The 55,728-nt window shown below is 67.2% G+C and carries 54 protein-coding genes and 1 tRNA gene (2 of these 55 cut by a window edge); 20 read left to right on the top strand and 35 right to left on the bottom strand.

Annotated features, from left to right (window positions below; genetic code table 11):
* Positions 1-3,530 carry the 5' portion of an ATP-dependent RNA helicase HrpA gene (gene hrpA, locus AC5P56_RS04660; protein WP_088475712.1) on the bottom strand. 553 nt of this gene lie to the left of the window's left edge, so the window shows 3,530 of its 4,083 coding nt (coding positions 1-3,530); it begins with the start codon at positions 3,528-3,530; its stop codon lies off the left edge, out of view.
* 86 nt (positions 3,531-3,616) lie between these two features.
* Between hrpA and AC5P56_RS04655 the strand changes: the two genes are divergently transcribed.
* The 6 genes from AC5P56_RS04655 to AC5P56_RS04630 all read left to right on the top strand — a co-directional run bounded on the left by AC5P56_RS04655 (position 3,617) and on the right by AC5P56_RS04630 (position 10,616).
* Positions 3,617-4,165, top strand: a complete 549-nt coding sequence (locus tag AC5P56_RS04655; RefSeq protein WP_126411278.1) for a Dps family protein — start codon at positions 3,617-3,619, stop codon at positions 4,163-4,165.
* A 572-nt stretch (positions 4,166-4,737) separates the two neighbouring features.
* Positions 4,738-6,543, top strand: coding sequence for a DNA helicase RecQ (recQ, locus tag AC5P56_RS04650; protein ID WP_032958973.1), 1,806 nt, complete (start codon positions 4,738-4,740; stop codon positions 6,541-6,543).
* A 204-nt stretch (positions 6,544-6,747) separates the two neighbouring features.
* A complete protein-coding gene (locus AC5P56_RS04645) occupies positions 6,748-7,128 on the top strand; it encodes a CopL family metal-binding regulatory protein (protein ID WP_014648107.1) in 381 nt (126 codons plus the stop codon).
* A 75-nt stretch (positions 7,129-7,203) separates the two neighbouring features.
* Positions 7,204-9,015, top strand: coding sequence for a copper resistance system multicopper oxidase (locus AC5P56_RS04640; RefSeq protein ID WP_134809202.1), 1,812 nt, complete (start codon positions 7,204-7,206; stop codon positions 9,013-9,015).
* Positions 9,012-10,022, top strand: coding sequence for a copper resistance protein B (locus AC5P56_RS04635; RefSeq protein WP_495231477.1), 1,011 nt, complete (start codon positions 9,012-9,014; stop codon positions 10,020-10,022). The genes AC5P56_RS04640 and AC5P56_RS04635 overlap by 4 nt, the downstream gene beginning before the upstream one ends.
* An 81-nt stretch (positions 10,023-10,103) precedes the next feature.
* On the top strand, positions 10,104-10,616 hold the full coding sequence (locus AC5P56_RS04630) for a GNAT family N-acetyltransferase (protein WP_111206107.1): 513 nt from the start codon (positions 10,104-10,106) through the stop codon (positions 10,614-10,616).
* 78 nt (positions 10,617-10,694) lie between these two features.
* Here the strand turns inward: AC5P56_RS04630 and AC5P56_RS04625 are convergent, their stop codons facing one another.
* On the bottom strand, positions 10,695-11,000 hold the full coding sequence (locus AC5P56_RS04625; RefSeq protein ID WP_111206108.1) for a TFIIB-type zinc ribbon-containing protein: 306 nt from the start codon (positions 10,998-11,000) through the stop codon (positions 10,695-10,697).
* Between the two features lie 149 nt (positions 11,001-11,149).
* Between AC5P56_RS04625 and AC5P56_RS04620 the strand changes: the two genes are divergently transcribed.
* On the top strand, positions 11,150-11,917 hold the full coding sequence (locus AC5P56_RS04620) for a CPBP family glutamic-type intramembrane protease (protein WP_262224798.1): 768 nt from the start codon (positions 11,150-11,152) through the stop codon (positions 11,915-11,917).
* Between the two features lie 92 nt (positions 11,918-12,009).
* Positions 12,010-12,432, top strand: coding sequence for a response regulator (locus AC5P56_RS04615; protein WP_014648113.1), 423 nt, complete (start codon positions 12,010-12,012; stop codon positions 12,430-12,432).
* Positions 12,433-12,440: 8 nt separating this feature from the next.
* Here the strand turns inward: AC5P56_RS04615 and AC5P56_RS04610 are convergent, their stop codons facing one another.
* The 7 genes from AC5P56_RS04610 to AC5P56_RS04580 form a co-directional block, all read right to left on the bottom strand.
* Positions 12,441-13,379 (bottom strand): alpha/beta hydrolase, encoded by a 939-nt coding sequence (locus tag AC5P56_RS04610; RefSeq protein WP_049440328.1) that lies wholly within the window; start codon positions 13,377-13,379, stop codon positions 12,441-12,443.
* An 84-nt stretch (positions 13,380-13,463) separates the two neighbouring features.
* Positions 13,464-14,327, bottom strand: coding sequence for an alpha/beta hydrolase (locus AC5P56_RS04605; protein WP_049440330.1), 864 nt, complete (start codon positions 14,325-14,327; stop codon positions 13,464-13,466).
* 49 nt (positions 14,328-14,376) lie between these two features.
* Positions 14,377-14,841: a lysis system spanin subunit gene (locus AC5P56_RS04600; RefSeq protein WP_014648116.1), complete on the bottom strand. Its 465-nt coding sequence runs from the start codon at positions 14,839-14,841 to the stop codon at positions 14,377-14,379.
* A 3-nt stretch (positions 14,842-14,844) separates the two neighbouring features.
* On the bottom strand, positions 14,845-15,381 hold the full coding sequence (locus tag AC5P56_RS04595) for a glycoside hydrolase family protein (RefSeq protein WP_014648117.1): 537 nt from the start codon (positions 15,379-15,381) through the stop codon (positions 14,845-14,847).
* Positions 15,378-15,575 (bottom strand): hypothetical protein, encoded by a 198-nt coding sequence (locus AC5P56_RS04590; RefSeq protein WP_014038210.1) that lies wholly within the window; start codon positions 15,573-15,575, stop codon positions 15,378-15,380. Before AC5P56_RS04590 ends, AC5P56_RS04595 begins: the two co-directional genes overlap by 4 nt.
* Positions 15,576-15,700: 125 nt before the next feature.
* Entirely contained in the window at positions 15,701-16,129 is a 429-nt protein-coding gene (locus tag AC5P56_RS04585) for a hypothetical protein (RefSeq protein WP_014038211.1), read from the bottom strand.
* Complete coding sequence (locus tag AC5P56_RS04580) at positions 16,119-16,379, bottom strand: helix-turn-helix domain-containing protein (protein WP_032958958.1); 261 nt, start codon at positions 16,377-16,379, stop codon at positions 16,119-16,121. Before AC5P56_RS04580 ends, AC5P56_RS04585 begins: the two co-directional genes overlap by 11 nt.
* An 85-nt stretch (positions 16,380-16,464) precedes the next feature.
* Between AC5P56_RS04580 and AC5P56_RS04575 the strand changes: the two genes are divergently transcribed.
* Positions 16,465-16,971, top strand: coding sequence for a hypothetical protein (locus tag AC5P56_RS04575; RefSeq protein WP_041863715.1), 507 nt, complete (start codon positions 16,465-16,467; stop codon positions 16,969-16,971).
* A gap of 88 nt (positions 16,972-17,059) precedes the next feature.
* Positions 17,060-17,293, top strand: a complete 234-nt coding sequence (locus AC5P56_RS04570) for a hypothetical protein (RefSeq protein ID WP_032958956.1) — start codon at positions 17,060-17,062, stop codon at positions 17,291-17,293.
* Between the two features lie 288 nt (positions 17,294-17,581).
* On the opposite strand, the gene AC5P56_RS04565 is transcribed toward AC5P56_RS04570, so the two are convergent.
* Positions 17,582-17,657 (bottom strand) — tRNA-Lys (locus AC5P56_RS04565).
* 179 nt (positions 17,658-17,836) lie between these two features.
* Here AC5P56_RS04565 and AC5P56_RS04560 point away from each other — a divergent pair.
* Entirely contained in the window at positions 17,837-18,793 is a 957-nt protein-coding gene (locus AC5P56_RS04560; protein ID WP_049440334.1) for a DUF2268 domain-containing putative Zn-dependent protease, read from the top strand.
* Positions 18,794-18,910: 117 nt separating this feature from the next.
* Here the strand turns inward: AC5P56_RS04560 and queC are convergent, their stop codons facing one another.
* The 18 genes from queC to aspS all read right to left on the bottom strand — a co-directional run bounded on the left by queC (position 18,911) and on the right by aspS (position 34,914).
* Positions 18,911-19,576, bottom strand: a complete 666-nt coding sequence (queC, locus tag AC5P56_RS04555; RefSeq protein WP_032958954.1) for a 7-cyano-7-deazaguanine synthase QueC — start codon at positions 19,574-19,576, stop codon at positions 18,911-18,913.
* Positions 19,577-19,654: 78 nt separating this feature from the next.
* The gene (gene queE / locus AC5P56_RS04550; RefSeq protein ID WP_046432157.1) at positions 19,655-20,356 is read right to left on the bottom strand and encodes a 7-carboxy-7-deazaguanine synthase QueE; all 702 of its coding nucleotides are present in this window, start codon (positions 20,354-20,356) and stop codon (positions 19,655-19,657) included.
* Positions 20,357-20,554: 198 nt separating this feature from the next.
* Complete coding sequence (gene ybgF / locus AC5P56_RS04545; protein ID WP_111206112.1) at positions 20,555-21,373, bottom strand: tol-pal system protein YbgF; 819 nt, start codon at positions 21,371-21,373, stop codon at positions 20,555-20,557.
* A 3-nt stretch (positions 21,374-21,376) separates the two neighbouring features.
* Positions 21,377-21,895, bottom strand: coding sequence for a peptidoglycan-associated lipoprotein Pal (gene pal / locus AC5P56_RS04540; protein ID WP_014648158.1), 519 nt, complete (start codon positions 21,893-21,895; stop codon positions 21,377-21,379).
* A gap of 64 nt (positions 21,896-21,959) precedes the next feature.
* Positions 21,960-23,279 (bottom strand): Tol-Pal system beta propeller repeat protein TolB, encoded by a 1,320-nt coding sequence (gene tolB, locus AC5P56_RS04535; protein WP_014038220.1) that lies wholly within the window; start codon positions 23,277-23,279, stop codon positions 21,960-21,962.
* Between the two features lie 285 nt (positions 23,280-23,564).
* The gene (gene tolA / locus AC5P56_RS04530) at positions 23,565-24,620 is read right to left on the bottom strand and encodes a cell envelope integrity protein TolA (protein ID WP_014648159.1); all 1,056 of its coding nucleotides are present in this window, start codon (positions 24,618-24,620) and stop codon (positions 23,565-23,567) included.
* On the bottom strand, positions 24,610-25,038 hold the full coding sequence (gene tolR, locus AC5P56_RS04525) for a protein TolR (protein ID WP_006438804.1): 429 nt from the start codon (positions 25,036-25,038) through the stop codon (positions 24,610-24,612). The genes tolA and tolR overlap by 11 nt, the downstream gene beginning before the upstream one ends.
* 24 nt (positions 25,039-25,062) lie before the next feature.
* The gene (tolQ, locus tag AC5P56_RS04520) at positions 25,063-25,842 is read right to left on the bottom strand and encodes a protein TolQ (RefSeq protein WP_005410752.1); all 780 of its coding nucleotides are present in this window, start codon (positions 25,840-25,842) and stop codon (positions 25,063-25,065) included.
* 10 nt (positions 25,843-25,852) lie between these two features.
* Positions 25,853-26,284 carry a tol-pal system-associated acyl-CoA thioesterase gene (gene ybgC, locus AC5P56_RS04515; protein ID WP_014648160.1) on the bottom strand — a complete coding sequence of 144 codons (432 nt, stop codon included), beginning with the start codon at positions 26,282-26,284 and terminating at the stop codon, positions 25,853-25,855.
* Positions 26,274-27,314 (bottom strand): Holliday junction branch migration DNA helicase RuvB, encoded by a 1,041-nt coding sequence (gene ruvB, locus AC5P56_RS04510; protein ID WP_014648161.1) that lies wholly within the window; start codon positions 27,312-27,314, stop codon positions 26,274-26,276. The genes ybgC and ruvB overlap by 11 nt, the downstream gene beginning before the upstream one ends.
* A 136-nt stretch (positions 27,315-27,450) precedes the next feature.
* A complete protein-coding gene (locus tag AC5P56_RS04505) occupies positions 27,451-29,370 on the bottom strand; it encodes a potassium transporter Kup (protein ID WP_014648162.1) in 1,920 nt (639 codons plus the stop codon).
* Positions 29,371-29,419: 49 nt separating this feature from the next.
* Positions 29,420-30,013 (bottom strand): Holliday junction branch migration protein RuvA, encoded by a 594-nt coding sequence (gene ruvA, locus AC5P56_RS04500; protein WP_014648163.1) that lies wholly within the window; start codon positions 30,011-30,013, stop codon positions 29,420-29,422.
* 13 nt (positions 30,014-30,026) lie between these two features.
* Complete coding sequence (gene ruvC, locus AC5P56_RS04495; RefSeq protein WP_014648164.1) at positions 30,027-30,548, bottom strand: crossover junction endodeoxyribonuclease RuvC; 522 nt, start codon at positions 30,546-30,548, stop codon at positions 30,027-30,029.
* 105 nt (positions 30,549-30,653) lie between these two features.
* On the bottom strand, positions 30,654-31,385 hold the full coding sequence (locus tag AC5P56_RS04490) for a YebC/PmpR family DNA-binding transcriptional regulator (protein WP_014648165.1): 732 nt from the start codon (positions 31,383-31,385) through the stop codon (positions 30,654-30,656).
* 176 nt (positions 31,386-31,561) lie between these two features.
* The gene (locus AC5P56_RS04485; protein WP_032958946.1) at positions 31,562-32,194 is read right to left on the bottom strand and encodes an esterase/lipase family protein; all 633 of its coding nucleotides are present in this window, start codon (positions 32,192-32,194) and stop codon (positions 31,562-31,564) included.
* Positions 32,195-32,269: 75 nt separating this feature from the next.
* On the bottom strand, positions 32,270-32,791 hold the full coding sequence (locus tag AC5P56_RS04480; RefSeq protein ID WP_014648167.1) for a GNAT family N-acetyltransferase: 522 nt from the start codon (positions 32,789-32,791) through the stop codon (positions 32,270-32,272).
* Between the two features lie 31 nt (positions 32,792-32,822).
* Positions 32,823-33,146: a hypothetical protein gene (locus tag AC5P56_RS04475; RefSeq protein ID WP_014648168.1), complete on the bottom strand. Its 324-nt coding sequence runs from the start codon at positions 33,144-33,146 to the stop codon at positions 32,823-32,825.
* 16 nt (positions 33,147-33,162) lie between these two features.
* The gene (gene aspS, locus AC5P56_RS04470; RefSeq protein WP_111206115.1) at positions 33,163-34,914 is read right to left on the bottom strand and encodes an aspartate--tRNA ligase; all 1,752 of its coding nucleotides are present in this window, start codon (positions 34,912-34,914) and stop codon (positions 33,163-33,165) included.
* 158 nt (positions 34,915-35,072) lie between these two features.
* Between aspS and AC5P56_RS04465 the strand changes: the two genes are divergently transcribed.
* Positions 35,073-35,807 (top strand): DUF3011 domain-containing protein, encoded by a 735-nt coding sequence (locus AC5P56_RS04465; protein WP_032958942.1) that lies wholly within the window; start codon positions 35,073-35,075, stop codon positions 35,805-35,807.
* 99 nt (positions 35,808-35,906) lie between these two features.
* On the opposite strand, the gene AC5P56_RS04460 is transcribed toward AC5P56_RS04465, so the two are convergent.
* The 3 genes from AC5P56_RS04460 to blaL2 all read right to left on the bottom strand — a co-directional run bounded on the left by AC5P56_RS04460 (position 35,907) and on the right by blaL2 (position 38,816).
* A complete protein-coding gene (locus AC5P56_RS04460) occupies positions 35,907-36,548 on the bottom strand; it encodes a hypothetical protein (RefSeq protein WP_014648171.1) in 642 nt (213 codons plus the stop codon).
* A 53-nt stretch (positions 36,549-36,601) separates the two neighbouring features.
* On the bottom strand, positions 36,602-37,816 hold the full coding sequence (locus AC5P56_RS04455) for a cation:proton antiporter (protein ID WP_032958940.1): 1,215 nt from the start codon (positions 37,814-37,816) through the stop codon (positions 36,602-36,604).
* An 85-nt stretch (positions 37,817-37,901) separates the two neighbouring features.
* On the bottom strand, positions 37,902-38,816 hold the full coding sequence (gene blaL2, locus AC5P56_RS04450; protein ID WP_049440342.1) for a L2 family extended-spectrum class A beta-lactamase: 915 nt from the start codon (positions 38,814-38,816) through the stop codon (positions 37,902-37,904).
* A 175-nt stretch (positions 38,817-38,991) separates the two neighbouring features.
* Between blaL2 and ampR the strand changes: the two genes are divergently transcribed.
* Entirely contained in the window at positions 38,992-39,858 is an 867-nt protein-coding gene (gene ampR, locus AC5P56_RS04445; RefSeq protein WP_046432167.1) for a LysR family transcriptional regulator AmpR, read from the top strand.
* A 79-nt stretch (positions 39,859-39,937) separates the two neighbouring features.
* On the opposite strand, the gene AC5P56_RS04440 is transcribed toward ampR, so the two are convergent.
* Positions 39,938-41,803, bottom strand: a complete 1,866-nt coding sequence (locus AC5P56_RS04440; protein ID WP_014648175.1) for an ABC-F family ATP-binding cassette domain-containing protein — start codon at positions 41,801-41,803, stop codon at positions 39,938-39,940.
* A 334-nt stretch (positions 41,804-42,137) separates the two neighbouring features.
* Here AC5P56_RS04440 and AC5P56_RS04435 point away from each other — a divergent pair, with 334 nt between their 5' ends.
* The 4 genes from AC5P56_RS04435 (at position 42,138) to ybaL (ending at position 47,896) form a co-directional block, all read left to right on the top strand.
* On the top strand, positions 42,138-44,525 hold the full coding sequence (locus AC5P56_RS04435; RefSeq protein WP_014648176.1) for a TonB-dependent receptor plug domain-containing protein: 2,388 nt from the start codon (positions 42,138-42,140) through the stop codon (positions 44,523-44,525).
* A 279-nt stretch (positions 44,526-44,804) separates the two neighbouring features.
* The gene (locus tag AC5P56_RS04430) at positions 44,805-45,113 is read left to right on the top strand and encodes a hypothetical protein (RefSeq protein ID WP_005418535.1); all 309 of its coding nucleotides are present in this window, start codon (positions 44,805-44,807) and stop codon (positions 45,111-45,113) included.
* An 82-nt stretch (positions 45,114-45,195) separates the two neighbouring features.
* On the top strand, positions 45,196-46,005 hold the full coding sequence (locus tag AC5P56_RS04425) for an XVIPCD domain-containing protein (RefSeq protein WP_053092054.1): 810 nt from the start codon (positions 45,196-45,198) through the stop codon (positions 46,003-46,005).
* A gap of 193 nt (positions 46,006-46,198) precedes the next feature.
* On the top strand, positions 46,199-47,896 hold the full coding sequence (gene ybaL, locus AC5P56_RS04420; protein WP_041863753.1) for a YbaL family putative K(+) efflux transporter: 1,698 nt from the start codon (positions 46,199-46,201) through the stop codon (positions 47,894-47,896).
* 423 nt (positions 47,897-48,319) lie between these two features.
* On the opposite strand, the gene AC5P56_RS04415 is transcribed toward ybaL, so the two are convergent.
* On the bottom strand, positions 48,320-49,606 hold the full coding sequence (locus AC5P56_RS04415; RefSeq protein WP_049440347.1) for an O-acetylhomoserine aminocarboxypropyltransferase/cysteine synthase family protein: 1,287 nt from the start codon (positions 49,604-49,606) through the stop codon (positions 48,320-48,322).
* A gap of 179 nt (positions 49,607-49,785) precedes the next feature.
* Here AC5P56_RS04415 and AC5P56_RS04410 point away from each other — a divergent pair, with 179 nt between their 5' ends.
* The 3 genes from AC5P56_RS04410 to AC5P56_RS04400 all read left to right on the top strand — a co-directional run bounded on the left by AC5P56_RS04410 (position 49,786) and on the right by AC5P56_RS04400 (position 52,750).
* On the top strand, positions 49,786-50,523 hold the full coding sequence (locus AC5P56_RS04410; RefSeq protein ID WP_014648178.1) for a winged helix-turn-helix domain-containing protein: 738 nt from the start codon (positions 49,786-49,788) through the stop codon (positions 50,521-50,523).
* Positions 50,520-51,809, top strand: a complete 1,290-nt coding sequence (locus tag AC5P56_RS04405; protein ID WP_197621705.1) for an ATP-binding protein — start codon at positions 50,520-50,522, stop codon at positions 51,807-51,809. Before AC5P56_RS04410 ends, AC5P56_RS04405 begins: the two co-directional genes overlap by 4 nt.
* A gap of 140 nt (positions 51,810-51,949) precedes the next feature.
* Entirely contained in the window at positions 51,950-52,750 is an 801-nt protein-coding gene (locus AC5P56_RS04400) for a MipA/OmpV family protein (RefSeq protein ID WP_046432175.1), read from the top strand.
* Between the two features lie 39 nt (positions 52,751-52,789).
* On the opposite strand, the gene AC5P56_RS04395 is transcribed toward AC5P56_RS04400, so the two are convergent.
* Positions 52,790-53,335, bottom strand: coding sequence for a hypothetical protein (locus AC5P56_RS04395; protein WP_495231476.1), 546 nt, complete (start codon positions 53,333-53,335; stop codon positions 52,790-52,792).
* Positions 53,336-53,428: 93 nt separating this feature from the next.
* A protein-coding gene (gene clpB, locus AC5P56_RS04390) for an ATP-dependent chaperone ClpB (RefSeq protein WP_111205396.1) crosses the window boundary here: on the bottom strand, positions 53,429-55,728 show its 3' portion. It continues 286 nt past the right edge of the window; only the last 2,300 of its 2,586 coding nucleotides appear in the window; its start codon lies off the right edge, out of view; its stop codon occupies positions 53,429-53,431.

Below are 55,728 nucleotides of genomic sequence, written 5' to 3'. Positions count from 1 at the left end.
GCATCCACCAGGTCTCCACGCAGGCGTTCCTGCGATTCGATCGCGGCATACAGCAGGCCGGTCTTGGCACCCACCGGCAGCTGCTTGCGCGCCTGCTTGACCTTCTCGGCCAGGGCAATCTCCAGCAGCCGGCGCACACCCAGCGGGTGGGCCTCCTGCGCCTGCTGGCGATCGGCGAAGATGCGCAGCGCCACGCTGTCGCCCTCGTCCAGCAGCGCCGGATAGGCCGGAACGCCGGCTTCACCGGGCACCTGCAGCGGAATCGGCGCGGCCGGGAACGTGCGCAGGCCATCGGCCGCCATCTCGCGCCCCGCCCGTGCAGCGAAGGCATCGCCGGCACGGCCGCCGAATTTCGCGCGCAACGCATCCAGATCCCGCGAGGTCGCCAGCACCTTGCCGTGCTCGTCGCGCAGGCGCAGGTTCATGTGCAGGTGCGGTTCGATCGAAGCGGGTTCGAAATCGAGCGCCGTCACCGTCGCGCCGGTGGCACGTGACAAAAAGCGCGCCAGTTCGCCAGTGATGGCATCGGCGCTGGGCTGCGGGAATGCCTCGAAGAACGCACGACCGAAGTCCGGCGCCGGCACGTAGTTGCGGCGCATCGCCTTGGGCAGGCTGCGGATGAGTGCCGAGGCCTTGTCGGCGACGAAGCCAGGCGCCAGCCAGCCCAGCTGCACCGGGTCCAGCGCGTTGAGCAGGTGCAGCGGCACGTCCAGGGTCACGCCGTCATCATCGGCACCCGGCTCGAAGCGGTAGTGCAGTGGCAGGCGCGCCTGGCCCAGTGGCAGGTACTTCGGGTAGCGCTCCTGTTCGCTGCCCTCACCCGGCAACAGGTCGACCAGTGACCAGTGCAGGGTCTTGCGCTGTTCCGGCGCCAGCCCCTTCCACCAGGTATCCAGCCCTGCGGCCGAATGGATCTGCGGCGGCACCCGGTCCAGGTACCAGCGCGCCTGCCAGTCCTCGTCGGCCACGATGCCGGCGCGGCGCAGCTTCGCTTCCTCCTCGCGGGCGACCTCCAGCACTTTCTGGTTGTCGGCCACGAAGCTGGCGCGGGTGTTGATCTCGCCGGTCACCAGCGCCTGGCGCACGAAGATGTCGTGCGCCTCGCCCGGTGCGATGCGGCCGTAGTGCACCGGCTTCTTCGGTGCCAGCACCAGGCCGAACAGGCTGATCTGCTCGGAGGCCAGCACCTGGCCCTGCGCGCGCGACCAGTGCGGGTCGAAGTGCTTGCGCAGCAGCAGGTGCGGCAGTTCGGCGATGACCCAGTCCGGCTCGATCGCGGCCAGGGTCATGCCCCAGACCTTCTGCGTGTCCAGCAGGTTGGCCACCAGCAACCACGGCGGCGGGCGCTTGGACAGCGCCGAACCGGGGAACGGCAGGAAACGGCGCTGGCGTGGCGCCTGGAAATCGCCCTTCTCGGTGCGGTGCCCGATCTGCGTCGGCAGGCCCGCCACCAACGCCCGGTGCAGGGTCTGGTAGGCAGCCGCGCGCACGCGTTCGCTGAAGCCGCCGCCCGCCGGTGCCTGCTCCTTCTGTGCACGTACGGCCACCGGCGTCGGCGCCGCTTCGGCCTTGCCTTCGCGGGCCAGGCGTGCAGCGCGGTGCAGCTGGCCACGGGTGGCCTTCACTGCGGCGGCATCATCACGCGCTGCCGCCGGCGCACTGCTGCCGGCCAGCAACGGCGCCATCGACGCCTCGTTGGCCTCTTCCTTCCAGCCCAGTTCCTCGCACAGCAGCCGCAGCTGGCGGTGCAGCTCGCGCCACTCGCGCATGCGCAGGAAGCCGAGGAAATGACGGCCGCACCAGTCGCGCAGCTTGGACTGGGTCAGGTCTTCATGGGCCTGCCGGTAGGCATCCCACAGGCGCAGCACGCCAACGAACTCGGAACGACCATCGGCGAACTGCGCATGCGCGCTGTCGGCGGCACCGCGTGCTTCGGGCGGACGTTCGCGCGGGTCCTGGATGCCCAGGAACGAGGCGATCACCAGCATCGGCCGCAGGCAGCCGGCGGCCTGCGCGGCGACCAGCATGCGCGCCAGCTTCACGTCCACCGGCAGGCGTGCCATCTGCTTGCCGATGGTGGTCATGCGCCGCTCGGCGTCGATCGCACCCAGTTCGGTCAGCTGCTGCCAGCCATCGGCCACCGCACGCTCGTCCGGCGCTTCCAGGAACGGAAACTCCTCGATGCGGCCCAGGCCCAGCTGCAGCATGCGCAGGATCACCCCGGCCAGGCTGGAGCGGCGGATTTCCGGATCGGTGAACTCCGGCCGCGCCTGGAAATCGGCTTCGGCGTACAGGCGGTAACAGATGCCCTCGGCGATACGGCCGCAGCGGCCCTTGCGCTGGTTGGCGCTGGCCTGCGAGATCGGCTCGATGTGCAGGCGGTCCAGCTTGTTGCGCGGACTGTAGCGCTTGACGCGGGCAAAGCCCGGATCGACCACGTAGCGGATGCGCGGCACCGTCAGCGAGGTCTCCGCGACGTTGGTGGCCAGCACGATGCGCCGGTTCGGCCCGGGATTGAACACCCGGTCCTGGTCCTGGTTGGACAGCCGCGCATAGAGCGGCAGCACCTCGGTGTTGCGGTACTTGCGGCGCTCCAGCGACTGGTGCGCATCGCGGATCTCGCGTTCGCCCGGCAGGAAGATCAGCACGTCGCCGCGCGCATCCAGGCGGGTGATCTCGTCGATGGCCGACACGATGGCGTCGTTGACGGTGCGTTCGCCCTGGTCTTCGCCCTCGCCTTCCAGCGCGCGATAGCGCACTTCCACCGGGTAGGTGCGGCCTTCGACGCTGATCACCGGCGCATTGTCGAAATGCTGGGCGAAGCGTTCGGTATCGATGGTGGCCGAGGTGACGATCAGTTTCAGGTCCGGGCGCTTGCGCAGCAGCTGCTTCAGGTAGCCCAGCAGGAAATCGATGTTGAGGCTGCGTTCGTGCGCCTCGTCGACGATGATCGTGTCGTAGTTCGACAACCAGCGGTCACTGGCGATCTCCGCCAGCAGGATGCCGTCGGTCATGAACTTGATGCGGCTGTCGTCGCTGACCTTGTCGTTGAAGCGCACCTGGTAGCCGACCAACTGGCCCAGTTCGCTCTGCAGTTCCTGCGCCACGCGGCTTGCCACCGCACGTGCGGCAATCCGTCGCGGCTGGGTGCAGCCGATCATGCCGGCCTGGCCACGGCCTGCGGCCAGGCACAGTTTCGGCAGCTGGGTGGTCTTGCCCGAGCCGGTTTCACCAGCGATCACCACCACCTGATGGTCGCGGATCAGCCCGATGATGGCGTCGGCTTCACGCGCAATCGGCAGCTGCGGGTCCAGAGTAATGGACGGCTGCTGCTGCGCCCGGACCTGCCGGCGCTGCACCGACGCCTGCAAGGCCTGCTCGAAGGTAGCGGCCAACGCCGCATCCTGTGGCTTGGCCTGGCAACGCGAGAGCATCCCCAGCAAACGGCCCCGGTCGCGGCTCATGGCGCCGTCGATGGCGGCGCGCTGTTGGCGCAGGCGGGACGATGGATTTTTATCGATAGAGTTCATCAATCGGTTCGTTCAAAACTTTGATAGCGACCAGTCATCACGACCGGTTTATTGTGAAGGCCAACGATTCCACAAGGAGGAACCCCATGGCGAAGACCAAGAGCACGACCAAGGCCAAGACCGGCAAGCAGAAGCTTGCAGCGGCGGCACCGTCGGCGCCGAACGTCGATATCGGGATCACCCAGGGCGACCGCAAGAAGATCGCCGACGGTCTGTCGCGCTTCCAGGCCGATGCGTTCACGCTCTACCTGAAGACGCACAACTTCCACTGGAACGTGACCGGGTCGATGTTCAACTCGCTGCACACCATGTTCGAGACGCAGTACACCGAGCAGTGGGCGGCACTGGACGACGTGGCCGAGCGCATCCGCGCGCTGGGCTTCAATGCCCCGGGCTCCTACCGGGAATTCGCTGCGCTGACCTCGATCGCCGAGGAACCGGGCCTGACCGACAGCGCGGACTGGCGTGAAATGGTACGCCAGTTGGTGGTCGCCAACGAAGCAGTCTGCCGTACGGCACGTGAAGTGCTGGAGGTGGCGGCCAAGGGAGACGACGCCCCGACCGAGGATCTGATGACCCAGCGGCTGCAGACCCACGAGAAGTACGCCTGGATGCTGCGCTCGCTGCTGCAGTAAGAGTTGGGGGGCCCGGCAGGGCTGCGCCCTGCACCCGCAGAGGCCTTAAAGCCAAGGCCAGAGCCAGAGCAAAAGCTGGCCTCCTGTGGGTAGGCGGGATGGGTCCGGTGGCAGGGGACGCCGTAAACCCGTCCTTGGGAGCTTGGCCGCGGCATCCATGCCGCGGACACCCCTGCCACCGGACCCACCCCGCCTTCGGCAGTTCTCCGCGATCTGCCGGCAAAGCCATTGGGGTCAGATCCGTTTTCCCCAGGAAAACGGATCTGACCCCATTTTGTTTGTCGAGTTCTGACAGTTTTCATCCACGCATGGCGTGGATTGATCTGGCCCCCCGTCACCGGGAAACTGTCGGGGGTGGGGCGGTGTGGGCTTGCAGGACCGTTGGCGCCATGGATGGCGCCATCGAGCCCCCAAGGACGGGTTTACGGCGTGTCCTGCAAGCCCACACCGCCCCGCCCAATAAGCAGACAGCCCAGAGCCGGCTGTTGCCTTTGACGTTGCACTGGCTTGCAGCAGGTGCAGGGCGCAGCCCTGCCGAACCCCTACCCCTCCCTCCGGGGTAAACTAACCGGATGGCTTCCCGTCCCGCGCACGACCTGCTCCAACGCGTCTTTGGTTACGACGATTTCCGTGGTCCGCAGCAGGACATCGTGGAGCATGTGGCTGCCGGTCACGATGCCCTGGTGCTGATGCCCACCGGCGGCGGCAAATCGCTGTGCTACCAGGTCCCGGCCCTGCTGCGTGACGGTTGCGGCATCGTCATCTCGCCGCTGATCGCGCTGATGCAGGACCAGGTCGAAGCCCTGCGCCAGCTCGGCGTGCGCGCCGAGTACCTGAATTCCACCCTGGATGCCGAGACTGCCGGCCGCGTCGAGCGCGAACTGCTCGCCGGTGAGCTGGACATGCTCTATGTCGCTCCCGAGCGGCTGCTGACCGGTCGCTTCCTGTCGCTGCTGTCGCGCAGCCAGATCGCCCTGTTCGCCATCGACGAAGCACACTGCGTGTCGCAGTGGGGCCACGACTTCCGCCCGGAATACCGCCAGCTGACCGTGCTGCACGAGCGCTGGCCGCAGATCCCGAGGATCGCGCTGACCGCCACCGCCGATCCGCCAACCCAGCGCGAGATCGCCGAGCGCCTTGATCTGCAGGAAGCACGCCACTTCGTCAGCTCCTTCGACCGCCCCAACATCCGCTACACCGTGGTGCAGAAGGACAACGCCCGCAAGCAGCTGACCGACTTCCTGCGCAGCCACCGTGGCGAGGCCGGCATCGTCTACTGCATGTCGCGGCGCAAGGTCGAGGAGACCGCTGAATTCCTCTGCGGCCAGGGCTTCAACGCCCTGCCCTACCACGCCGGCCTGCCGCCGGACGTGCGCGCGAACAACCAGCGCCGCTTCCTGCGCGAGGACGGCATCGTGATGTGCGCCACCATCGCCTTCGGCATGGGCATCGACAAGCCGGACGTGCGCTTTGTCGCGCATACCGACCTGCCCAAGTCGATGGAAGGCTACTACCAGGAAACCGGCCGCGCCGGTCGCGATGGCGAGGCCGCCGAGGCCTGGCTGTGCTACGGCCTGGGCGACGTGGTGCTGCTCAAGCAGATGATCGAGCAGTCCGAGGCCGGCGAAGAGCGCAAGCAGCTGGAGCGGGCCAAGCTCGACCATCTGCTGGGCTACTGCGAATCCATGCAGTGCCGCCGCCAGGTGCTGCTGGCCGGTTTCGGCGAGACCTACCCCCAGCCCTGCGGCAACTGCGACAACTGCCTGACACCGCCGGCCTCGTGGGACGCGACCATTCCGGCACAGAAGGCGCTGAGCTGCGTCTACCGCAGCGGCCAGCGCTTCGGCGTCGGCCACCTGATCGACATCCTGCGTGGCAGCGAGAACGAGAAGGTGAAGCAGCAGGGCCACGACAAGCTCAGCACCTATGCGATCGGTCGCGATCTGGATGCGCGCACCTGGCGCAGCGTGTTCCGCCAACTGGTCGCCGCCAGCCTGCTGGAAGTGGACAGCGAGGGCCACGGCGGCCTGCGCCTGACCGACGCCAGCCGCGACGTACTGACCGGCCGCCGACAGATCAGCATGCGCCGCGACCCGGCCAGCAGCACCAGCGGGCGCGAGCGCAGTGCGCAGCGTACCGGGCTGTCGGTACTGCCGCAGGATCTGGCGCTGTTCAACGCCCTGCGCGGCCTGCGTGCCGAACTGGCCCGCGAACAGAACGTGCCGGCGTTCGTGATCTTCCACGACAGCACCCTGCGCAACATCGCCGAACAGCGCCCGACCAGCCTGGATGCACTGGCACGGGTCGGCGGCATCGGCGGCACCAAGCTGAGCCGTTACGGCCCGCGCCTGGTCGAGATCGTGCGCGAAGAGGGCTGACGGTATCGCGTTGCCGCGCTGCGCGGCCGCCGGGCATGGTCCCAACGGCGCGCGGGCGCCCCTGTAGAGCCGAGCCCACGCTCGGCTGCCCCTGCGCGAACAGCAGCCGAGCGCGGGCCCGGCTCCACCTTGGTGCAGCTCCAACCTTGAACCGGCCATTCAGCCGGAAGTGCATCCGCGCCCGCTTGCGGCTAGATTAGCGCCATGTCCCTGGCTTCGACCCTGCTTCGTGTCGTGCTCATGCTCAGCCTGTTGCTCAACGGGCTGAACGCGGCCATGGCCAGCGGTCATGAAGAAATGGGGCGGATGGCACACGCCGTCGCGGCCGCCGCAGCTGGCGGTGACGCCGACTGCCACCACGCCGGCATGCAGGCCGACCCGGCCCCGCAGGCCAAGGCCCCCGCCCACGACGCCCACTGCCAGATCAAGGACTGCGTGCGCAGCTGTGCCCAGCACCCGTTGCTGGTGGTGCAGCCGTTGCCGTTCATGGCCGGCCCGGCGTTGTCGCTGGCACCACAGCCGATGCCGGCCACCGGCCGTCCGGCGCCGCCGCTGCCGCCGATCTCACGCCCTCCCATCGGCTGATTCCACATGCACCGTGCGCCCTGCGCACCGTAGCCGGCCACCTGCCGGCGTCTTTACGTGTCTGGAGTCACCACCATGAATACCCGCATTCCCCCCGGTCCGGGCGCCGTGCCCATGCCGTCGCGCCGCCTGTTCGTGCAGGGCCTGGCCGCCGGCGGCGTGGTTGCCGGCATCGCCGCCGTCGGCGTACCACAGCGCGCGCTCGCCGCCGCCACGGCCACCCCGCGCCTGGCCGGCGCCCCAGCCGTGCTCAGCGACACCCGCATCGAACTGGCCATCGGCGAATCACTGGCCAACTTCACCGGCCGCACCCGCCCGGCGATCACCGTCAATGGATCGCTGCCGGCGCCGATCCTGCGCTGGCGCGAAGGCCAGACCGTGGACCTGTTCGTGCGCAACACGCTGGAACGCCACCCGACCTCGATCCACTGGCACGGCATCCTGCTGCCGGCCAACATGGACGGCGTGCCCGGCCTGAGCTTCAACGGCATCGGCCCCGGCGAGACCTACCACTACCACTTCCAGCTGAAGCAGTCGGGTACCTACTGGTACCACAGCCACTCGATGTTCCAGGAGCAGGCCGGCCTGTACGGCGCGCTGATCATCGATCCGGCCGAACCGGCGCCGTACAGGCACGACCGCGAGCACGTGATCATGCTGTCCGACTGGACCGACATGGATCCGGGTGCGCTGTTCCGGCGCATGAAGAAGCTCGCCGAGCATGACAACTACTACAAGCGCACCCTGCCTGACTTCCTGCGTGACGTGAAGCGCGGGGGCTGGTCAGCCGCGCTGTCCGACCGTGGCATGTGGGGGCGGATGCGGATGACGCCGACCGACATCTCCGACATCAACGCCCACACCTACACCTACCTGATGAACGGCACCGCCCCGGCCGGCAACTGGACCGGGCTGTTCCGCAGCGGCGAGAAGGTGCTGCTGCGTTTCATCAATGGCGCCTCGATGACCTACTTCGATGTGCGCATTCCCGGCCTGAAGATGACCGTGGTCGCCGCCGATGGCCAGTACATCCATCCGGTCAGCATCGATGAGTTCCGCATCGCTCCCGCCGAAACCTACGATGTGCTGGTCGAGCCCACCGGCCAGGACGCGTTTACCATCTTCTGCCAGGACATGGGCCGCACCGGCTTCGCCGCCGGCACGCTGGCGGTGCGCCATGGCCTGCAGGCGCCGATTCCCGAGCGCGACCCACGCCCGTTGCTGACGATGAGCGACATGGGCCACGACATGGGCAGTGGTGGCCACGGCGGCCACGACATGGCCGCGATGAAGGGCATGGAGGGCGGCTGCGGCGCCAGCATGGGCCACGGTGCGCATGGCGGCGGTGATGCCGCCAGCAAGGCGCCAAAGCACCCGCCCAGCGAGCGCAACAACCCGCTGGTGGACATGCAGAGCTCGGCGACCGAACCGAAGCTGGACGACCCCGGCATCGGCCTGCGCGACAACGGCCGCCAGGTGCTGACCTATGGCGCGATGCGCAGCCTGTTCGAGGACCCCGATGGCCGCGAGCCCAGCCGTGAGATCGAACTGCACCTGACCGGGCACATGGAGAAATTCTCCTGGTCGTTCGATGGCATTCCGTTCGCCAGCGCCGAACCGCTGCGGCTGAACTACGGCGAGCGCATGCGCATCGTGCTGGTCAACGACACCATGATGCAGCACCCGATCCACCTGCATGGCGTGTGGAGCGATCTGGAGAACGCGCAGGAGGAATTCCAGGTGCGCAAGCACACCATCGACATGCCGCCCGGCACCCGCCGCAGCTACCGCGTGCGCGCCGATGCGCTCGGCCGCTGGGCCTACCACTGCCATCTGCTGTACCACATGGAAGCGGGCATGATGCGCGAAGTGAGGATCGAAGAATGAGCCGCTCACTGCTTTCCTCCAGCCTGCTGGCCCTGGGCCTGGCCGCCGCATTGCCGGTGTTCGCGCAGTCGCACGCCGGGCATGACATGGCCGCGATGGATCCGCCCGCAAAGACCGCCAACGCGCCGGTCGAACAGGCCGATCATTCGAAGATGGACCATTCGAAGATGGATTCGGGCGCCACAGATCATGCCGGCATGGATCACCCGAAGATGGACCATGGCGCGATGCAACCGGCGGCGATGGACCATTCGCAGATGGACCACGGGGCAATGGGCCATGCCACGCCCGCGCCCACCGAACCGCGCGCCCGCATCCCGGTGCCGACCGATGCCGATCGTGCCGCCGCATTCCCACCGATCGCGCACGGTGCGATGGAGCATGCGCCGGAGATCAACAGCCTGCTGCTGATCGACCGCCTCGAACATTGGGACGGCAAGAGCAGCAATGGCCAGGCCTGGGAGGCCACCGGCTGGATCGGTGGCAACATCAACCGCCTGTGGCTGCGCACCGATGGCGAACGCAGCCGCGGCCGCACCGAGTCATCGTCGCTGGAAGCACTGTATGGCCGCAGCGTGTCGCCGTGGTGGGACGTGCTGGTCGGCGTGCGCCAGGACTTCCGCCCGGCCGACTCGCGCACGTGGGCGGCCATCGGCATCCAGGGGCTGGCACCGTACAAGTTCGAGAGCTCGGCCACGCTGTATATGGGTTCCGGCGGCCAGGTGCTGGCCAAGGCCGAGGTCGAGTACGACGTGCTGCTGACCAACCGCCTGATCCTGCAGCCGCTGCTGGAAGCCACCGTCGCTGCCAGGGATGAACCGGAGTACGGCATTGGTCGCGGACTGAACAAGGTCGAAGCCGGGCTGCGCCTGCGCTATGAGTTCAGCCGCCGCTTTGCGCCATACATTGGCATCAGCCACGAGCGCACGTTTGGCGACACCGCCGACTACGCCGGCGACCACGCGCGCGACACACGCTGGGTGGCCGGCGTGCGCATGTGGTTCTGAGCAGCGGCTCGTGCGCAATGGCCAGCCCCGGCAGCCGCCGGGGCCGGCTACACTGCGCCACGTTCCAGTGCAGGCACCGCCATGTCGTTGCAGATCCGCCGCGCCACCCTTGCCGATGTCGACGCCCTGTCGGCGATCGCCATCACCACCTACACCGAAACCTGGGGCGACTCGTACCCCGCGCAGGAGCTGCATGATTTCCTGCAGGCGCACTACAGCAGCGAACCGCAGCGCACTGAACTGTCCGACCCACGCAGTGCCATCTGGCTGCTGATGGACGGCGACGCCGTGGTCGGCTACCTGGCCGCCGGTGCCAACACCCTGCCGCATGCCGATGCACGCGAGGGCGACATCGAACTGAAGCGGTTCTACATCCTGGCCGCACACCAGAACGGCGGCCATGGTGCACGCCTGATGGACGCGTTCATGGCCTGGCTGGACCAGCCGCGGCGCCGCACCCTGTGGGTGGGCGTATGGGAAGAAAACTTCGGCGCGCAGCGCTTCTACGCGCGCTATGGCTGCAGCAAGGTCGGCGAGTACGACTTCATCGTCGGTGATACCCACGACCGCGAGTTCATCCTGCGGCGGCCGTGATCATGCAGCCCATGTAGCGTCGAGCCATGCTTGGCCAGGGGCCGCAATATCCAGTCGAGCATGGCTCGACGCTACAAACTAGAAATCGAACAGTTCCGACAGGAAGCTGTCCTTCTTCTTTTTCTTGTAGCCCTGGCCCCGGTTGTCCTCGTAGCGCTGGCCGAGGTGGCGGGTATCACGGTGCATCACCGGTGGCGGCGACGCCGGCTGAGCCAGCACGGGCGCTGCCGGCGGTACGGCCGCACCGGCGCCTGCGCGCTCGATGATCTTGTCCAGCTCACCACGATCCAGCCACACGCCGCGGCAACTTGGGCAGTAATCGATCTCGATGCCGTGGCGTTCGGCCATCTGCAGCGTCTGGGTCTTGCACACGGGGCACAGCATCGGTATTGCTCCTGTCGGTCTGGTTTCGACTGTACCTGCACCGCGATGACTGTGCGGCAACGCGTGACCGATGGCACAGGGACTTCCGGCGCGTGCCCACATGCGTACCGCGCGGCACACTGCGCCCTTGTTCCGCAGGGAATGCGTACATGACCGTGTTGTCCCGCCTGCCCACCACCGCGCGCCTGTTGCTGGTGCTGCTGGGTGTCGGCCTTGGCCTGAACCTGCGGGATATCGCCGCGGCCATCGGCACACCGGTTCCCGCACTGCCCATCCCCTATGGCGGTAGCCTGTTGGACAACGCGCTGGCGGTACTGGTGGCACTGCTGCTGGCCGCGCTGCTGCGGCCCCGTGACATGGGCCTGATGGCCAGCTTGGGACTGCGCGGAAACGGCTGGGGCGGCCCGTTGTGGGTGCTGCTGGCCAGCCTGCCCTGCTGGCTGGGACTGGCGCTGCTCGGAACTCCGAACACGGCGCTGACTGGGCTGGATGCCACGATGCTGGCCGCGCTGTTCCCGCTGGCCGAGGAAGTGCTGTTCCGTGGCCTCGGCTTCGTGCTGCTGGTGAAGATCGTGCGCGGTCCGTGGCCGTTGCTCGCGCTGCCGCAGGCACTGCTGTTCGGCATGGTGCACTGGCTCGGCTTCGGCGGGTTCGACGGCGGCGGCATCGCACTGTTCATTGGCGCGGTGATCGCGCTGGGCGGCTTCATCTTCGCCTGGCTCGACCACCTCGACGGCGACACCCTGTGGTGCGGCCTGGTCCTGCATGTTTCGATGAACCTTGCCTGGAATGTGTTCAGCCTCGATGACGCCATCGCATTGGGTTGGCAGGCCACCTGCCTGCGCATCGGCACCGCCCTGCTCGCGGTGGCGGTGCTGGCCTGGCACGTGCGGTTCAGGCGCCAGAGAGGGCTGTAACGCCCGCTTAGCTTGCCGTGCACGTCGGGATCACTACCGGCTTGCGCATACTTGCGCGCCTTTTCACCGTTGCTGTCCGGAGTTGTCGCGTCATGTTGCTGTCCAAGCGCCACGTTGAACCCCGCGTCCTGCTCATCGAGGACGCCGAGGAAACCCGCGAGCTGAGCCGACTGGCGCTGGAAAGCCAGGCCTGCCACGTAGTGGGCGTGAGCTCTGCCGAAGCGGCGCTGGGCCTGCTGGCGGCCGGTGAGCGTTTCGACCTGCTGTTCACCGACGTCAATCTGGGTGCGATCAGTGGCATTGAAGCCGCCAACCGGGTCCGCAGCCTGTATCCCCAGCTGCCGATCCTGGTGACGTCGGGCATGGACCAGCACCAGGTGCTGCCGCAGCTGCGCGACGGCATCCATTTCCTGCCCAAACCCTACAACATGAGCGAGCTGCTCGACGCCATCCGGCTGTGCTTCCGGCACGCCGATGTGGGCGTATTGACCGGGCCGGACGCACAGGCGGCCTGAGGCACTCATCAACCGCTGCTGTACGGCCCGGTACCCGGGAACACCTTCAGCAGCGCGCGGGTGATCATGTCCGGGTAGACGGTGAAATGGTCCTCGCCGTCGATCACCATGTTCTCCACCTTCAATGATCGCCCGCTGCTGCGCAGCTGCTCGGCGAACTCGGCGTTGTGGCGCAGCATGTCGTTGCGGGTGAAATAGCGCGGCTCCGGCTTGACCGTTTCGAAGCTGCCGATCGACAGCACCACCGTGGTCGGCTGCGCAGGCGCCTTGGCTTCGGCCAGCATGCGCGGCACCCGATGGTTGTCGAACCACAGCGACGGGCTGGACAGGATGTAGCTGCGGAACATGTCCGGGCGCGTGGTCAGCACGTAGGCGCCGAACAGGCCGCCATAGGAATGACCGGCATAGGCTCGCCGCGCCGGATCGGTGCGGTAGCGCGCATCGATCAGCGGCAGTACGCGCTCGGCGAGGAAGTCGCGGTAATGCGCGGCGCCGCCGTAGCTGACGTCGTCGCTATAGTCACGCGGATCGGTGCGCGCCGGATCGCTCGGCGTGTAATCCCGCGAGCGGCTCTGCCTGGAGGTCAGGCCTTCCTGCGGCGGCAGCCCGACCAGGATGAAATCCTCGATGTTGACGCCCTTCTGCCCGACCAGGTTGCGCACGCTGCGCACCAGCGGGAAGCTGTACAGCGCATCGGTCACGTACAGCACCGGATAGTGCTTTTCCGGATGTGCGGCGTAGTCGGCCGGCAACGCCACCCAGATCGGGTAATCGCGTCCCACCGGGTCGTGCACGCGCAGCGCCTCGGTATCCGGCAGCACCACGCCCTGCGCGGCGGTGGCCGCGCTTTCCTTCGCTTCATCCAGAGTTGCCGGTGGCGCCACCGACATCGCACAGCCCCCCATGGCCAGGCAGGCCGCCACACTCCATCCACGCACACGCTGCATCCACACTCTCCCGTTGCGGGCGACGTACCCGGGTGGCGTCGCTACCGCATCCTCACACGTCGCGCGGCGCCGCGCCACGCGCGGTCAGGGCGAGGCCGGCGGCGGCGCCGGGAACAGTGTGCGCAGCGCCTGCAATGCGGCCGGGTGGTAGACGGTCGCGTGGGTTTCCTCCGGCAGCGGCAGGTACTTCACCAGCGGCGACGGCGAGGCCTGCTGCAGCAGCGCGGCCAGTCGTGCCGTGGAGGCGGCCAGTTCCGGTTGCCCGCTGCTGGCCAGGAACACGTGCGGCTGTGCACGCGTCACCGCCGGCAGCTGCCGGGATGCTCCGGCCAGCATCGCACCACGGTTCCACCACAGGCTGGGGTCCAGCGCGATATAGCTGTTGAACAGCGTCGGCTCCTGCAGCAGCGTCTCGACCACGAACAGGCCAGCCAGCGACTCACCGATCAGCGCACGCTCGTCTGTGGTCGGGTAGCGCTGGCGTACCTGCGGCATCAGTTCATCGCGCAGGAAGCTGCGGTAGGCCGCCGAGCCACCGATGCGTGGCGCGATCTTCTGGTCCTGCGGGTCGCTGCTGGGGCCGGTCATGTCGCGGCGGCGCTCGGTATTCTCGATGCCGACCAGCAGGAACGGACGCATGCTGCCATTGCCGGCCAGCACCTGCACCAGCCCTGCCACATGCAGGAAATCCTCGCCGATGCCGCCATCGGCCATGTACAGCACCGGCAGCGGCGCCTTCGGATCCAGGCCCCAGGGCTGCGGACGATAGACATTGATGCGGCGGGTCTCGCCCAGTGCCTTCGACTGCACGGTGAAGGTCTCGCCGATCACCAGTGGTGCGGCCGCAGCGGTCGATGCCGGCGGTGCTGCCGGCACGGTGGGAACAGCTGCGAGGCCCGGCCCTGCGGCGGCCAGCAGGATCAGGGCGGAGAGAGCGACGACGCGCATGCGAACTTCCATTTTCGAGAGGACGGCCAGCATAACTGCGCCGGCGCCCTCAACGGCGATCCAGTTCGATCACGGCCTGGCAGGCACGGAGCTGGTCGTCGGCATCGCGTCCGATTCGAACAAGCGCTGCCGCAACCTCTGCTCGTAACTGGGCGCCCGCATCACGTTCGCCGGTGCGGGCGGCGGCTTCGGACAGACGGCCGGTATGGCACGCGGCGAGGTCGTCGCGCAGGCGGAGAGTGCCAGCGCGCAGGGCAGCCACCACATCGGCATCCACCTCGGCCGCGCGCTCACGATCCTGTTCATGTTGTTCCCCCAGTGAGGCCATCGCCTCGCTCCGTTCTTCCTGATCCCGGCGCAACCGCCGTTCGGACTGCACCGCGCCGGCCTGTTGCTCCACATCGGCACGCGCCATCGCGAGGTCGCTGCGATCACCGCGCCAACGCCAGCCAGTCATGAACATCAGCAACGACCACAGCAGCAGCGACGCCATCACCACCAGCATGCGCGGCATGGGTCACTGCTCCGCCAGGCAACGCGCGTGGCGCTGCTGCTGGCGCTCCCACACTCCCCAGCACACGGTGTTGGGGCGGCCGTCGATGCGGGTTGAACAGTCGTAGCCCCCTGCCCGCCTCCACAGCAGCAAGGCATCGCAGGCCTGGTGATACTCACCCTGCAGCAGATGCCGGCGCATCGACGACGCGCGCCAGTTGCCGATGCCGTACTGGTAGAGGAAATCGACATAGACGTCGTACTCGCCCTGGCTGAGCGCCACACCGGGCAGCGACGCGCGGAACTGCCCTTCCTCCCTGGCCAGATGAGCCTGCACGGCATGCAGCGCGCGTACCGGCGTGGTGCGGTCGCCCAGCCTCACCGGCGTGCCATCCTCGCGAACGGTCGAGCCGAAGCCATAGGTGGGCCGGTCATTGCGCGTGGGCACCACTGCGGCGTCGGTGTATCCCTCGCGGTCAACGATGGCGATCAGGCCCGCAGCACTCAGCGCAAGCGCGGCGACCAGGCTGCGTACCGGCAATGTACTGCCGGGCCGGCTCATTCGCGCTCCCTGCGGCGCCATTCGCGCAGCCAGCGCCAGCCCAGATAGGCAATCTGCGCCGCCAGGTAGATGATGGTGAGGACCACGACCAGGCGGTCCAGGGTGATGCCGGCTGCAAGCGCACCGGCGACGGTAACCGGCGGCGCCGACTTGATGGCCGCCGCGCCGGCCGTGCTGATGATTTCTTCTTTCATGATGGGTCCTGGAGGGAATGCAGGCCGCGTCGCATCGACGTGGCCCGAAGAGGTGCCCGCCCCGCTGCCGGCTCGGCACGAGGGTTGTTCCGGTCGGGAGGCGGGCGGAAGATCGGTTCCGCCGCTCATGCGGCCTGGGCGATGCCCTCCATCCAGCCACGTACGCGCTGGAAGCCAAGTTCGACCAGGTTGAGGTAATGCCGGTTGGATACCGGCCGCTGCCCGCTGTTGGCCAGCAGCAGATTCGCCGTTTCGAATCGTTCGACCTTGCGTCGGCCACGCCCGCAGTAGTAGCCGCGCAGCGCACAGGCCATCGCCACGTTGTCACGCGCGACCGCCGTGATGATGTCTTCGATCTGCTGCGCCAGCTGATCGGTTTCCAGAGGCTTGTAGCCCTGGGCCCGCCCCGGCATGTCACCACGATGCTCGATCAGCACCGCCAGCAGGTTGCGCGACTGGAAGCCGAGGTATTCGCAGTCGCGATGCAGCGCATATTCGCCGCCCCAGTGCTCCAGGCGGCTGCGGACATACTCACCGAACGTATCAAGCTGCATGGGTGGCTTCTCCTTTGACGGGCGACGGGGCCGGACCGAACACATCCGGGCGCAGGGATTCGCGGCGCACGGCGCCCGCAGTGGCCAGCTCGATGCGCCGGCACAGGCGCGCGCCGGGCAGCTTGTGGCCGCGGGCGATCATGTAGAGGGTCCGCAGCGCGCAACCGGTCTGGTGGGCCAGGCGGCGCATGACGGGACAGCTGGGGGTGCCGTAGCCCCCTTGGGAGATGGCGTAGTCGATGAGGTTCATGGGCCACACATTACTGCCACGGTAATGGATAGTCAATACCGTTTTGGTCATTTGCTGGATTGGTAATGCAGCGCACCATCTACAGATGGACGCCAGTACCGCTCGCACCCTCAACATGCGCCTCCGCGTGGCCGCCGCCGGCGGCCCGGCCGAGTGGGCCCGCCTGTACGGTGGCACCCGCTGGGCCCAGCCCCAGGTCAGCCAGTGGATTTCCGAGAGCAACCCGAAGAGCATCGGCCATCGGCTTGCGCGCGATCTTGAATCAGTGATGCAGCTTCCACATGGAACGCTGGATCGCGTCGATCAGGACGGAGACGTGTCGCTTCAGTCTCAATCTACGGGACTGGATTTCGAGAAAATGAGCGCTGCGGTCAAGGTGCTTTCGCACTACCTGGAGCTGGTCGGCGATCCACCGGAATGGATCTACGATCCCGTGCTGCTGGAGACCGCATTCATGGTCGTGGACGAGTTCGGTCAGCCCTCTGCACCGGACAATGTGCTCGACCTGACGAAGCTTCTGGCAAGACGGATCAGGGAGGCAAAGGATGACTCACACGCGACTCGAGGAGCTCGCACAGCGGTTGGCCGCTAGGACCCAGGAACTGCGCGGCGAGCGCACCCCGGCGCCGGCATTGCGGGTGGTGGCGGGAGACGCACATGTGGTCCGCGGGGAGAGGCGCATGGACGCGATCATGCGCGAGTGGCATTGCCGCATGATCCGCAACGTACGCCGACGCTGGGGCGAACCCATGCAGCATGTGATCGATCAGGCATGTTGCGGTGTGGTCAACATCGAGCAGCTCGCCGACGACGCACTGATCCAGTTGCACAAGGACATGGAGCGCGCGGAGGAGTGTATCCGCGAGGGCATTTCCTTCCACGACGCCGGGCTGTTGCGCGCGCATTACGGCTGACAGCGTCCCTGGCCGGCCGGAAACGGCCGGTTCTGATGAGATCAATTACCTGAAATTACCTTTATTGTTACCTTAAAGGTAATTTTTTTAAGGTGAGCGACGTGGGGGCAGCAGCGATGGAAGCAGGTGCGCGGAGCGCCGCTTCCTCGCACCCGCTGCCAGCGGGCGCCGGGGAGTCGATAGCACCTGCAACACCGCATCGTTGCAGCGGCACTTCCCCCATTGCGGAAGTGCTTTGAAGGAAGCAACAAAAAAGGCGCCCCTTGGGCGCCTTGATCGTCAATGCAATGGTGGGCCGTGAAGGATTCGAACCTTCGACCAAAAGATTAAAAGTCTTCTGCTCTACCGACTGAGCTAACGGCCCGATGCATCGCCCGGCCTTTCGGCGGGGTCCGCATTCTACCCTACTTTGCCGGGTCGCGCGAAGTACAGGGGTGTTGCGTGTCCCGGCCAGCGGCCGGCACTACCCGGTCGGGTCAGCCCGCGCTTAAACCTTCCGGGCCTTCCACGCATCCCATCCATGTTCACCACCCGGAGCCACGGATGCGCCTCACCTGCTGTCTGATCGCCATCCTGCTGTTGCCCTGCACAGCAGTGGCCTCGACGTCCCAGGTCGTCACTGACGACATCGCCCGCTTCTGGGCCACCTATGACGCGGTGCGCGCCGAGCCTGATGCCGAACGCCGCGTGGTGCTGGTCCAGCAACGCTACATCGATCCCGGCAGCCCCGGACTGCATGCACTGATGCAGGTCCGCAACTACACGGCCCGCGAATACGCCGAGGCCATGCAGTCATGGCCACGCTTCTGGACTTCGGTACGGCCGTTGACTGCGAACGCGCAGCAGGCCAGCGCCACGCTGGACCGGGACCTGGACGCGTTCCGCGCGCTCTACCCTGCACTGCGTCCGGCCACCATCACCTACGCGATGGGCGTGCTGCGTACCGGCGGCACCACGTTGGGCGACAAGGTGTTGATCGGGGCGGAGATGGCGCTGGGCGATGAGCGCGTGGACGTAAGCGAGCTGCCCGAGCCGATGCGCGGCCGCCTGCGGATCTTCTACGACAGCCGCCCCGGTGCGAACAACGCGCAGAACAACCTGCACGAGTACGTGCATACCCAGCAGCGCGAGACCACTGGCAGCCTGGCCCAGTACGCAGTACGCGAAGGCGTGGCCGAATACGTGGCAGAGCGCATCAGCGGTCGCCGTCCGGCACTGCCGCTGTACGCCTATGGGCCCGCGCACGAGGCACAAATCCGCACGCGCTTCCTTGCCGAGATGCACGGTGACAGCCTGGACAACTGGCTGTACAACAGCGCGCGCAATCCGTTCGGGGTGAGTGATCTGGGCTACTACGCCGGATACCGCATCGCGCAGGAGTACATGCGCCAACAGACCGACGAGGGGGCCGCCATCGCGCGGATGATCGAACTGGACTACGCCGATCCGGACGCGGTGCGCGGCTTCATCGAGGCATCGGGATGGTTGCAGGCCCGGTAGGTCAAGGAGTGCGAACCAACGGTTCGCACCCACCGAGAGGGGCGGCTTGCACACACCAAGAAGGGGCGGTTCGCACCTGCAGTGAAGCCGGCCAGCGGCCGGCTCTACCAGACGCGGTCAGGCGTACAGCGTGGGGTCGGGCACGCCGGCCTCGGCAAAGCCCTGCGCGCGCAGGCGGCAGGCATCGCAATGACCGCAGGCGGCGCCGTGAGCGTCGGCGTTGTAGCAGGACACGGTCAGGCCGAAGTCCACGCCCAGGCGCACGCCTTCGCTGACGATCTGGCCCTTGCTGAGGAACTGCAGCGGTGCGTGCACCTTGATGCCCGCACCTTCCACGCCCGACTTGGTGGCCAGGTTGGCCAGCGCCTGGAACGCCGCCACGAACTCGGGGCGGCAGTCCGGGTAGCCGGAGTAATCCACGGCGTTGACGCCGCAGAAGATGTCGTTGGCGCCAAGCACTTCGGCCCAGCCCAGGGCCAGCGACAGCATGATGGTGTTGCGCGCCGGCACATAGGTGACCGGAATGCCGGCACCGCCGGCCTCCGGCACGTCGATGTCGTCGGTCAGTGCCGAGCCGCCGATGCTGCGCAGGTCCACGTCCACGGTCTTGTGCGCGACCACGCCCTGGGCCTTGGCCACGCGGGCGGCAGCGTCCAGTTCGGAGGTATGGCGCTGGCCATAGCGCACGCTCAGGGCATGCACGGCGAAGCCCTGTTCCTGGGCCATGGCGATGACGGCGGCTGAATCCATGCCGCCGGAGAGAAGCACGACTGCCTTCTTCATGGGAAAAACATCCGGTTGGGAGGGGAAAGCCAGCACGCTGTCCCGCGCCGGAGTTACATCAGGGGACGCTGCGCCGGCTCATCGGCCCGGCTCGTCGTTCCACAGGATTTTATGCAACTGCATCTGGAAGCGCACCGGCAGCCGGTCTTCGACAATCCAGTCGGCCAGCTGCCGCGCGGTGATCTCGCCCTTGCTGGGCGAGAAGAACACGGTGCAGCGCTGCACCAGGCCGTGCTCGGCGACCATCGCCTTGGCCCAGTCGTAGTCCTCGCGGTTGCAGATGACGAACTTGATCTGGTCGCGGGCGGTCAGCAGCGGCAGGTTTTCCAGGCGGTTGCGGGCGGCTTCGGCCGAACCCGGCGTCTTGATGTCGACGACGCGCGACACCCGCGGGTCCACCGCGCTGACGTCCAGCGCACCGGAAGTTTCCAGCGAGACGTCCATGCCGGCATCGCACAGCTTTTCCAACAGCACCAGGCAGCGCTTCTGCGCCAACGGCTCGCCACCGGTCACGCAGACGTGGCGCACGCCCTGGGCCAGCACCTCGGCCACGATGTCGTCGATATCCCACCAGGTGCCGCCGTGGAAGGCATAGGCGGTGTCGCAGTACTGGCAACGCAGCGGGCAGCCGGTCAGGCGCACGAACACGGTTGGCCAGCCGGCGGTATCGGCTTCGCCCTGCAGCGAGGTGAAGATCTCGGTGATCTTCAGGCGTGGCAGGGGCGACTGCACGATCTCACTGGGCGTGGCGGCGGCGCTGGACGGAGTAACGGCGGTCATGGCGGGTACTTCTTGGTGGGACACGTGGCGGGTGGGCTACCGTGGCCGGTAACGAACGCAGCCGAGCATGGCTCGGCTCTACGAAAACAACCGGGCAGACAGGGCCCGGCGCTGCCGGATCCGGGCGGGTTTGCCGAACCGGAAACGAAAGCAGCCGAGCGTGGGCTCGGCTCTACAGGGCACCTATTGTACGCCGGGTCAGCGGATCTGCTTGCCGAGGCGGATGGACTGCAGACGGTCCTGCGCGGTGCGCGCGGCGTCCGAGCCGGGGTACTGCGCCACGACGGCCTCCAGCGTCTGCTGGGCCTGGTCGACCTTGCCCTCGCCATACTGCGAGAGGCCGACCTTGAGCAGGCCGCCGGCGGCCTTGTCGTGGGTCGGATAGCGCGAGAGCAGTTCGCGGAACTGGGCCTCGGCCATCGGGAAGTTGCGGGTGGCGTAGTAGCTCTCGCCCAGCCAGTACAGCGCGTTCGGTGCGTAGACGCCGTTCGGGTACAGCTGCAGGAAGCTCAGGAACAACTGCGCCGAATCATCGTACTTGCCGGCCTTCAGCGAATCGAAGGCGACGTTGTAGGAGGTGCGCTCGTCGCCGGTGGCGGCAAGACTGCCGGCATCACCGTGGACGGAAGGCGGCCGCTCGGAAGTGGCCGCCGCTGCGGGTTTTGCCGGGGCCGGTGCGGCCTTCGGCGCGCTCGCCGGAACGGGCGGCAGGGCCGGGGCGGCATTGCCCCCTTCCAACCGGTTCAGGCGGCTGTCCAGATCCAGGTACTGGTCCTGGGCGGACTGCTTGAGCTGGGCGTTGTCGTGCTGCAACTGCTCGATCGAGGCCTGCAGGCTGGTGACCTGCTGCCGCAGCTGATTGATCTGGTTCAACAGGTCCTGGTTGGCGCTGTTGTTGTACATCTGCTGCTCGAGCGCGCCGACACGGTCGGCCAGGCTCTGTCGCTGTGCATGCGCCGGTGCGGCAGCCACGAGGGCTGCCGCAACGACCAGCATCAGTTTGATGCCAATGCGCATGGATTACTGCGCGGTGTAGACGATTTCGACGCGACGGTTCTGCGACCAGCAGGACTCGTTCGACTCGGTGCAGACCGGACGCTCTTCACCGTAGGACACGACGGTCAGCTGCGAAGCCGAGCCACCGTTGGCCTGCAGGGCCGAGTTGACGCCGTTGCCACGACGCTCACCCAGGGCCTGGTTGTACGCGCGCGAACCGCGTTCGTCGGTGTGGCCCTGCAGGGTGATGCGCGAGGACGGACGGTCACGCAGGTACTTGGCGTGGCAAGCCATGATGGCCTGGAATTCCGGCTTCACGTCTTCCTTGTCCAGGTCGAAGTAGACAACGCGCTGGCGCAGGCAAGCGTCGGTGTCCAGGTCGCCCGGGCCGTACAGGCCGGAGGTCGACGGACCGGTCGGGGTGGTGGTGGAGGTGCCGGTGTCGACCGGGGTTGCCGGCTCTTCCTTCACCTTCTTCGAGCAACCGGCCAGGACGGCCACAGACAGCAGGGAAACAAGCAGAACGCGGGTGGACTTGTTCATGGCGATACCTTTGTGGCTCCTAGGCCGATGAGGGGTTCAAGACAGCGAAAATATTAACACTCTTTTAGCGCTGGGTACGGTATGGGGACCATGCCGGTTCGCGCACATCTCCGTCAGCCAGAACCAACCGCTGGCGCACGCGCGCATCGGCGGAAACGGCGTACAGCACACCACGACCACCCTCGCGGGCGGCGTACAACACCATGCTTGCGTTGGGCGCAAAGCTCGGAGATTCATCCAGCGAACCCGGGGACAGCGTGCTCCAGCGGGGCGAACCCAGCGAGCTGTCCATCATCGCGATCTTGTAGCTGTTGCCCGAGCCCTGCGCAACGGCGATCTTCTTGCCGTCGTAGGACACCGAGGGCTTGGCATTGTAGTTGCCCTGGAAGGTCACGCGCTCGGCACTGCCGCCACCGGCGCCGACCTTGTAGACCTGCGGGCGGCCGCCGCGGTCGGAGGTGAAGTACACCGCGCTGCCATCCGGCGCCCAGGTCGGCTCGGTGTCGATGGCGAAGTGGTTGGTCAGCTGGGTCAGCTGCTTGCTGCCCAGGTCCATCACGTAGATTTCCGGGTTGCCCGAACGCGACAGGGTCAGGGCCAGCTTGCGGCCATCGGGTGAGAACGCCGGGGCGCTGTTGATGCCGCGGAAGCTGGTGACCAGTTCGCGCGCACCGGTGCCGATGTTCTGGATGTAGATCGCCGAATTGCCACGCTCGAAGCTGACGTAGGCCAGCTTGCTGCCATCCGGGCTCCACGACGGCGACAGCAGCGGCTCGGCCGAACGCACGATGGTCTGCGGGTTGTAGCCGTCGGAGTCGGCCACCATCAGCGCATAGCGCATGGCATCGCCCTTGCCGCTGGCGGTCACGTAGGCGATGCGGGTCCAGAAGGCGCCGCGCACGCCGGTGATCTTCTCGTAGATGGCGTCGGCCATCTGGTGGGCGACGTCGCGCATGGCGTTGCCACGGGCGGTCATCGCCAGGCCCAGCAGGCGCTCGCCCTTCGGCACGTCGAACAGTTCGTACTCGACGCGGTAGGCACCGGCACCGGCATCGAGCACGCGGCCGACCACGATGTAGTTCTGCTTCAGCGCGCGCCAGGTGGCGAACTGGATGTCACCGCCACGCACGGGCTTCTCGACGATCTGCGCTTCCGGCAGCGTGCGGAACTGGCCCGAACGCTCCAGGTCGGCGCGGACCACGCCGGCGACGTCGGTCTGCGGAGCGGCCGACGAACCCTGGTAGGGCATCGGCACGATGGTGATCGGCAGGGCGGAGGCATTGCCGCCGATGATGTCGATATCCAGCCCCTTCTGCTGCGCGACGGCAGCAAAGGGCAGCAACAGGGCCGCAAACACGGCAAGCCAGCGAGGCATCTTTTTCATGGAGCGCTCAATAGGGGGAAACCGGAACGAGGGATAACAAAGCAGGAGTGAACCGCTTCGCAATCATGAACCAAGGGTACGTGAATTCCGGGTCAGTTCCAGCCCGTCCTCTCACGCACCGTTAACGTCGTGGCTAACATCGCACCTGCCTGCCCCGGTCACGCCGCCCCTCGGGGCGGTGTTCGACAGCAGCCTGCAGCCTGCCCGGCCGAAACCGAGCACGCCAGAGGCAAGCGCGACATCCGTGGGCAGGAGTGGCCCGAGGCCACCCCTGCCCTGCCCGCCTCAGCGATCCTGGGCGGTAAAGGTGAAGTTGAGCGTACGCGCGAACACCGACTCGAAGCCGCGGTACGGCAACGGCTGCGCATTGAGCACCGCGGCCTCGATCGAACGCTTGCCGGCCTCGTCATAGGGGCAGTTCGGGCTGACCTTGGCCTGCATCACCGTGCCGCCCGGAATCTGGGTGATGGTGATCTGGCAACGCTGGCCCAGCGGCACCGTATCCGGGCGCACCCACTGCGACAGCACCTTGGCCTGGATCGCTGCGGCGTACTTGGCTGAAAGATCGTCGCTGTTGCCACCACCACCGGCCGCCGGCTGGGAAGCGCCGCTGGAGCCGGCAGCGGCACTGCCTGCGGCATTGCGCGCGGCGGCGACCTCGCGCAGCTTCCGCTCGGCCAGCTTGGCTTCCTTCTCGGCCTGCTCGCGGCGGGCACGGATCTCGGCGATCTTCTTCTGCTTCTCGGCCTCGGCCTTGTCAGCCGCGACGCGCTCCTGCTCGGCCTGCTTCTTCTTCTCGTCCGCTTCCTGCTGCTTGGCCAGGCGCAGCTTCTGCTCCGCTTCTTCCTGGCGCTTGCGTTCGGTCAGGTCGATCTGCTCCTGGCGGCGCTTGGCTTCCTGTTCCTGCTTGGCCTTCTCCTGCGAGATGGCCAGTGCGCTCACCGCTTCCTGGTCCTTGGTGTCCGGCTGCGCAACACGCTCCTGCGCCTGTTGCTGCTGGGGCGTGGGCGCGTCCTGCGGGCGCGGCTCGGGAATCGGCTGCGGCGGCGGAATGGTGTCTTCCGGCACCGGGATCGGCTCGGCGACCGGCGGCGGCAGGTCCTCCAGCTTCTCTGACTGGCGCAGCGCCTGGCGTGCGGCGGACGCCTCGGAGGCGGACAGCGCCAGGCTGGCCTCGACCGAGGGGTCGCCAGCGGCGGCATCGGTGTTGCGCTGGGGCGACCACAGCCAGGCCACGATGAAGACCAGCGCGACCAGCAGGTGCACCAGCAAAGCCAGCGCCAGGGGCAGACCCCAGCCGGGTTCGCGCTGATGCGGGGGTGGCAGGGCGTCAGCGTGCATCGGTGGCCAGGCCTACCTTGTCTACCTTGGCGCGCTTGATCACGTCCATCGCGGCAATGACCTTCTCATAGGCCACGGCGCGGTCGGCGGCGACGATCACGCGCACGCCCTTGTCCTGGGCGGCGATGCCGGCCAGGCGGCCTTCCAGTTCCTCGGCCGACACGGCGGCCGGCTCCTTGGCGTCGGGCAGCTTCAGGCTGAGCTGGCCGTCCTGGCGCACCGAGACGATCACCGGGTCCTGCTTGCTCTCCAGCGCCTTGGCGTTGGACTGCGGCAGGTCGACGTCGAAGCTCAGGGTGAGCAGCGGTGCGGTGACCATGAAGATGATCAGCAGCACCAGCATGACGTCGATGTAGGGAACGACGTTGATTTCCGATTTCAGCTTGCGGCGCTTGCGGCGACCGATGGCAGCGGACATGGCTTGGACTCCCGGGTCAGGCGCTTACTCGTCGCCAGCGCTCTGGCGCTGCAGGATGGAGCTGAACTCTTCGGCGAAGGTCTCGAACCGCACCGACATGCGCTCCACGCGGGTGGTGAAGCGGTTGTAGGCCCACACCGCCGGGATCGCCACGAACAGGCCGATGGCGGTGGCGAACAGTGCCTCGGAGATGCCCGGCGCGACGGCGGCGATACCGGCCTGGGCACCGCTGCTGATCATGTCGTGCATGGTCACCATGATGCCGAACACGGTACCGACCAGGCCCACGTACGGGGCAGTCGAGCCGATGTTGGCCAGCAGCTCCAGGTTGCGCTCGAGCTGGTCCACTTCACGGGTGTAGGTGGTGCGCATGGCGCGCTGCGCGCCTTCAAGCTGCGCACGGCCATCCAGCCGGCGCTTGTCGCGCAGGCGGGTGTACTCGCGGAAACCGGCTTCGAAGATGGCTTCCAGGCCGGTCACGCTGCGGCTGCGGTCGGTGGCTGCGCTGTACAGCTTGCCCAGGTCGGCGCCGGACCAGAAGCGGTTCTCGAACTCGTCGGCTTCGCGGGTGGCCTGCTTGAACACGCGGGCCTTGCGGAAAATGATCACCCAGCTGACGAACGAGCCGACCAGCAGCAGCAGCACGATGATCTTCACCGGCAGGCTGGCCTTGGCCATCAGTTCGAGGTAGTTGATGCCGCCGCCGGTGGTGGCCTGGGCAAGGGTCTGTGTCGCGGCGTTGCTGACGTCGGCCGGCAGTGCCTCGGTGACCGTGGCCTGCAGGGCCAGGAGCGTTGCGATCATCCGTTGTTCCTCAATGTTCGGATTCGGGGTGGAGGTGGGGTTGCAGCACGGCAAGGACGGCATCGTCCATGCCACGCGGGCGGAAACTGGCCGCTTCCAGTGCGGCGATGCGGACCTGCGCGGACAGCAGCAGCTCGCCGTCGCGCAGGATCTGCTGGTCGAAGACCATGCTGGCCTTCTTCAGCTGGACCAGGCGGGCAGTCACCTGCAGGGTGTCATCCAGCCGTGCCGGCCTGATGAAATCCATCTGCATCGAGCGCACCGCGAAGACCATCCCGTGCTCGGCGCGCATGCGCTCCTGGCCGTAGCCGAGCGCACGCATCCATTCGGTCCGGGCCCGTTCCATGAAGGCCACGTAGCGGGCGTGGTAGACCACGCCACCTGCGTCGGTATCTTCCCAGTAAATGCGTGTCGGCCAACTGAATCGGGGCTCAACCGACATCGGGAACCTCCGCGAACAGGTCCTGCGGCGGGTTCTTCGGCTTCAGGCCCATGTGCCGGTAAGCCTTGTGGGTGGCCATGCGGCCGCGCGCGGTACGCACCAGGAAGCCCTGCTGGATCAGGTACGGCTCGACCACGTCTTCCAGCGTGCCGCGCTCTTCGGACAGCGCCGCGGCCAGCGATTCGATGCCGACCGGGCCGCCGTCGAAGTAGTCGACCAGGGTCTTGAGCAGGCGCCGGTCGAGCTCGTCGAAGCCCTCCGGATCGACCTTGAGCATCTTCATCGCGGCCTGTGCCACGGCCTCGTCGATGTGGCCGCCGGCCTTCACCTGCGCGTAGTCGCGCACGCGGCGCAGCAGCCGGTTGGCGATGCGCGGGGTGCCACGCGCGCGCCGCGCGATCTCGCCGGCGCCGTCGGCGGTGCAGTCGATGCCGAGGATGGTGGCCGAGCGGCGCACGATCCGGGTCAGCTCCTCGACGCTGTAGAACTCCAGGCGCTGGACGATGCCGAAGCGGTCGCGCAGCGGCGCGGTCAGCAGGCCGGCGCGGGTGGTGGCGCCGATCAGGGTGAACGGCGGCAGGTCGATCTTGATCGAGCGGGCCGCCGGGCCCTCGCCGATCATGATGTCGATCTGGAAGTCTTCCATCGCCGGGTACAGCACTTCCTCGACCACCGGCGACAGGCGGTGGATCTCATCCACGAACAGCACGTCATGCGGCTGCAGGTTGGTCAGCAGCGCAGCGAGGTCGCCGGCCTTCTCGATCACCGGGCCGGAGGTCACGCGCAGGGCCACGCCCAGTTCGTTGGCGATGACGTGGCTGAGGGTGGTCTTGCCCAGGCCGGGCGGGCCGAAGATCAGCACGTGGTCCAGCGCATCGCCACGCGCCTTGGCCGCTTCGATGTAGATCTCCAGCTGCTCGCGCACCGGGGCCTGGCCGAGGTAGTCGGCCAAGCGCCTGGGGCGGATGCTGGCGTCGGCGGCGTCATCCTCGCGGGTGGCGCCGGCGCCGATGATGCGGTCGTCGGTCATGTGCTGATTATGCGGCAAAAGCGTATGGGGTCGGATCCGTTTTCCAGAGGAAAACGGCTCTGACCCCGAACCGGAACACCGGGAACATGGGGTCAGAGCCCTTTTCCTGCGGAAAAGGGATCCGACCCCGCGCGCGTCAGATCTCGACCTGGGCCCCGAGTTCGACCAGGCGGTTGCCCGGAATCCGGAAGAAGCCGGTGGCCGGGGCGGCGTTGCGATGCATCAGCGCGAACAGCTTGTCACGCCAGATCGGCATGCCGCGGTTGGCGGTGGCGACGATGGTCTCGCGGCTGGCGAAGAAGGTAGTGTCCATCGGATCAAAATAGATGCCACCGTGGTCGCACGAGCGCATCAGCGCCAGCGGCACGTCCGGGGTCTCCATGAAGCCGAAGCGCACGTAGACGCGGTAGAACTCGTCACCCACTGATTCGATCTTCAGCCGCTGCCCTTCCATCGCATACGGGATCGGCAGGGTTTCCACGTGCAGGAACACGTTGCGCTCGTGCAGCACCTTGTTGTGCTTGAGGTTGTGCATCAGCGCATGCGGCGCCACGGTCGGGTCGGCGGTGAGGAACACCGCGGTGCCCGGCACGCGCACCGGCGGGGCCAGCATCAGGCCCGGCAGGAAGGTATCCAGGCGGATGCCGTCCTTGCGGATCTCGTCGCGCAGCAGCTCGCGGCCACGGCGCCAGGTGCGCATCATGGTGAACAGGAAGATGCCCAGCACCACCGGGAACCAGGCGCCCTGCAGCAGCTTGGCGCCGTTGGCGATGACGAAGCCGAGGTCGATGATGAAGAACACCACGCACAGCGGCAGCAGCCAGCCACGCGACTTCGGCCACAACGTCCGCGCCACCACGGCCAGCAGCAGGGTGTCGATCAGCATCGTGGCCGACACCGAAATGCCGTACGCCACGGCCAGGTTGGACGAACTGCGGAACGCCAGCACCAGCCCGAACACCATCACCGCAATGCCCCAGTTGATGCCCGGGATGTAGATCTGGCCGATGGTGTCGTGCGAGGTGTGCTTGATGCGCATGCGCGGGATGTAGCCCAGCTGCATGGCCTGGCGCGAGACCGAGAACGCGCCGGTGATGACCGACTGCGAGGCGATCACCGCCGCCATGGTGGCCAGGATGATCATCGGGTACAGCGCCCACGACGGCACTGCCTCGAAGAACGGATTCTTCAGGGCCTCGGGGTGGTTGAGCACCAGTGCGCCCTGCCCCAGGTAGTTCAGCACCAGGCACGGCAGCACGAAGAAGTACCAGGCGTGGCGGATCGGGCGCAGCCCGAAGTGGCCCATGTCCGCATACAGCGCTTCGCCGCCGGTCACCGCCAGCACCACTGCACCGAGAATGAAGATGCCGTGCCAGCCGTGCTCCATGAAGAAGCGGATGCCCCACCAGGGGTTGAAGGCCTTCAGCACCTCGGGCGCATCGACGATGTTGTAGATGCCGATTGCCGCCAGCGACACGAACCAGATTGCCATGATCGGGCCGAACGCCTTGCCGATCTTCTCGGTACCGAAGCGTTGCGCGGCGAACACCGCCAGCAGCACCACCAGGGTGACCGGCACGATGAAGACATGAAGTCCGGGCGCGGCCACCTCCAGGCCTTCGACCGCACTGAGCACGGACATGGCCGGGGTGATCACGCCGTCGCCGAAGAACAGCGAGGCGCCGAAGATGCCGAGGATGCCCACCACATAAGCCGAGCGCGAGCCGTTGCGCAGCGTGCGTTGGGTCAGCGCCATCAGCGCCATGATGCCGCCTTCGCCATCGTTGTCGGCGCGCATGATGATGGTGACGTACTTCAGGGTCACCACCAGGTTCAGCGCCCAGAACGCCAGCGACAGCACGCCCAGCACGGTGTCGTGGTCGCTGTTGAGCCCGTAGTGTGGCGAGAACGCCTCCTTCAGGGTGTACAGCGGGCTGGTACCGATATCGCCGAACACCACGCCGATCGCACCGATGACCAGCGCCAGTCCTCCAGCGGAGGGGGCGTGGCCATGGCCGCCGGGGGCGGCTGCGTGCGGGGTTTGACTGCTGGACATGGGACTCCTGGCGAAGCTCAGGCGGTAGGTTGGGGGAAAGGGACGCGGTTCAGCGCAGCGCGGACTGCAGCGCCTTGCGGATCACGGTGGCCACTTCGTCGCCTTCATTGAAGGCATCGCGGGCCATGCGGGCCGCTTCGGCCGGCTTGTAGCCCAGCTGCTGCAGGGCCACGGTGGCATCGGACAGCGGATCGGCCGGGGCCGGACCACTGCCGGTGGGCAGCGCGCCGCCGGCACCGAACTGGGCCGCGCGGTCACGCAGTTCCAGCACCATGCGTTCGGCGGTCTTCTTGCCGATACCCGGGATGCGGGTCAGCGCGGTGATGTCGCCGGCCTGGACCATGCGCGCGAATTCTTCGACGCTGACACCGGACAGCACGGCCAGCGCGATCTTCGCGCCGATGCCGCTGACCTTCTGCACGTCGCGGAACAGGCGCCGCTCGCCCTCGCGCAGGAAGCCGTACAGCGAGACGCTGTCTTCCTTCTGCGAGTAATGGGTGTACAGGGTGACCTCGCGGCCGAGCTCGGGCAGGTCGTAGAAGGTGCTCATCGGCGCCTCCAGTTCGTAGCCCACTCCGTTCACGTCCACCACCAGCCACGGCGGCGCCTTGTAGGCGACGATGCCGCGCAGTCGACCGATCATTGCGTGCAGCTCCTCATTTGCGGCCCCACGCCTGGCGGGCACTGAGCCCCAGGCGGTTGGCCGTCGCCCTTACGTGGGCATGGGTGATCGCCACCGCCAACGCGTCGGCCGCGTCGGCCTGCAGCTTGGTTTTCAGGTTGAGCATGAGCCCGACCATGTGTTGAACCTGTTGCTTTTCGGCGCCACCGCGCCCGACCACCGCGAGCTTGATCTCGCTGGCGGCGTATTCGTGCACCGGCAGGTCGCGCAGCACCACGGCCGAGATCGCCGCGCCGCGGGCCTGGCCCAGCTTCAGCGCCGAATCGGGATTGCGCGCCATGAACACCTTTTCGATGGCCACTTCATTGGGCTGGTACTCGCGGCACAGATCGGCCAGGCCCAGCACCAGCAGTTTCATGCGCTGCGGGAAGTCGTCGGCGCCCAGCAGCACCAGCGGCTGGTGGTGCACGTAACTGACGCGGCCGGCGGCGTCGACATCGATGATGCCGACCCCGGTCCGCTGCGAACCGGGGTCGATGCCGAGGATGCGGGTCATGCCGCGCTCCTGGCGGGGCGGAACGGGGGGCGCTGGCAGGCGTATGGGCTCATGACTGTCCGCGGTGACCGTTCAACGGCCCGCGCCCAGGCCGTCGAGGACGGCTCAGGCGTAGGCGTCGGCGCCGAGTTCGGCGTTGGAATACACGTCCTGCACGTCGTCCAGGTCTTCGAGCATGTCCAGCAGCTTCTTGACCTGCAGGGCGACCTCGCCTTCGACCTTGATGTCGTTGTCGGCGCGGAAGGTGATCTCGGCGTGGTCGGCGACATGCCCGGCGGCGACCATTGCGTCCTTGACTGCGTTGAACGCGTCAGGGCTGGTGACCACGTCGATCGAGCCGTCATCGGGGTAGACCACGATGTCGTCGGCGCCGGCCTCGATGGCTGCTTCGGTGATGGCTTCCTCGTCGGCACCCGGGGCGAAGCTGAGCACGCCCAGGCGCTTGAACATGAAGGCCACCGAGCCTTCGGTGCCCATGTTGCCGCCGCACTTGCTGAACGCATGGCGGACGTCGGCCACGGTGCGCACGCGGTTGTCGGTCAGGCAGTCGACGATCACGGCCACGCCACCCGGGGCATAGCCCTCGTAGCGGATTTCCTCGTAATCGACGCCTTCCAGTTCACCGGTGGCCTTCTTGATGGCGCGCTCGATCACGTCCTTGGACATGTTCACGGCCAGGCCCTTGTCCACCGCCACGCGCAGGCGCGGGTTGTTGTTGGGGTCGCCTCCACCGCCGCGCGCGGCAACGCCGATCTCGCGGATGATCTTGGTGAAAATCTTGCCGCGCTTCGCGTCGGACGCGTTCTTGCGGGCTTCGATGGAGGGGCCTCTACCCATGGGTGCTACCGTCTGGCTGCTTCAGGATCAAGGCGCGGATTCTACCTGATCGGGCGCTGCAACCGTGTCTAGGCCCGTATTGTTGTAGCGCCGGGCCAATGCTCGGCTCAATGGGCCCGACGGAATGCAGCCGAGCATGGGCTCGGCGCTACAAGGCGGCCCCGCCTGCCCTGCCCCTATGCCGCCGCCGCGTCGCGGCTGTGGTCGAAGTGGCCGTGGCGCAGGAAATGTGCGGTCTGCCGCGCGGCGTCGGGCGACACCACCAGGCCGCTGTGGCTGGTACGCACCACGCAATGGTCGGCCAGGCCCGGCAGGCGGGTCTCGGCCAGGGCCACGGTGCCGTCGGACGCATCGTCGATCGCGCCCAGCAGGCTGCCCAGCCCGTGCGGCACCGAACCGGCGATCAGGCCAACCTCGGCCTTGCCCTGCCAGTCCGGCAGGCCGTCCAGCAGCAGCTCGCTGCTGCGCCCCAGCGCCAGGCCCCAGCCATGATCGGACAACGAGCGCGCGGTACCACTGCCGCGCAGCGGCGAGCCCAGGCAGACCACGCGCTGCACTGGCAGCTGCGGATCGCGGCGCAGCGCCTCCAGTGCCAGCAGTCCGCCCAGGCTGTGACCGACCAGCGACAACGGCCCGGCGTCGGCCAGACGTTCCAGCAACTGCGGCACTGCCACATCGGGGCCACCGAACACCGAGGGATAGCCGAACGCGTGTACCTGGAAACCACGCGCGCGCAGGCGCCAGGCCAGTGGCCCGACCCAGGCACGGGCATTCCAGATGCCATGCAGCAGCAATACGGGGGGAGTCATGCAAACAGCCTGGCGGTCAGCGGGGCAGGAACGTGAGGTGATTGAACACGCGCGCGCGGCAAGCGGCGGTGAACGTCAGGCCGCGCGCGGCGCGCGGCGCAGGATGAATTCGAGGTCCTGGGTGTCGCCGACAGGGAACAGGTACTCGCCGGCCTTCTCGAAGCCGTAGCGGGCGTAGAAGCGCTGCGCGCCGAAGTTCTCCGACCACACGCCCAGCCACAACGTGCGCGGGCCTTCGTGTTCCAGCCAGGCCAGCGCGGTTTCCAGCAGGCGGCTGCCCCAGCCGCAGCTCTGCTGCGTCTTGACCAGGTACAGGCGCTTGAGTTCGCCGTCACCGGGTTTCACATCCGGATGCGGCAGGCCACAGGGGCCGGCGGCGGCATGGCCGACCGCCTCCCCATCCAGTTCCAGCAGCCACACCGCGTAATCGGGGTGGGACAGGATCACGCGCTGGCGCTCGACCGTGTAGGCCTCCTCGAGGAAGGCCTGCAGGTCCTGCGGCGGGTACAGATGGCCGAAGGTTTCAGTGAACGTGCGTGCGGCCAGCGCCGACAGGGTCGGCGCGTCGTCCACAGTGGCGCGGCGGATCGAATACATGCAGGAAGTTGACGTCAGGGCGAAGCGCGGGTCAAGCCTTTCCAGGCGATTCCGCTTCTTCTTCCTCGTCCTCTTCCTCGTATTCCTCTTCGTCCTCGTCCTCTTCTTCCTCGCCTTCCTCGTCCTCGTCGTACTCTTCTTCCTCTTCGTCGTCCTCGTAGTCCTCGACGCCGAAGTCTTCACCGTCCCAACGGCCTTCGCCGTCGGCGACGAAGGTCAGGGCCATCGCGGCCGGATTGGTGCCGACGCGGACCAGCCACCCCCCGAACACGCGTGCACGCTCGGTGACCAGGGTGGCCTCGGAGCCTTCATTGCCCAGCTTTTCCCACTCCAGCGAAAACGCAAACTCGGTCATTGCCTGGATCTCCTGATCAGTTGGTCTTGGGGCGAACCTGGATGTGCACTTCGGCCAGCTGCGCGTCGACGATCGGCGACGGCGCGTCGGTCATCAGATCCTGTGCACCGGTGGTCTTCGGGAACGGGATGACGTCGCGGATCGACTCGGTTCCGGCCATCAGCGCGGCGATGCGGTCGATGCCGAAGGCGATGCCACCGTGCGGCGGCGCGCCGTAGTTCAGCGCGTCGAGCAGGAAGCCGAACTTGGCGCGGGCCTCTTCGGCGCCGATGCCCAGCAGCTCGAACACCGCGCTCTGCATGTCCGGACGGTGGATACGGATCGAACCGCCGCCAATTTCATTGCCGTTGAGCACCATGTCGTAACCGCGCGAGACGGCGGTACGGGCATTGGCGCGCAGGTCGGCGATGTCGTCCACGGCCGGTGCGGTGAAGGGGTGATGCAGGGCGACGTAGCGCTGTTCTTCCTCGTCCCACTCGAACATCGGGAAGTCGGTGACCCACAGCGGTGCCCAGCCGTCGGCGACCAGGCCAAAGTCCTTGCCGGCCTTCAGGCGCAGCGCGCCCATGAAGTCGGAGACCTTGTTGTAGCCACCGGCACCGAAGAACACGATATCGCCGTTGCCGGCACCGACATGGGCCACCAGCGCCGCGAAGCGCTCTTCGCTGAAGAACTTCTGGATCGGCGAGCTGACTTCGCCGTTGTCGGCGATCTTGATGTAGGCCAGGCCCTTGGCGCCGTACTTGGCGGCATGCGCGGCGTACTCGTCGATCTGCTTGCGGCTCAGCGCCGCGCCGCCCGGGATGCGCAGCGCGGCGACGCGGCCTTCGGCATCGTTGGCCGGGCCGGTGAACACGGGGAACTCGCTGTCCTTGACCAGTTCAGCCACGTCGACCAGTTCCAGCGCGATGCGCAGATCCGGCTTGTCCGAACCATAGCGACGCATCGCCTCGGCCCAGGTCATGCGCGGGAAGCTGGCATCCAGCTCGACATCGACCACTTCCTTGAAGATGGCGCGGATCATGTCCTCGACGAAGTCCTGCACATCGCGTTCGCGGACGAAGGCGAACTCCATGTCCAGCTGGGTGAATTCCAGCTGGCGGTCGGCACGCAGGGCCTCGTCGCGGAAGCAGCGCGCGATCTGGTAGTAGCGGTCGAACCCGGCCACCATCAGGATCTGCTTGAACAGCTGCGGGCTCTGCGGCAGGGCGTAGAACTCGCCCGGATGCATGCGCGCCGGCACCAGGAAGTCGCGCGCGCCTTCCGGAGTGGCCTTGGTCAGGATCGGGGTCTCGATGTCCTGGAAGCCCTTTTCGTCCAGGTGGCGGCGCAGCGCCTGCACCAGCTTGATGCGGGTGCGCTGCATGCGCTGCATTTCGGGGCGGCGCAGGTCCAGGTAGCGGTACTTCAGGCGGGTTTCCTCGCCCGGGTTCTCGTGGGCGTGGAACGGCAGCGGGGCGGCCTTGTTCAGCACGGTGATGGCGGTGGCGATCACTTCCACCTTGCCGGTGCGCATCTTGTCGTTCACCGCGTGGCGGGCGCGCACGACGCCCTCCACCTGCAGCACGTCCTCATAGCCCAGCGACGCGGCCACGGCGAACACGTCGGCGTTGTCGACCTCCACGGTCACCTGCACGATGCCTTCATGATCGCGGAGATCGATGAAGCAGACGCCGCCCTGGTTACGGGCCACGTCGGTCCAGCCGGCGAGGGTGACAGTCTGGCCAATCAGGGTCTCGTCGACCAGGCCGCAGAAGTGGGTACGCATGGGGGGAAGCTCCGCTGGAGAACGCCGGCACCGGATGGGGGCCGGAAAGCCTCGTATTCTGCGGCCGAGGCCCCGGCCGGGGCAAATCCGGGCAGTCACGCCGGCTTGATCGCCCCGGTCCCTATAGTCGGGCACCTGCCACCGTATGGGATGCCGCCATGAAATCGTTGTCCCTGGCCAGCCTGGCCGTGACCCTGAGCACTCTGGCCGTGCTCGCCCTGCCCTCTGCTCCGGCCGCTGCGCAGGACGGGGTGATCCGCTGCGAAAGCCAGAACAACCGTGAACGTGTCTGCAGCACCGGCTGGCGCAATGCGCAGCTGGTCCGCCAGCTGTCCGGCAGCGCCTGCGACGAGGGCCGCACCTGGGGCAGCCGCAATGGCAGCATCTGGGTCAGCAATGGCTGCCGCGCCGAGTTTGTTGAAGCCCGCGGCGGCTGGGGCGGTGGCAATGGCGGTGGCTGGGGCGGCAACAACGGCCGTCCCGGCGAAACCATCCGCTGCGAGAGCCAGAGCAACCGTGAGCGCAGCTGCCCGGTCGGCTGGCGCAACGCCCGCCTGGTCCGCCAGCTGTCCGGCAGCCCCTGCGATGAAGGCCGCACCTGGGGCGTGCGCAACGGCGCGGTCTGGGTCAGCAACGGCTGCCGCGCCGAGTTCGCCGAGGCCCGCGGCTGGGGCGGCGGCGGTGGCTGGGGCGGCGGCAACAGCAATTATTCGATCACCTGCAGCAGCAACAACAACCGCACGCAGAACTGCGACTGGGATGAGCGCCAGGGCCGGCCGGTGCTGCAGCAGCAGCTGTCCGGCAGTGCCTGCCAGGAAGGCCGCAGCTGGGGCTATGCACGCGGCCAGGTGTGGGTGAGCAACGGCTGCCGCGCACGCTTCAGCGCGCGCTGAGCCCCGGGGTCGGATCCCTGGCCGACGGCCAGGGCTCTGACCCGTGGGTTCATGCAGTGACCGGGTCGGACCCTCCGCAGGAGGGATCCGACCCGAAGATCAGGGTGCTGGCGCCTTCTCGTCGCCCCACGGTGCGGGCGGCAGCTCGACCGGCTTGCTCAGGTCGAACTTCACGCGGAAACGGCGGCCTTCCGGGCGCGTCAGTTCGTAGACGAAAGTCTGGTCGGGGTCGATCTCCATCGCCCAGGTGTTGTGCGTGGAGGCCAGCATGTCGGCACGACGGAACATCGCCACCGAATCGGAGTCGGCTGGGAACCGCTGGCGCTCGGCGGTGCCCGGTGGCGTGCTGTCGCCGCCATAGAGGGTGATCGCGTCGGGGCTACCGTCTTCGTGGCGATGATCGTGTTTCAGGCGCAGGCCGTTTTCGGTGCGGGTCAGCACCCAGGTGCGCGAATGGTCATCCCCCACATGGAAGGGAATCCGCAGTTCATGGGCGGGGTCGGCACAGCCGCGCACATGCATGACCAGGCGCTGGCCGGCGAACGGGTCCTTGCCGGTCGGTGCCGGCGTGTCCTCCACCACCCGGCCCTCATAGGCCTGGCCGCAATGCGCGGCGATGGCAGCCATGAAGGCATCGGCCGGTGCGGTCGCCAGATCATGCGCGACCGTATCGGAACGCTGCGAGCAGGCAGCGAGGCTGAGCAGGAGGGCGGAAGCGGTGACAACGGCAGGCAGTTTCATGCCCCAACCCTAACGGCCATGGCCGACGGGCGCAAACCGCGCGCGGCAACCGGTCAGCGTTCGGCGATGTGAGGTTCCGGCCGCGTCTCGGTGGCCGCTACCGGCGCGGACTCGCCCTCGCCCGCCGGCTCCTGCTCCACCGGATCGACGTCGAAGGGTGTGCGGAACACCAGCGACGGCAACAGTGTGGTCAGTGCGGCGTACAGCAGCAGCGCGCCGAACAGCACCGCCGGAATCTGGAAACGCTCGCGCATGATCGCCGCCAGCACCAGGGTGAAGATCAGGGTCGGGGCCAGCGCCAGCGAGACGCGCAGGCTGCTGCGGAAGCTCTCGCCGAACATCACCCGGCGCTGCAGCCAGACCACGCCGATGCGCAGCGGCAGCACCACCAGGGTGATCACGATGCCCAGCCCCAGCGCCTCGAAACTGAGGGCTTCGCTGGGCACCTTGGTGCCGGCATTGAAGAAATAGAATGGCACGAAGAACGAGGCGAACAGGCGCAGCGCGTGCAGGTTCTCGTGCGAGGCCAGCAGCGGCATGCGCTGGTGCAGCAGGCGCGCGACCAGGCCGGCGATGAACGCGCCCACGAGGTAATACACGCCCAGCAGATAGGTGATGTACGCCGCCACCATGCCGACCATCACCAGCAGCGAGAACTCCGAGCCCGGCGCGTGCGGCGCCACCCAGCGGCCCAGCGCGATGAACAGCAGCGGCAGGCCGATCATCATCGCCAGCAGGGCCAGGCTGGACAGCGCCATGTGGCCCGGGTCGCCGGCCTGCAGCACGATGAACAACGCCGCCAGCGCCAGCAGTTCGCCGGCGATGGCCTTGCTGGTGACCCAGAACCGCTCGTCCTCGCTCAGGCCCAGCCGCGACAGCGAATCCATGATGAAGCCGGTGGAGGGCGTCAGCAGCGCCAGCGCCAGCAGCCCAGCGGCCTGCCATGGCAGCCCCGCATAGCGCCAGGCCAGCCAGCCCACGCCGAACAGCGTGCCGGTACGGATCACCAGGTGCGCCAGCAGCGGCCACATGCCACGCCGCAGCGCCTGCAGATCCACTTCCAGGCCCGCGAACAGGAACAGCGAGGAAATGCCCAGCGTGGCCAGCAGGCCGATCACCGCGTCGTGTGCCTGGTCGCCCAGCCAGAGCATGCCGATGATGCCGAACAGCAGGCAGGTCAACGGTGCCGGCAGGCTGAAGCGCTGCAGTGCGCGCGGGATCACCAGCAGCGCGAAGATCAGCAGCAGGTAGATCAACTCATGGCTCATCGGGGTCTTCCGTGGGGTTCGAACGCGCGCAGGATGCGCGTGCCCGACCGATCCGGCAAGCCATTTCCCAATGACCCCGGTTACCTCATCCGATCATCGCATCGGCCAGCGCCCCCACCCGTGCAAGCACTGCTGCGCGCTGGTCGTCATCGACCGATGCGCCCTGCAGATAGGCGGTGACCACCCACGCGGTGCCGCCCGCATGCGGCCACAGCACGGCGATGTCGTTGCGCGTGTCATCACCGTTGCTGCCGGTCTTGTCCCCCACCCGCCAGCGCTTGCCCAGCCCGGCGCGCAGGCAGGCATCGCCGGTCTGGTTGTCGATGAGCCAATCGGCGAACTGCCGGCGCGATGCAGGCTGCAGGCCATTGCCCACCGCGAAGCGGGCCAGGCTGGTGGCCATCGCGGCCGGGCTGGTGGTATCGCGCGGGTCTCCCTTCGCGAACAGATTCACGTCCGGCTCGTTGCGGTCATTGCGGGTAATGCTGTCGCCCTGCCCGCGCAGGAATGCCGTCAGCGCCGACGGCCCGCCCACCACCTCCAGCAGCAGGTTGGCCGCCGTGTTGTCGCTGGTGGTCAGCGTGCCCCGGCACAGGTCGCGCACGGTCAGATCCTTGCCCACGTGGCGGCGCACCACCGGAGCGTAGGACAGCAGATCCTTCCCGGCGATGGGCACACGGGTGTCGAGCGAAACGCGGCCTGCATCGGCAAGGCTCAGCACATGGGCGACCAGCATCGACTTGAACGTGCTGCACATCGGGAAGCGCTCATCCTGCCGATGCCCGCCGATGCGACGGCCGTTGCCGGTGTTCAGCACGGTGACACCCAGGCGGCCACCGCTGGCTTTCTCCAGCGCGGCGAAATCGGCGGCGCCGGCAATGGCGGCGTTCGCGGCGGGTATGCCAGACGAGGCGGAAACCGGTTGCGCCAGCGCCGGGGCAAGCAGCGAGGACGCAACGGCAGCACCACTGAACTGCAGGAATCGGCGACGGGCGAGCATAGGGGTTCTCCTGGTGACCGCTCGATTATTGGCGCCTCCCCTGCAGCCGACCAGCGCGAAAAATCAAGGCAAGCCATAAGTGGAATTCATGCCTGTCGCGATCAACTCATTGAGATTTACGAAATTCCTCATTGAACGAGTACGATCAGCCATCATCCTGGCTCACGGCTTTTCGATGTTGCACCCTACCCTGCCGCTGAACGCGCTGCGCGCTTTTGAAGCCGCCGCCCGCCACCAGAACTTCACCCGTGCCGCGCTCGAGCTGTGTGTCAGCCAGGCCGCGCTGAGCCATCAGATCCGTGGGCTGGAGGACCGGCTTGGCATCCGCCTGTTCCATCGCCTGCCACGCGGCGTGGCGCTCACCGATGAAGGGGCAGCGCTGTACCCGGTGCTCAACGAAGCGTTCGAGCGCATTTCCGCCAGCATCGCGCGCTATACCGGTGGCCCGGCACGCGAGGTGCTGACGCTGGGCGTGGTCGGTACCTTCGCCACCGGCTGGCTGCTGCCACGGCTGGCGGCGTTCGAAGCCGCGCACCCGGACATCGAGCTGCGCCTGCAGACCCACAACAACCGTATCGACCTGGCCGGCGAAGGGCTGGACCTGGCGATCCGCTTCGGCGATGGCGACTGGCAGGGCCAGGCCTGCACGGCAATCCTCGATGCGCCCTTCGCACCGCTGTGCGCCCCCGCATTGGCGCGGCGGCTGAAGCAACCGCGCGACCTCGCCACACTGCCGTTGTTGCGTTCCTACCGCAGCGACGAATGGCCGCGCTGGTTGCAGGCGGCCGGGGTGAGCGGCGTGGAAGCCCGCGGGCCGGTGTTCGATTCCTCACTGACGGTGGCGATGGCCGCCGCCGGGGGCGCCGGCGTGGCCTTGCTGCCCTTGCGCATGTTCGAGCAGGAACTGGCCGAGGGCCGCCTGCTGCAGCCCTTCGGCACCACCTTGGAGCTGGGCCGCTACTGGCTGACGCGGCTGCGCTCGCGCGCCGAGCGCGAACCAGCCAAGCGCTTCCGCGAATGGCTGCAGGCGCAGGGCACGTAACAAAAAAGGGGACGGAGGGGATTAAGTCGTTTGTGGCACAAACGACTTAATCCCCTCCGTCCCCTTTTTTTTTGCGTGATCAGGACTCCAGCAGCTCCATCCACGCCGCTTCGGCCTTCTCCAGCTGCGCGGCGGTGGTTTCGCGGTCGCGGCCGATCACCGCCATGCGGGTGGCATCGGCATAGTTGGCCGGGTCGGCCAGCTGGCGGTCGAGCTCGGCCAGCGCGCCCTCCAGTTCGGCCACCTTGGCCTCGGCAGCCGCCAGCTTGTGTGGGTTCACCGGCTTCTTCTGCACCACCTGCGCCACCGGTGCGGTCTTGACCACCACCGGCTCTTCCACCTGCTCCATGCGCGCCTTGGTGCCCTGCGCCTGCGGGCGGGTGCGCAGCCACGCGGCGTACGCGTCCAGGTCGCCATCGAACGGTTCGACCACACCATCGGCCACGCGCCAATAGGTATCGCAGACCAGGCCGATGAGGTGGCGGTCATGCGAGACCATCACGATCGCGCCTTCGAAGGTGGCCAGCGCTTCGGCCAGTGCTTCGCGCATTTCCAGGTCAAGGTGGTTGGTCGGTTCGTCCAGCAGCAGCACGTTCGGCTGCTGCCAGGCGATCAGCGCCAGCGCCAGGCGCGCGCGCTCGCCACCGGAGAAGCCATCAACCGGCTCGAATGCACGATCGCCCGGGAAGTTCCACTTGCCGAGAAAATCGCGGAAGGACTGGTTCGGTGCGTCCGGGGCGATCTCGCGGAAGTGCTCCATCGGCGATTGGCCTTCGTGCAGCGATTCCACGGTGTGCTGGGCGAAGTAGCCGATCTTCAGGTCCGGGTGCGCCATGCGCTCGCCGACGATCGGTGCAAGTTCGCCCACCAGGGTCTTCACCAGGGTGGTCTTGCCCGCACCGTTCGGGCCGAGCAGGCCGATGCGCTGTCCCGCTTCCAGGCCGAAGCCGACGTTGTGCAGGATCACCGCGTCCTTGCCGTAACCGGCCTCGACGTGGTTCAGGCGGATCAGCGAGAACGGCAGCTTGGCCGGCGGCGCGAACTCGATGCGGAACTCGCGCTCGGCGCGCACCGCTTCGGTGCCGGCCAGCTTGGCCAGGCGCTTCATGCGGCTCTGCGCCTGCGCAGCCTTGCTGGCCTGCGCCTTGAAGCGGTCGATGAAGCTCTGCAGGTGGGCGCGCTCGGCCTGTTCCTTCTCGTGCGCGATCTGCTGCTGGCGCAGCTGTTCGGCGCGCTGGCGCTCGAAATCGGTGTAGCCGCCCGGGTAGAGCTTGGCGCCGCCGCCATGCAGGTGCAGGGTGTGGGTGGCCACGTTGTCGAGGAACTCGCGGTCATGCGAGATCAGCAGCAGGGTGCCCGGGTACTTCAGCAGCCACTGTTCCAGCCAGTACACCGCGTCCAGATCCAGGTGGTTGGTCGGTTCGTCGAGCAGCAGCAGGTCGCTGGGCATCATCAGCGCGCGGGCCAGATTCAGGCGCACGCGCCAGCCACCGGAGAACGAGGACACCGCACGGTGGTGCGTCTCGGCAGGGAAGCCGAGGCCGTGCAGCAGCTTGCCGGCACGCGCTTCGGCGTCGTAGGCCCCCATCTCGGCCATCTTGGTGTGCGCGTTGGCCACCGCCTCCCAGTCTTCGCGCGCGGTCGCCTCGGCCTCTTCGGCCAGCACCGCGGCCACCTCGGTATCGCCGCCCAGCACGAAGCTCAGCGCCGGATCCGGCAGCGACGGGGTTTCCTGGGCCACGCTGGCGATGCGCACCTTGCCGGGCAGGTCGACGTCACCCTTGTCGGCCTCCAGCTCGCCCTTCACCGCCGCGAACAGGCTGGACTTGCCAGCACCGTTGCGGCCGACCACACCTACCCGGTAACCGGCGTGCAGGGTCAGGTCGACATTGGACAACAGCAGCCGCTCGCCGCGGCGCAAGGCGAAATTACGAAGGGAGATCATCGGGGGAGGGGTCCATATAACCGGATGGAATGTGCTGGTGAGCACTGTTCCTGCGACGCAATTCTAGCGTTAACGAATACTTGACGCGTCCCGGGATGCGCAGTGGCCGACGTTCCTCTCTCCCACGTCCCCGCCGCGCGCGTCCCGGGGTCCCTTCCTGCCAGCGCTGATCCGGGCTAAATGGTTGCTGCTGCAACGTTTTTTCTGACGCCTGGCATTTGACAGGCACTGAATATCCCGTTAATTGCTGTATTGCGCACCGCAACAACCGCCGTCCGCCTCACGCTCGTGATGTCGATTCCGGTGCCGCCCCCGCCAACCGGAGCCCATCCCGATGACCCGCAAGACCCGCCTGATCGCCGCCGCCGTCGCTGTCGCACTCGGTGGCTCTCCGTTCGTCGCCGCTGCACAGCAGGCCGGCACCGCCGCCAACACCCTGGACACGGTGATCGTCACCGGCACCCGCGTGGCCGACCGCACGGTCGCCGAATCGCAGTCGCCGATCGACATCATCACCCCCGAAGTGCTGCAGTCCACCGGTACCAGTGAACTGGCCACCGCACTGTCGCGCGCCCTGCCCTCGCTGAACTTCCCGCGCCCGGCGCTGACCGACGGCACCAGCGGCGTGCGCCCGGCGCAGCTGCGCGGCCTGTCGCCGGACCAGGTGCTGGTGCTGGTCAACGGCAAGCGCCGCCACACCTCGGCGCTGATCAACGTCAACGGCAGCATCGGCCGTGGCTCGTCGGCGGTGGACATCAACGCGATCCCGATCGCCGCGATCGAGCGCGTGGAAGTGCTGCGCGACGGTGCCTCGGCGCAGTACGGCTCGGACGCCATCGCCGGCGTCATCAACATCGTGCTCAAGGGCAGCGGCAGTGGCGGCAGCCTGGCAGTGGACTACGGCCAGTACTCGGCCGGCGACGGCAACAAGTACCAGCTGTCCGGCGACACCGGCGTCGAGTTCGGCAACGGCCGCGGCCGCGTGCACGTGGCCGGCCAGATCAGCCAGCAGGACGAGAGCAACCGCGCCGGCCCGTACCGCGGCACCACGCCGAACACCGGCAACTTCCCCAGCATCGGCCAGAAGACCTTCATCGTCGGCGACCCGCGCGTGGATGCCACCGCGGCCTCGGCCAACGCCAGCTTCGACTTCAGCGACCACGTGACCGGCTACGCCAGCGCGCTGCTCAGCAACCGCGACATCACCTCGTTCGCGTTCTACCGTTCGCGCAACCACAGCGGGCAGAGCGCGCTGCTGGCGCAGACCTACCCGGACGGCTACGTGCCGGAGATCAACCAGTATTCCAAGGACCGCTCGCTGGTGGCCGGGGTCAAGGGCAACACCGACAACGGCTGGACCTGGGACCTGAGCCTGAACCACGGCGAGAACACCCTGGACTTCCACACCCGCAACAGCATCAACTACAGCCTGGGTGCGACCAGCCCGCGCTCGTTCTACGACGGCACGCTGAAGTACCAGCAGGACATCTTCAATGCCGATCTGACCAAGTCGCTGGACTGGGGCCTGGCCTACCCGGTCACGCTGTCCTTCGGCGGTGAGTACCGCAAGGAGAAGTGGGACCAGAACCCGGGCGAACTGAACTCGTACACCGGCAGCGGCGCGCAGGGCTTCGCGGGCTTCACCCCGACCAATGAAGTGCATGCCGACCGCCACAACTACGCGGTCTATGCCGGCCTGGAAGCGGACCTGACCGACAAGTTCTCGGCCGGCATCACCGGCCGCTACGAAGACTATTCGGACTTCGGCGACCGCTTCTCGGGCAAGCTGTCGGCGCGCTACGCGTTCACCGACAAGGTGGCGCTGCGGGCCACCGCCTCCAGTGGTTTCCGCGCGCCCTCGCTGGCGCAGCAGGGCTACCAGGCGGTGACCAGCCAGTTCCTCAATGGCGTATTCGTCGAGCGCGGCACCTTCCCGACCACCAGCCAGGCCGCGCAGGCGCTGGGCGCCTCGCCGCTGAAGGCCGAGACCTCCACCTCCTACAGCCTGGGCCTGGTGCTGCAGCCGGTCGACCGCCTGTACATCACCGTCGATGCCTACCAGATCGACATCGATGACCGCATCGCACTGTCGTCGAGCATCACCACCAATGCCGCGACCAGCGCGCTGCTGGGCACCCTGGGCCTGCCGCAGGTGACCGCGTTCTCCTACTTCACCAACGGCCTGGATACGCGCACCCGCGGTGTCGACTTCGTCTCCAGCTACACGGTACCGTTCAGCGCCAGCAGCCTGGAGCTGACCGCGGCATACAGCTACAACGACACCGAAGTGCGCCGCGTTGGCGGCACCCCGCCGGTGTTCGGCACGCTGGGCCTGACCCAGTCGCTGATCGGCCGTGATGAGATCGGTCGCATCGAGGACAGCTACCCGCGCGACAAGGCGATCCTGAGCGGCACCTGGCGTTCGGACCACTGGGAGCTGGGCCTGGCCGCCACCCGCTACGGCAAATTCACCGTGCGCAACTCGGCCACCGCGCTGCGTGACCAGACCTACGGCGACGCCTGGGTGGTGGATGCCTCGGCCAGCTACAAGCCCAGCAGCAACTGGACCCTGACCGTGGGTGCCGACAACCTGCTGGACAAGTACCCGGACCGCACCGAAGACCTGCAGAACTCCACCTTCGGCATGCTGCCGTACAGCAACTACTCGCCGTTCGGCTTCAACGGCGCGTATGTGTACGGGCGGATCAAGTACACCTGGTAAGGGGTAATGGGTGCGCCGGGCCCTGCCCGGCGCTGCTCCACACACCCGCCCGCGGCCTCGGGGCAGGCGCGGCCCTGACCGTATACCGTTGCCAGCTCCTGCACCCGGTTTCCAGGCTGTGCGCTGTTGCACGCGCCTCATAGGTCGTCCCGTGCATAATCAGCGGACCAACGAAGGAGCCGCTCCGTGACGAGAGCCTGCATCACTCGCCGCCATGTGTACGCTGCGCTCGCGTGGGTTGCGCTGGCGGCCCCCCTGTCAGGGTGTTCAGGAGATCACGTGAAACCCAGCTATTCCAAATCGAGCCTTGAGCCGGTCGTCGTCACCCAGCTCTCCGCGTCGAAGCTCCAGGTCCAGTTCAATGAACCGATGGAAAGCATGTATTACGCGGCAGGGATGAGCTATGTCGTGGAAGGGGACACCATGAAAGTCGTTGTTGATCGCTGCCCCATATCCGGCCAATGCACAACCATGCTGCGGCGCGACGTGAAGCCCGGACCTGCTGGCCCGGCCCGTCAGGAAATTCCCTTGATGGCGCCGCGCGTGGTGATGCTGTACGCCGATGGCGAAACACAGATTTTTCCGTAAGGGCATCCCATGAGCGACAAGGTCGTCCTCGGCATCCATAGTCACGTAGACCCCCAATACACAGGGGTCGTTCAATCAGTTCGTGGACGGCCACGCCTGGATCTCGGTGACGCGAAACGGCCATACGACGTTCCATGGCCTGTGGCCAGACAACCATCCACTCGTTGAGGACAATGGCCCAGGTTCGGACATCCGCGAAGGCATGGAAGCCCGGGCCACACCTTCGGCCTCACGCTATTACGAATTGACTCCCGAGCAGGTCAAGCGACTTGACCAGGCCTTGGGCGAAAATGTCACCTGGTCATATGGCAATACCTGCGCATCGTGGGCGACCAGTACCGTGAACAAGGTTACCGGGCAGTCCCTGGATGCAGGCGAACTGCTGTTCACCGATACACCGCGGGAGCTGATCGAGTCCATTCGCAAGGCAGAGCGCGTGCGGCCCACCAGTCCTTCGCAGCCGCAACCGGCAACCGAACGGCCGGAAACCAGCATCCCATCGCTGAGCGATGCCTCGGCATCGCTTCACCAGCAGGCACTCGCCGGCGTCCACGCGCTGGACGCATCGTTGGGTCGCGCATCTGATGAAGCCAGCCAACGCATGGCGGCCAGCCTCACCCAACTTGCCCGGGCACAAGGTCTGGAACGGATCGACCATGTGGTATTGGGCTTGCCGGCTGGTCAGCCCCCAAGGCCGGAGAACGTCTTCGTCATTCAAGGAGCCTTGGATGACCCGGGCCATCTGCGTGCCCACATCAACATTGAAACGGCCCTTCAGCCACCCGTTGCGGAGTCGCTGCGGCAGATTCATCAGTTGGACAAGCAGCTGGCCGCCTCGCCGCAGCAGGCCGAGCCTGCCCTGGAAGAGACCCAGCGCCGGCAGATGGTGTGATCATCGACGGCTACGCCTGGAGCCCCCCATAGGTAGGCACCATTCGGCCCGTCAGGGCCTGCCATCTCTCAACAAGGCTTGATATCTCGCCCGTACAAGCCGCCCACGCAACGATCCGATACGCTGGCCAGGTTTGCCGTATGTGACCGCATCGGTGAAAATCGGGGCATCCCCCGATTGCCTGCGAGTGCCGATGCACCATGACACCGACCTGATCAACATCGTTGCCGTTGGCCTGGGGCTCGCCTTCATCTTCGGCGCGCTGGCCAACAAGCTCCGCTTGTCTCCCCTGGTCGGTTACCTGGTTGCTGGCATCTGCGTAGGCCCGTTCACCCCCGGCTTCGTCGCCGACCAGGCGCTGGCCAACCAGCTGGCCGAACTGGGCGTGATGCTGCTGATGTTCGGCGTCGGCCTGCACTTCTCGCTGAAGGACCTGATGGCGGTCAAGGCGATCGCCATTCCCGGCGCCATCGGCCAGATCGCGGTGGCCACCCTGCTCGGCTGGGGCGTGGCCTCGCTGATGGGCTGGCCCGCCATCCATGGCGTCATCTTCGGTTTCTCGCTGGCCACCGCCAGTACCGTGGTGCTGCTGCGGGCGATGGAGGAACGCCGCCTGCTGGAAACGATGCGTGGCAAGATCGCGGTCGGCTGGCTGATCGTGGAAGACCTGGCCTGTGTGCTGGCGCTGGTGATGATGCCGGTGATGGCCGGTGTGTTCGGTCCTGACGCGGCCAAGGAATCGCACTCGCTCGGCAGCGTGCTTGCCGACATCGGCTGGACCTTCGTGCAGCTGGGCCTGTTCGTGGCGGTGATGCTGGTGGTCGGTCGGCGGGTCATCCCGTGGATCCTCGAGCGCATCGCCGGTACCGGTTCGCGTGAGCTGTTCACCCTGTCGGTGCTGGCGATCGCGCTGGGCGTGGCGTTCGGCTCGGCGATGCTGTTCGGCGTCTCGTTCGCGCTGGGCGCGTTCTTCGCCGGCATGCTGCTCAACGAATCGGAGCTGAGCCACAAGGCCGCGCATGATTCGTTGCCGCTGCGCGATGCGTTCGCGGTGCTGTTCTTTGTGTCGGTCGGCATGCTGTTCGACCCCAACATCCTCGTCCAGCATCCGTGGCAGGTGCTGGCCACCGTCGCCATCATCATGTTCGGCAAGTCGGCGGCGGCATTCTTCATCGTGCGTGCGTTCGGCCACCCGACCAGCACCGCGCTGACCATCTCGGCCAGCCTGGCGCAGATCGGCGAGTTCGCCTTCATCATCGCCGGCCTCGGCGTGGCGCTGCAGATCCTGCCGAAGGAAGGCCAGTCGCTGGTGCTGGCCGGCGCGCTGGTGTCGATCATGCTCAACCCGCTGGTGTTCGGCCTGCTGGACCGTTGGCAGGCCAAGCAGGAGCAGTCTCCGCAGGTACCCGAGCCGCCCGAAGCGATCGGCCCGTCGCGCGACCTGCATGACCACGCCATCGTGATCGGTTACGGCCGCGTCGGCAGCGAACTGGCGCAGGTGCTGCGCGACCGTGGCGTGCCGGTGCTGGTGATCGATGACAACAAGGAACACGTCGAGCAGGCACATGCCAAGGGCCTGGCGGCGATCCGCGGCAGTGCCGCCGCCGACCGGGTGCTGGCCGAGGCCCATCCGGAGCGCGCCAAGATCGCGGTGCTGGCGATTCCGCAGCCGCTGGAAGCCGGTGAGGCGCTGGCCAAGCTGCGGGCGATCAATCCGGACCTGACCCTGCTGGCGCGCGCGCACAGCGATGCCGAGGTGAAGCATCTGCTGGAGCACGGCGCCGATGGCACGGTGATGGCCGAGCGCGAGCTGGCGTATTCGCTGGCGGAGATGATCATGTCCACGCCGCCGTACCGGAACCTGGGGCAGCACAGCATTCCGGTGGTGTGAGGGGTGTGCGTGCGGCAGGGCTTGCAGCCCTGCACCTGCCGAAACAACGGCAACGGCAAAAGCGGGCATAGCGTGGGATGGCGGGGTGGGTCCGATTGCGGGAGACGCCGTAAACCCTTCCATGGGGGCTTGGCCGCGGCATCCATGCCGCGGACACTCCCGCAACCGGACCCACCCCGCCTTCGACAGTTCCCCGCTGCTGTTGGTGGATGTCGACCTTGGTCGACACGGCGGCGCGCGGGGTCAGATCCGTTTTCCAAAGGAAAACGGATCTGACCCCGGAAACAAAAAATCCCCGGTCGACCCGCATCGACCGGGGATCTGGATCGCCACGTTGCCACGCCTTGGAGAGGCAGTTCCACCGTAACCCATCGCGGTGCCGGCGGTGATCGCCTGTGGCGATGACGACCAAGCGCGCAGCTATCAGGCGCCGGCCAGGGCCTGTTCCAGGTCCGCGCGCAGGTCGCCAATGTGCTCGATGCCGATCGACAGCCGCACGGTGTCCTCGCTGACACCGGCCTTGGCCAGCTCCGCTGCATCCAGCTGGCGATGCGTGGTCGAAGCCGGATGGGTGGCCAGTGACTTCGCATCCCCCAGGTTGACCAGGCGGGTGAACAGCTTCAGCGCATCGAGGAAGCGGGCGCCGGCCTCGCGCCCACCGGGCAGACCGAAGGTCAGTACGCCCGAGCCGTGTCCACCCAGATAGCGCTGCGCGGCGGCATGCTCGGGGTCGTCGGCCAGTCCGGCGTAGCGCACCCAGGCTACCCTGGCATGCGCCTTCAGGAACTGCGCAACGGCCAGCGCATTGGCATTGATGCGTTCCATGCGCAGGGCCAGGGTCTCGATGCCCTGCAGGATCAGGAACGCGTTGAACGGCGACAACGCAGCGCCCGTATTGCGCAGCGGCACCACCCGCGCGCGGCCGATGTAGGCCGCTGGCCCCAGGGCTTCGGTATAGACCACGCCGTGGTAACTGGGGTCGGGCTGGTTGAGCCGTGCGAAGCGTTGGGGCTGTGCGGTCCAGTCGAAGTGGCCGGAATCGATGATCGCGCCGCCCAGGCTGTTGCCGTGTCCCCCGAGGTATTTGGTCAGCGAATGCACCACGATGTCGGCGCCGTGCTCGAACGGGCGCAGCAGGAACGGCGTGGCCACGGTGTTGTCGACGATCAGCGGCACCCCGGCGGCATGCGCGACCTCGGCGATGGCGGCGATGTCGGTGACATTGCCGCGCGGGTTGCCGATGGATTCGACGAACACCGCCTTGGTGCGTTCGTCGATCAGCGCGGCGAACGCGGCCGGGTCGGCCGGGTCGGCGAAGCGCGCCTGGATGCCGTACTGCGGCAGCGTGTGCGCCAGCAGGTTGAGGCTGCCACCGTAGAGCGCACTGGAGGCGACGATGTTGTCGCCGGCCTCGGCGATGGTCTGGATGGCATAGGTGATCGCGGCCTGCCCCGAGGCCAGCGCCAGCGCGCCGATGCCGCCTTCCAGCGCGGCCAGGCGCTGCTCCAGCACGTCGGTGGTGGGGTTCATGATGCGCGTGTAGATGTTGCCCGGAACCTTCAGGTCGAACAGGTCGGCGCCGTGCTGGGTGTCATCGAAGGCATACGCCACGGTCTGGTAGATCGGCACCGCCACCGCGCGGGTGGTCGGGTCGGGACGGTAACCGCCGTGCACGGCCAGGGTTTCCAGTTGCCACTGCGGGTCGCTCATTGCACCAGGCTCCATCCGGGAAACCGCCACCATAGGCCAGCCGGGGCCGCCCGCTGAAAGCCGCTGGCGATGACGTCCGTACCCGCGGTTATCAGGTTGGCCGCGATTCAGGCAGTCGTCATGGGGCGTTGCTAGGCTGCGCCGCCGGGCGCTCCTGCCTGGGAACGGAGGCCCCACGCATGCAGCCATCCCCTTGGACTCCCCCTGCCAGCAGTTCGCCCACGTCGGTCCTGCTGGTGGAGGACGACCGTCGCCTGGCCGAACTGGTCAGCGACTATCTCCACGAACATGGCTTCGCCGTGCAGCACGTGGCACGCGGCGACCTCGCCAGCGCCGCCTGCCGCCAGCATGCACCGGAGCTGGTGGTGCTGGACCTGATGCTGCCCGGCCTGGGGGGCATCGATGTGTGCCGGCAGATCCGCAGCTTCTCCGATGTGCCGATCCTGATGTTGACCGCCTGTGAGGACGACATCGAGCAGGTGCTGGGCCTGGAATCGGGTGCCGATGACTATGTGCACAAGCCGATCGAGCCACGCCTGCTGCTGGCCCGCCTGCGCGCCCTGCTGCGTCGCCGCCACGGCAGCAGCAATACCGGCACGCCCAGCCGGCTGATGCATGGTGAGCTGCTGATCGATCGCATGCAGCGCGAGGTGCACCTGCACGGCCAGCCGGTCGAGCTGGGCACCACGGAATTCGAGATCCTGTGGCTGCTGGCCAGCCAGCCGGGGCAGATCCTGTCGCGCGACCAGATCCTGCAGGCGGTGCGCGGCATCGGCTTCGACGGTCTGGACCGCAGCGTCGACGTCTGCATCGGCAAGCTGCGCCGCAAGCTCGGCGACGATGCGCGCGAACCGCGGCGGATCAAGACCGTGTGGGGGCGCGGCTACCAGTTCAATCCTGCGGCCTGGTCGGAATGAAGCGGCTGTTCCTGTGGCTGTGGTTCATCACCGGCGCCTGCTTCCTGGTGTCGGTGTTCTTTCTCAACCACATCCTGGATGGCATCTACACGCCCGTGCAGGATCGCGTGTTCGTGCAGCAGGTGCGCGGGCAGGTGTACGCCCTGCGCAGTGGCCTGGCCGGCCTGGACGCCGTCCAGCAGCGTGAGCGCCTGCAACAGTGGCAGCCACACTACGGCATCGCCCTGACCCTGCTCGACAAACCTCCCGCGCTCGACGCGCAGGAACAGGAGGCCGTGAAGGCCGATGGCTTCATCGTGCGCGATCAGTACCAGCAGGTGCTGCTACCCATCGACGGCATCGGCGGCCGCTGGCTGCACCTGCGCCTGCCCGGCGCGGTGCAGATGACGACGTACATGACCATCGCCGCCTACCTCAGCATCCTGCTGCTGGTAGGCGCCAGCCTGTATGCCTGGGTGCGCCTGCTCTGGCGCGACCTGGAAGCACTGCGCCGGCACGCCGACCGCATCGGTTCCGGCGACCTGCAGGCACGTGCGCAGGTTTCGCCCCGCTCGCAGATCCGGGTCATCGTCGAACACTCCAACCGCATGGCGGCACGCGTTGCCGAACTGGTGCAGCGCCAGCGCGACCTGACCCATGCCATTTCGCACGAACTGCGCACGCCCATCGCGCGGGTGGCCTTCGGCCTGGACCTGATGCAGGACAGCGATGACCGCGAACGCCGCGAACGGCTGGCGCAGGGCCTGCACGGCGACCTGGCCGAGCTCAACCGGCTGGTCAGCGAACTGCTGGCCTACGAACGGCTGGAGCATCCCAGCGAGGGCGAACCGATGCAGCGCATCGAAGCCAACGACTGGCTGCAGGCCTGCCTGGCCGATGCCCGCCGCGATGCCGAACGTGCCGGCATTGTCCTGCGCGTGCAGCCCAGCGCGTTGCCGCGAGTGGATGCCGAGCCACGCCTGTTGCAGCTGGCGCTGAGCAACCTGGTCGGCAATGCGCTGCGCCACGCGCGTTCGCAGGTGGAGGTCTCGCTGGTCGGTATCAGCGGCCGCGCCTGCCTGCGCGTGGACGATGACGGCCCGGGCATCGCCGAAGCCGATCGGGAGAAGGTGATGCGCCCGTTCACCCGCCTGGACGACAGCCGCAGCCGCGATACCGGCGGCTTCGGCCTGGGCCTGGCCATTGTCGGCCGCATTGCAGCCCGCCACGGCGGCGAGCTGCGCATCAGTCGCGCCACGCTGGGCGGCGCGCGCCTGGAAATGCACTGGCCGCTGGCTGCCAGCTGAACGCCCAAGGGCGCGATTACAGTTGATTACAACTCCCGCACAACTGCGGACGGATCGGTCGCCGGCATATCGCCACGCTGGCAACCCTGCAGCACTCGCCGGATGCGCGCGCTGCTTTCCTCCCATTGCCGAGAGTTTCCATGTCCCAGCTTCGCCGTTCCCCCGCCCTGCTCTGCCTGGCCGTGTTGCCGCTGTTCGCCGCCCCGATCGCCCACGCCAAGGATGACCACTGGACCTTCGAGCTCGCCGCCGGCGGCGGCGTGGCACCGCGCTACAGCGGCAGCGAGGAGTATCGTGCGACGCCGTCGCTGTCCTTTGATGTCACCTCGCCGGGGGGATGGTTTCTGGGCACCAGTGGCATCGGCTGGGGCACCTCCCTCGGCGAGCACACGCGCGTGCGTGCCTATGTCGGCGCCAGCGGCATCCGCAAGGACAAGGACTCGCTGCTGGGCGGTTCGGACTTCCTGCGCGGCATGGGTGATATCGATACCCGTCCCCTGGTCGGCGTCTCGGCTGGTTATACGCTGGGCGAAGCCGTGCTGAGCGGCTCCTGGCAGTTCACCCGCAAGGACGAGGACAAGGCCGAGAACGGCCTGGCCACCCAGCAGATCCATCTGAACCTGAGCATGCCGCTGTTCGACCTGGCCGGTGGCGTGGTCAGCGGCAGTGTTTCCACCGACTACGGCAATCGCGGCTACATGCAGACCTGGTACGGCGTCAGCCCGGAACAGGCCAAACGCACGGGCTTCGCCGAGCACAGGCCGAAGGCCGGCCTGGTCAGTGCCGGTGTCGGCCTGAAGTGGAGCCACCGCGTGGGCCGCAACGGCAACTGGTACATCTCGGCCGAAGGCACGCGCCTGCTCGGCGATGCGGCCAACAGCCCGATCGTGCAGAAGGCAAACCAGTTCGGGCTGATGAGCGGTTACACCCACCGCTTCTGATGCATGAAGGGCGCCGCTGGGCGCCCTTTCCCTCTGCGGTCAGCGGCAGGCCGGTGCGTCGCCGTTGCCGCACAACCCGACCTCGCGCAGCCAGCCGATCCACTGCACGACGTCCTCCTTCTCCGGCTCGGAGCGGAACGACTTCTGCACGGTGTGGAAGCCCTGCTTGCCCTGCACGCCCTTGATCCAGGTGAACTCCGGCTTGCCTGTCCCCGGATTCCGCGGGCAGCTGAGCATCAGCAGGGCGAAGGGCCGTCCCCCTTCTTCACCTTCGCGGATCCAGTGGCTCTGCGCCGCCGGACAGGCGATGCGCCACCCCGCCTCGATGATGCCGAGGAACTCACGCGGACTCACATGGCCACTGTTCGGCGCATCGTTGACGGTGACCATGTCGGTCCAGTCGTGCACGGTCTGGCCCTGTGGCACGTACTCGGTGATGCGGTTGCCTTGCGCGTCGGTGCTCTGGTGGGCCTGCTGGTAGCCCTTCATCGGCGGCAGCTGGACCTGTTCGGCGGCCGCGGCGTGTCCACAAACAGCAGCCAACGCCAGCGTCATGCAGAGTGAAGCCCTGCGGGCAACGTCCATGCGGTTCTCCTCATCCTTGCGAAAGTGAAACAGGACCATCGTGCGCTGCCAAGGCTCGGATGGCGCCCCAGCCATGGCCGGGGCGCCACCGGTTCAAGCCTTGGCGAACACCAGGCGACCACCGTCGTTGCCGACTTCGATGGTATCGCCGTTGACGAAGGCGCCGGACAGGATCTGCTGCGCCAGCGGGTTTTCCAGCTGCGACTGGATCGCACGCTTCAACGGGCGCGCGCCGTACACCGGATCGAAGCCGACGTTGCCGAGCAGGTCGAACGCCGCATCGGAGACCGCCAGCTTCAACCCGCGCTCGGCCAGCCGCTTCTCAAGCCCGCGCATCTGGATGCGCGCGATCTGCTTGATCTGCTGCTTGTCCAGCGGGTGGAACACCACGATGTCGTCCAGGCGGTTGATGAACTCCGGACGGAAGTGCGCCTGCACCACGCCCATCACCGCTGCCTTCATCTGCGTGTAGGCCTCCGGGCTATCGTCGGCGCTCATGTCCTGGATCTGGTGCGAGCCCAGGTTCGAGGTCATCACGATGACGGTATTGCGGAAGTCCACGGTGCGGCCCTGGCCATCGGTCAGGCGGCCATCGTCCAGCACCTGCAGCAGGATGTTGAACACATCCGGATGCGCCTTCTCCACTTCGTCCAGCAGGATCAGCGAATACGGGCGACGGCGCACCGCCTCGGTCAGGTAGCCGCCTTCCTCGTAGCCCACGTAACCCGGGGGGGCGCCGATCAGGCGGGCGACGCTGTGCTTCTCCATGAATTCGCTCATGTCGATGCGGATCATCGCGTCGGCGCTGTCGAACAGGAATTCGGCCAGCGACTTGCACAGCTCGGTCTTGCCGACGCCGGTCGGGCCGAGGAACAGGAACGAGCCGGCCGGACGGTTCGGATCGGACAGGCCTGCACGCGAACGGCGCACGGCATCGGAGACGACCTTGATCGCTTCCTCCTGGCCGACCACACGGTTGTGCAGCACTTCTTCCATGCGCAGCAGCTTGTCGCGCTCGCCTTCGAGCATCTTGTTGACCGGAATGCCGGTCCAGCGCGACACGACCTCGGCGATCTCCTCGTCGGTGACCCGGTCCTGCACCAGCTTGAAGTCCTTGTGCTCGGCTTCCTGGGCCGCGGCCAGCTGCTTTTCCAGCTGCGGCAACAGGCCGTACTGGATCTCGCTCATCTTGGCGAAATCCTGGCGGCGCTGCGCGGCTTCCAGTTCCAGCTTGGCCTGCTCGACCTGCTCCTTGATCTTGGTGGCGCCCTGCAGCGCAGCCTTCTCCGACTTCCAGATTTCATTGAGGTCGGAGAACTCGCGCTCCAGCCCGTCGATGTCGTTCTCCAGGTCGGCCAGCCGCTGCCGCGAGGCTTCGTCCTTTTCCTTCTTCAGCATCTCGCGCTGGATCTTCAGCTGGATCACCCGGCGTTCCAGGCGATCCAGCTCCTCCGGCTTGGAGTCGATCTCCATGCGCAGGCGCGAGGCCGCCTCGTCCATCAGGTCGATGGCCTTGTCCGGCAGCTGGCGATCGGTGATGTAGCGGTTGGACAGCGTGGCGGCGGCCACGATGGCCGGGTCGGTGATCTCCACCCCGTGGTGCACGGCGTACTTTTCCTTCAGCCCGCGCAGGATCGCGATGGTGTCCTCCACCGACGGCTCACCGACGAACACTTTCTGGAAGCGGCGCTCCAGCGCAGCGTCCTTCTCGATGTACTTGCGGTATTCGTCCAGCGTGGTCGCACCGATGCAGTGCAGCTCGCCGCGTGCCAGCGCCGGCTTCAGCATGTTGCCGGCATCCATCGCGCCGTCGGCCTTGCCCGCGCCGACCATGGTGTGCAGTTCATCGATGAACAGGATGATCTGGCCTTCGTTCTTGGCCAGATCGTTGAGTACACCCTTCAGGCGCTCCTCGAATTCGCCGCGGAACTTGGCCCCGGCGATCAGCGCGCCCATGTCCAGCGACAGCACGCGCTTGCCGCGCAGGCCCTCGGGTACTTCGTCGTTGATGATGCGCTGGGCCAGCCCTTCCACGATCGCAGTCTTGCCCACGCCGGGTTCGCCGATCAGCACCGGGTTGTTCTTGGTCCGGCGCTGCAGCACCTGGATGGTGCGGCGGATTTCCTCGTCACGGCCGATCACCGGGTCGAGCTTGCCGCTCTCGGCCCGCGCGGTCAGGTCGATGGTGTACTTCTCCAGCGCCTGCCGCTGCTCCTCGGCATTCTCCGACTGCACGTTCTCGCCGCCACGCAGCTTGTCGATCGCCGCCTGCAGGCGCGTCTTGTCGACACCGGCGGCGCGCAGCGCCATGCCCAGCGTGCCGCCATCGTCCAGCGCCGCCAGCACGAACCACTCGCTGGCAATGAAGGCGTCCCCGTGCTGCTGCGCCAGCT

The sequence above is a fragment of the Stenotrophomonas sp. YJH_SMC_131 genome, from assembly GCF_059367975.1.
The sequence above is the reverse complement of the archived record's forward strand: the minus strand, read 5'-3'. Positions and strand labels throughout refer to the sequence as shown.

Bases quoted from the DNA above. Each gene is read 5' to 3' on its own strand.
- tolA (WP_014648159.1), bottom strand. From the start codon at position 24,620: ATGCACGCTGACGCCCTGCCACCCCCGCATCAGCGCGAACCCGGCTGG.
- AC5P56_RS04625 (WP_111206108.1), bottom strand. From the start codon at position 11,000: ATGCTGTGCCCCGTGTGCAAGACCCAGACGCTGCAGATGGCCGAACGC.
- tolR (WP_006438804.1), bottom strand. From the start codon at position 25,038: ATGTCCGCTGCCATCGGTCGCCGCAAGCGCCGCAAGCTGAAATCGGAA.
- ampR (WP_046432167.1), top strand. From the start codon at position 38,992: ATGTTGCACCCTACCCTGCCGCTGAACGCGCTGCGCGCTTTTGAAGCC.
- AC5P56_RS04635 (WP_495231477.1), top strand. From the start codon at position 9,012: ATGAGCCGCTCACTGCTTTCCTCCAGCCTGCTGGCCCTGGGCCTGGCC.
- AC5P56_RS04395 (WP_495231476.1), bottom strand. From the start codon at position 53,335: ATGGACGTTGCCCGCAGGGCTTCACTCTGCATGACGCTGGCGTTGGCT.
- ybgC (WP_014648160.1), bottom strand. From the start codon at position 26,284: ATGTCGGTTGAGCCCCGATTCAGTTGGCCGACACGCATTTACTGGGAA.
- AC5P56_RS04410 (WP_014648178.1), top strand. From the start codon at position 49,786: ATGCAGCCATCCCCTTGGACTCCCCCTGCCAGCAGTTCGCCCACGTCG.
- AC5P56_RS04400 (WP_046432175.1), top strand. From the start codon at position 51,950: ATGTCCCAGCTTCGCCGTTCCCCCGCCCTGCTCTGCCTGGCCGTGTTG.
- AC5P56_RS04605 (WP_049440330.1), bottom strand. From the start codon at position 14,327: ATGCGCGTCGTCGCTCTCTCCGCCCTGATCCTGCTGGCCGCCGCAGGG.
- AC5P56_RS04415 (WP_049440347.1), bottom strand. From the start codon at position 49,606: ATGAGCGACCCGCAGTGGCAACTGGAAACCCTGGCCGTGCACGGCGGT.
- AC5P56_RS04485 (WP_032958946.1), bottom strand. From the start codon at position 32,194: ATGACTCCCCCCGTATTGCTGCTGCATGGCATCTGGAATGCCCGTGCC.
- ybgF (WP_111206112.1), bottom strand. From the start codon at position 21,373: ATGCGCATTGGCATCAAACTGATGCTGGTCGTTGCGGCAGCCCTCGTG.
- AC5P56_RS04440 (WP_014648175.1), bottom strand. From the start codon at position 41,803: ATGATCTCCCTTCGTAATTTCGCCTTGCGCCGCGGCGAGCGGCTGCTG.
- AC5P56_RS04640 (WP_134809202.1), top strand. From the start codon at position 7,204: ATGAATACCCGCATTCCCCCCGGTCCGGGCGCCGTGCCCATGCCGTCG.
- AC5P56_RS04610 (WP_049440328.1), bottom strand. From the start codon at position 13,379: ATGCAGCGTGTGCGTGGATGGAGTGTGGCGGCCTGCCTGGCCATGGGG.
- AC5P56_RS04590 (WP_014038210.1), bottom strand. From the start codon at position 15,575: ATGAAAGAAGAAATCATCAGCACGGCCGGCGCGGCGGCCATCAAGTCG.
- ruvB (WP_014648161.1), bottom strand. From the start codon at position 27,314: ATGACCGACGACCGCATCATCGGCGCCGGCGCCACCCGCGAGGATGAC.
- AC5P56_RS04655 (WP_126411278.1), top strand. From the start codon at position 3,617: ATGGCGAAGACCAAGAGCACGACCAAGGCCAAGACCGGCAAGCAGAAG.
- ruvA (WP_014648163.1), bottom strand. From the start codon at position 30,013: ATGATCGGTCGACTGCGCGGCATCGTCGCCTACAAGGCGCCGCCGTGG.
- AC5P56_RS04490 (WP_014648165.1), bottom strand. From the start codon at position 31,385: ATGGGTAGAGGCCCCTCCATCGAAGCCCGCAAGAACGCGTCCGACGCG.
- AC5P56_RS04630 (WP_111206107.1), top strand. From the start codon at position 10,104: ATGTCGTTGCAGATCCGCCGCGCCACCCTTGCCGATGTCGACGCCCTG.
- AC5P56_RS04615 (WP_014648113.1), top strand. From the start codon at position 12,010: ATGTTGCTGTCCAAGCGCCACGTTGAACCCCGCGTCCTGCTCATCGAG.
- AC5P56_RS04560 (WP_049440334.1), top strand. From the start codon at position 17,837: ATGCGCCTCACCTGCTGTCTGATCGCCATCCTGCTGTTGCCCTGCACA.
- aspS (WP_111206115.1), bottom strand. From the start codon at position 34,914: ATGCGTACCCACTTCTGCGGCCTGGTCGACGAGACCCTGATTGGCCAG.
- AC5P56_RS04595 (WP_014648117.1), bottom strand. From the start codon at position 15,381: ATGAGCCGGCCCGGCAGTACATTGCCGGTACGCAGCCTGGTCGCCGCG.
- AC5P56_RS04585 (WP_014038211.1), bottom strand. From the start codon at position 16,129: ATGCAGCTTGATACGTTCGGTGAGTATGTCCGCAGCCGCCTGGAGCAC.
- ybaL (WP_041863753.1), top strand. From the start codon at position 46,199: ATGCACCATGACACCGACCTGATCAACATCGTTGCCGTTGGCCTGGGG.
- tolB (WP_014038220.1), bottom strand. From the start codon at position 23,279: ATGAAAAAGATGCCTCGCTGGCTTGCCGTGTTTGCGGCCCTGTTGCTG.
- recQ (WP_032958973.1), top strand. From the start codon at position 4,738: ATGGCTTCCCGTCCCGCGCACGACCTGCTCCAACGCGTCTTTGGTTAC.
- AC5P56_RS04645 (WP_014648107.1), top strand. From the start codon at position 6,748: ATGTCCCTGGCTTCGACCCTGCTTCGTGTCGTGCTCATGCTCAGCCTG.
- tolQ (WP_005410752.1), bottom strand. From the start codon at position 25,842: ATGATCGCAACGCTCCTGGCCCTGCAGGCCACGGTCACCGAGGCACTG.
- AC5P56_RS04460 (WP_014648171.1), bottom strand. From the start codon at position 36,548: ATGAAACTGCCTGCCGTTGTCACCGCTTCCGCCCTCCTGCTCAGCCTC.
- blaL2 (WP_049440342.1), bottom strand. From the start codon at position 38,816: ATGCTCGCCCGTCGCCGATTCCTGCAGTTCAGTGGTGCTGCCGTTGCG.
- AC5P56_RS04435 (WP_014648176.1), top strand. From the start codon at position 42,138: ATGACCCGCAAGACCCGCCTGATCGCCGCCGCCGTCGCTGTCGCACTC.
- AC5P56_RS04405 (WP_197621705.1), top strand. From the start codon at position 50,520: ATGAAGCGGCTGTTCCTGTGGCTGTGGTTCATCACCGGCGCCTGCTTC.
- AC5P56_RS04480 (WP_014648167.1), bottom strand. From the start codon at position 32,791: ATGTATTCGATCCGCCGCGCCACTGTGGACGACGCGCCGACCCTGTCG.
- AC5P56_RS04580 (WP_032958958.1), bottom strand. From the start codon at position 16,379: ATGAACCTCATCGACTACGCCATCTCCCAAGGGGGCTACGGCACCCCC.
- AC5P56_RS04575 (WP_041863715.1), top strand. From the start codon at position 16,465: ATGGACGCCAGTACCGCTCGCACCCTCAACATGCGCCTCCGCGTGGCC.
- AC5P56_RS04600 (WP_014648116.1), bottom strand. From the start codon at position 14,841: ATGCCGCGCATGCTGGTGGTGATGGCGTCGCTGCTGCTGTGGTCGTTG.
- AC5P56_RS04455 (WP_032958940.1), bottom strand. From the start codon at position 37,816: ATGAGCCATGAGTTGATCTACCTGCTGCTGATCTTCGCGCTGCTGGTG.
- AC5P56_RS04620 (WP_262224798.1), top strand. From the start codon at position 11,150: ATGACCGTGTTGTCCCGCCTGCCCACCACCGCGCGCCTGTTGCTGGTG.
- queC (WP_032958954.1), bottom strand. From the start codon at position 19,576: ATGAAGAAGGCAGTCGTGCTTCTCTCCGGCGGCATGGATTCAGCCGCC.
- ruvC (WP_014648164.1), bottom strand. From the start codon at position 30,548: ATGACCCGCATCCTCGGCATCGACCCCGGTTCGCAGCGGACCGGGGTC.
- AC5P56_RS04465 (WP_032958942.1), top strand. From the start codon at position 35,073: ATGAAATCGTTGTCCCTGGCCAGCCTGGCCGTGACCCTGAGCACTCTG.
- AC5P56_RS04505 (WP_014648162.1), bottom strand. From the start codon at position 29,370: ATGTCCAGCAGTCAAACCCCGCACGCAGCCGCCCCCGGCGGCCATGGC.
- pal (WP_014648158.1), bottom strand. From the start codon at position 21,895: ATGAACAAGTCCACCCGCGTTCTGCTTGTTTCCCTGCTGTCTGTGGCC.
- AC5P56_RS04475 (WP_014648168.1), bottom strand. From the start codon at position 33,146: ATGACCGAGTTTGCGTTTTCGCTGGAGTGGGAAAAGCTGGGCAATGAA.
- AC5P56_RS04570 (WP_032958956.1), top strand. From the start codon at position 17,060: ATGGACGCGATCATGCGCGAGTGGCATTGCCGCATGATCCGCAACGTA.
- queE (WP_046432157.1), bottom strand. From the start codon at position 20,356: ATGACCGCCGTTACTCCGTCCAGCGCCGCCGCCACGCCCAGTGAGATC.